The 56,066-nt window shown below is 63.4% G+C and carries 52 protein-coding genes and 1 tRNA gene (1 of these 53 running past the window's edge); 35 read left to right on the top strand and 18 right to left on the bottom strand.

What is annotated here, in order from left to right; translation table 11 throughout:
• From NKJ13_RS26205 to NKJ13_RS26165, 9 genes are all read left to right on the top strand, one after another.
• Positions 1-1,241: the 3' portion of a sugar ABC transporter ATP-binding protein gene (locus NKJ13_RS26205; protein ID WP_352778812.1), read on the top strand. Its footprint begins 253 nt before the window's first position; the window shows 1,241 of its 1,494 coding nt (coding positions 254-1,494); the start codon falls outside the window, past its left edge; its stop codon occupies positions 1,239-1,241.
• A gap of 1 nt (position 1,242) precedes the next feature.
• Complete coding sequence (locus tag NKJ13_RS26200) at positions 1,243-2,217, top strand: ABC transporter permease (protein ID WP_352690281.1); 975 nt, start codon at positions 1,243-1,245, stop codon at positions 2,215-2,217.
• 2 nt (positions 2,218-2,219) lie between these two features.
• Positions 2,220-3,167 carry an ABC transporter permease gene (locus tag NKJ13_RS26195; protein ID WP_023678189.1) on the top strand — a complete coding sequence of 316 codons (948 nt, stop codon included), beginning with the start codon at positions 2,220-2,222 and terminating at the stop codon, positions 3,165-3,167.
• A 120-nt stretch (positions 3,168-3,287) separates the two neighbouring features.
• Positions 3,288-5,351, top strand: a complete 2,064-nt coding sequence (locus NKJ13_RS26190; RefSeq protein WP_352778808.1) for a 3-hydroxyacyl-CoA dehydrogenase NAD-binding domain-containing protein — start codon at positions 3,288-3,290, stop codon at positions 5,349-5,351.
• Positions 5,352-5,536: 185 nt separating this feature from the next.
• Positions 5,537-6,742, top strand: coding sequence for a 3-oxoadipyl-CoA thiolase (pcaF, locus tag NKJ13_RS26185; protein ID WP_352778807.1), 1,206 nt, complete (start codon positions 5,537-5,539; stop codon positions 6,740-6,742).
• Positions 6,743-6,911: 169 nt separating this feature from the next.
• Complete coding sequence (locus NKJ13_RS26180; protein ID WP_352509104.1) at positions 6,912-7,943, top strand: BMP family protein; 1,032 nt, start codon at positions 6,912-6,914, stop codon at positions 7,941-7,943.
• Between the two features lie 209 nt (positions 7,944-8,152).
• The gene (locus tag NKJ13_RS26175; RefSeq protein WP_502896211.1) at positions 8,153-9,637 is read left to right on the top strand and encodes an ABC transporter ATP-binding protein; all 1,485 of its coding nucleotides are present in this window, start codon (positions 8,153-8,155) and stop codon (positions 9,635-9,637) included.
• Positions 9,637-10,692: an ABC transporter permease gene (locus NKJ13_RS26170; RefSeq protein WP_352509103.1), complete on the top strand. Its 1,056-nt coding sequence runs from the start codon at positions 9,637-9,639 to the stop codon at positions 10,690-10,692. The genes NKJ13_RS26175 and NKJ13_RS26170 overlap by 1 nt, the downstream gene beginning before the upstream one ends.
• Positions 10,689-11,633 (top strand): ABC transporter permease, encoded by a 945-nt coding sequence (locus tag NKJ13_RS26165; RefSeq protein ID WP_352509102.1) that lies wholly within the window; start codon positions 10,689-10,691, stop codon positions 11,631-11,633. The genes NKJ13_RS26170 and NKJ13_RS26165 overlap by 4 nt, the downstream gene beginning before the upstream one ends.
• Before the next feature lie 16 nt (positions 11,634-11,649).
• On the opposite strand, the gene NKJ13_RS26160 is transcribed toward NKJ13_RS26165, so the two are convergent.
• Positions 11,650-12,417 carry an SDR family NAD(P)-dependent oxidoreductase gene (locus NKJ13_RS26160; protein WP_352509101.1) on the bottom strand — a complete coding sequence of 256 codons (768 nt, stop codon included), beginning with the start codon at positions 12,415-12,417 and terminating at the stop codon, positions 11,650-11,652.
• Between the two features lie 264 nt (positions 12,418-12,681).
• On the opposite strand from NKJ13_RS26160, the gene NKJ13_RS26155 reads away from it, so the two are divergent.
• A complete protein-coding gene (locus tag NKJ13_RS26155; RefSeq protein ID WP_023678176.1) occupies positions 12,682-12,837 on the top strand; it encodes a hypothetical protein in 156 nt (51 codons plus the stop codon).
• A 130-nt stretch (positions 12,838-12,967) separates the two neighbouring features.
• Positions 12,968-13,915, top strand: coding sequence for an LLM class flavin-dependent oxidoreductase (locus NKJ13_RS26150; RefSeq protein WP_352509100.1), 948 nt, complete (start codon positions 12,968-12,970; stop codon positions 13,913-13,915).
• Positions 13,916-13,949: 34 nt separating this feature from the next.
• Here NKJ13_RS26150 and NKJ13_RS26145 read toward each other — a convergent pair whose 3' ends face one another.
• Genes NKJ13_RS26145 through NKJ13_RS26135 form a run of 3 tightly spaced genes read right to left on the bottom strand, consistent with a single transcriptional unit; the run spans position 13,950 to position 16,853 of the window.
• Complete coding sequence (locus tag NKJ13_RS26145; RefSeq protein ID WP_352690278.1) at positions 13,950-14,900, bottom strand: dihydrodipicolinate synthase family protein; 951 nt, start codon at positions 14,898-14,900, stop codon at positions 13,950-13,952.
• On the bottom strand, positions 14,890-15,885 hold the full coding sequence (locus NKJ13_RS26140; protein ID WP_352509092.1) for a Gfo/Idh/MocA family protein: 996 nt from the start codon (positions 15,883-15,885) through the stop codon (positions 14,890-14,892). Before NKJ13_RS26140 ends, NKJ13_RS26145 begins: the two co-directional genes overlap by 11 nt.
• Complete coding sequence (locus NKJ13_RS26135; RefSeq protein ID WP_352741060.1) at positions 15,882-16,853, bottom strand: Gfo/Idh/MocA family protein; 972 nt, start codon at positions 16,851-16,853, stop codon at positions 15,882-15,884. Before NKJ13_RS26135 ends, NKJ13_RS26140 begins: the two co-directional genes overlap by 4 nt.
• A 100-nt stretch (positions 16,854-16,953) precedes the next feature.
• Here NKJ13_RS26135 and NKJ13_RS26130 point away from each other — a divergent pair, with 100 nt between their 5' ends.
• The 7 genes from NKJ13_RS26130 to NKJ13_RS26100 all read left to right on the top strand — a co-directional run bounded on the left by NKJ13_RS26130 (position 16,954) and on the right by NKJ13_RS26100 (position 24,106).
• Entirely contained in the window at positions 16,954-17,667 is a 714-nt protein-coding gene (locus tag NKJ13_RS26130) for a FadR/GntR family transcriptional regulator (protein ID WP_352701282.1), read from the top strand.
• Between the two features lie 20 nt (positions 17,668-17,687).
• A complete protein-coding gene (locus NKJ13_RS26125; protein WP_352741056.1) occupies positions 17,688-19,268 on the top strand; it encodes an ABC transporter substrate-binding protein in 1,581 nt (526 codons plus the stop codon).
• A gap of 65 nt (positions 19,269-19,333) precedes the next feature.
• Positions 19,334-20,293, top strand: a complete 960-nt coding sequence (locus NKJ13_RS26120; protein ID WP_352701284.1) for an ABC transporter permease — start codon at positions 19,334-19,336, stop codon at positions 20,291-20,293.
• Positions 20,293-21,195, top strand: coding sequence for an ABC transporter permease (locus NKJ13_RS26115; protein WP_352701285.1), 903 nt, complete (start codon positions 20,293-20,295; stop codon positions 21,193-21,195). The genes NKJ13_RS26120 and NKJ13_RS26115 overlap by 1 nt, the downstream gene beginning before the upstream one ends.
• 18 nt (positions 21,196-21,213) lie before the next feature.
• Entirely contained in the window at positions 21,214-22,131 is a 918-nt protein-coding gene (locus NKJ13_RS26110; protein WP_352741055.1) for a dihydrodipicolinate synthase family protein, read from the top strand.
• Positions 22,128-23,138, top strand: a complete 1,011-nt coding sequence (locus NKJ13_RS26105) for an ABC transporter ATP-binding protein (RefSeq protein ID WP_352741061.1) — start codon at positions 22,128-22,130, stop codon at positions 23,136-23,138. Before NKJ13_RS26110 ends, NKJ13_RS26105 begins: the two co-directional genes overlap by 4 nt.
• Positions 23,138-24,106 (top strand): ABC transporter ATP-binding protein, encoded by a 969-nt coding sequence (locus NKJ13_RS26100; RefSeq protein WP_352649422.1) that lies wholly within the window; start codon positions 23,138-23,140, stop codon positions 24,104-24,106. The genes NKJ13_RS26105 and NKJ13_RS26100 overlap by 1 nt, the downstream gene beginning before the upstream one ends.
• 254 nt (positions 24,107-24,360) lie before the next feature.
• On the opposite strand, the gene NKJ13_RS26095 is transcribed toward NKJ13_RS26100, so the two are convergent.
• Both NKJ13_RS26095 and NKJ13_RS26090 read right to left on the bottom strand, forming a co-directional pair.
• Entirely contained in the window at positions 24,361-24,681 is a 321-nt protein-coding gene (locus tag NKJ13_RS26095) for a DUF167 family protein (RefSeq protein ID WP_352741051.1), read from the bottom strand.
• A gap of 13 nt (positions 24,682-24,694) precedes the next feature.
• On the bottom strand, positions 24,695-24,985 hold the full coding sequence (locus NKJ13_RS26090; RefSeq protein WP_023678162.1) for a YggT family protein: 291 nt from the start codon (positions 24,983-24,985) through the stop codon (positions 24,695-24,697).
• Positions 24,986-25,150: 165 nt separating this feature from the next.
• Between NKJ13_RS26090 and NKJ13_RS26085 the strand changes: the two genes are divergently transcribed.
• The 4 genes from NKJ13_RS26085 to NKJ13_RS26070 all read left to right on the top strand — a co-directional run bounded on the left by NKJ13_RS26085 (position 25,151) and on the right by NKJ13_RS26070 (position 30,822).
• Positions 25,151-25,226, top strand: a tRNA-Ala gene (locus NKJ13_RS26085).
• Between the two features lie 242 nt (positions 25,227-25,468).
• On the top strand, positions 25,469-25,927 hold the full coding sequence (locus NKJ13_RS26080; protein ID WP_352741049.1) for a hypothetical protein: 459 nt from the start codon (positions 25,469-25,471) through the stop codon (positions 25,925-25,927).
• Positions 25,928-26,047: 120 nt separating this feature from the next.
• Positions 26,048-29,260, top strand: coding sequence for an AfsR/SARP family transcriptional regulator (locus NKJ13_RS26075; protein ID WP_352778805.1), 3,213 nt, complete (start codon positions 26,048-26,050; stop codon positions 29,258-29,260).
• A 224-nt stretch (positions 29,261-29,484) separates the two neighbouring features.
• Positions 29,485-30,822 carry an LGFP repeat-containing protein gene (locus NKJ13_RS26070; protein ID WP_352740831.1) on the top strand — a complete coding sequence of 446 codons (1,338 nt, stop codon included), beginning with the start codon at positions 29,485-29,487 and terminating at the stop codon, positions 30,820-30,822.
• 296 nt (positions 30,823-31,118) lie between these two features.
• Here the strand turns inward: NKJ13_RS26070 and NKJ13_RS26065 are convergent, their stop codons facing one another.
• The 4 genes from NKJ13_RS26065 to NKJ13_RS26050 all read right to left on the bottom strand — a co-directional run bounded on the left by NKJ13_RS26065 (position 31,119) and on the right by NKJ13_RS26050 (position 35,076).
• Positions 31,119-33,173 (bottom strand): M3 family metallopeptidase, encoded by a 2,055-nt coding sequence (locus NKJ13_RS26065; protein WP_352740829.1) that lies wholly within the window; start codon positions 33,171-33,173, stop codon positions 31,119-31,121.
• A 90-nt stretch (positions 33,174-33,263) separates the two neighbouring features.
• Positions 33,264-33,671, bottom strand: coding sequence for a nuclear transport factor 2 family protein (locus NKJ13_RS26060; protein WP_352740841.1), 408 nt, complete (start codon positions 33,669-33,671; stop codon positions 33,264-33,266).
• Positions 33,672-33,684: 13 nt separating this feature from the next.
• A complete protein-coding gene (locus NKJ13_RS26055; RefSeq protein WP_352480025.1) occupies positions 33,685-34,329 on the bottom strand; it encodes a carbonic anhydrase in 645 nt (214 codons plus the stop codon).
• A 210-nt stretch (positions 34,330-34,539) separates the two neighbouring features.
• Positions 34,540-35,076 (bottom strand): TetR/AcrR family transcriptional regulator, encoded by a 537-nt coding sequence (locus NKJ13_RS26050; RefSeq protein WP_352509081.1) that lies wholly within the window; start codon positions 35,074-35,076, stop codon positions 34,540-34,542.
• Positions 35,077-35,225: 149 nt separating this feature from the next.
• Here NKJ13_RS26050 and NKJ13_RS26045 point away from each other — a divergent pair, with 149 nt between their 5' ends.
• Both NKJ13_RS26045 and NKJ13_RS26040 read left to right on the top strand, forming a co-directional pair.
• Positions 35,226-36,503 (top strand): efflux RND transporter periplasmic adaptor subunit, encoded by a 1,278-nt coding sequence (locus NKJ13_RS26045; RefSeq protein WP_502899778.1) that lies wholly within the window; start codon positions 35,226-35,228, stop codon positions 36,501-36,503.
• Positions 36,500-39,583 (top strand): efflux RND transporter permease subunit, encoded by a 3,084-nt coding sequence (locus NKJ13_RS26040; protein WP_352740827.1) that lies wholly within the window; start codon positions 36,500-36,502, stop codon positions 39,581-39,583. Before NKJ13_RS26045 ends, NKJ13_RS26040 begins: the two co-directional genes overlap by 4 nt.
• A 90-nt stretch (positions 39,584-39,673) precedes the next feature.
• On the opposite strand, the gene NKJ13_RS26035 is transcribed toward NKJ13_RS26040, so the two are convergent.
• The gene (locus NKJ13_RS26035; protein ID WP_254817760.1) at positions 39,674-40,138 is read right to left on the bottom strand and encodes a L,D-transpeptidase; all 465 of its coding nucleotides are present in this window, start codon (positions 40,136-40,138) and stop codon (positions 39,674-39,676) included.
• Between the two features lie 600 nt (positions 40,139-40,738).
• Between NKJ13_RS26035 and NKJ13_RS26030 the strand changes: the two genes are divergently transcribed.
• The gene (locus tag NKJ13_RS26030; RefSeq protein WP_254817759.1) at positions 40,739-40,906 is read left to right on the top strand and encodes a hypothetical protein; all 168 of its coding nucleotides are present in this window, start codon (positions 40,739-40,741) and stop codon (positions 40,904-40,906) included.
• A 75-nt stretch (positions 40,907-40,981) separates the two neighbouring features.
• Here the strand turns inward: NKJ13_RS26030 and NKJ13_RS26025 are convergent, their stop codons facing one another.
• Complete coding sequence (locus NKJ13_RS26025; protein ID WP_292663715.1) at positions 40,982-41,668, bottom strand: response regulator transcription factor; 687 nt, start codon at positions 41,666-41,668, stop codon at positions 40,982-40,984.
• A gap of 46 nt (positions 41,669-41,714) precedes the next feature.
• Between NKJ13_RS26025 and NKJ13_RS26020 the strand changes: the two genes are divergently transcribed.
• Positions 41,715-42,494, top strand: coding sequence for a response regulator (locus NKJ13_RS26020; RefSeq protein ID WP_254817757.1), 780 nt, complete (start codon positions 41,715-41,717; stop codon positions 42,492-42,494).
• A 38-nt stretch (positions 42,495-42,532) separates the two neighbouring features.
• The gene (locus NKJ13_RS26015; protein ID WP_254817756.1) at positions 42,533-44,620 is read left to right on the top strand and encodes a PAS domain S-box protein; all 2,088 of its coding nucleotides are present in this window, start codon (positions 42,533-42,535) and stop codon (positions 44,618-44,620) included.
• Positions 44,621-44,708: 88 nt separating this feature from the next.
• On the opposite strand, the gene NKJ13_RS26010 is transcribed toward NKJ13_RS26015, so the two are convergent.
• Positions 44,709-45,113, bottom strand: a complete 405-nt coding sequence (locus tag NKJ13_RS26010) for a hypothetical protein (protein ID WP_352740825.1) — start codon at positions 45,111-45,113, stop codon at positions 44,709-44,711.
• Positions 45,114-45,524: 411 nt separating this feature from the next.
• Between NKJ13_RS26010 and NKJ13_RS26005 the strand changes: the two genes are divergently transcribed.
• The gene (locus tag NKJ13_RS26005) at positions 45,525-46,727 is read left to right on the top strand and encodes an aromatic ring-hydroxylating oxygenase subunit alpha (RefSeq protein WP_352740823.1); all 1,203 of its coding nucleotides are present in this window, start codon (positions 45,525-45,527) and stop codon (positions 46,725-46,727) included.
• Between the two features lie 11 nt (positions 46,728-46,738).
• Here NKJ13_RS26005 and NKJ13_RS26000 read toward each other — a convergent pair whose 3' ends face one another.
• The 3 genes from NKJ13_RS26000 to NKJ13_RS25990 form a co-directional block, all read right to left on the bottom strand.
• Positions 46,739-47,506, bottom strand: coding sequence for a DUF429 domain-containing protein (locus tag NKJ13_RS26000; RefSeq protein WP_352740837.1), 768 nt, complete (start codon positions 47,504-47,506; stop codon positions 46,739-46,741).
• A gap of 92 nt (positions 47,507-47,598) precedes the next feature.
• Positions 47,599-48,483, bottom strand: a complete 885-nt coding sequence (pdxY, locus tag NKJ13_RS25995; RefSeq protein ID WP_352740821.1) for a pyridoxal kinase PdxY — start codon at positions 48,481-48,483, stop codon at positions 47,599-47,601.
• 8 nt (positions 48,484-48,491) lie between these two features.
• Positions 48,492-48,743, bottom strand: a complete 252-nt coding sequence (locus NKJ13_RS25990) for a hypothetical protein (RefSeq protein WP_254818056.1) — start codon at positions 48,741-48,743, stop codon at positions 48,492-48,494.
• Positions 48,744-48,906: 163 nt separating this feature from the next.
• On the opposite strand from NKJ13_RS25990, the gene NKJ13_RS25985 reads away from it, so the two are divergent.
• The 6 genes from NKJ13_RS25985 (at position 48,907) to ppa (ending at position 53,261) form a co-directional block, all read left to right on the top strand.
• Entirely contained in the window at positions 48,907-49,551 is a 645-nt protein-coding gene (locus NKJ13_RS25985; RefSeq protein WP_352740819.1) for a LemA family protein, read from the top strand.
• Between the two features lie 85 nt (positions 49,552-49,636).
• The gene (locus NKJ13_RS25980) at positions 49,637-50,446 is read left to right on the top strand and encodes a TPM domain-containing protein (RefSeq protein ID WP_352740817.1); all 810 of its coding nucleotides are present in this window, start codon (positions 49,637-49,639) and stop codon (positions 50,444-50,446) included.
• Positions 50,447-50,450: 4 nt separating this feature from the next.
• Complete coding sequence (locus NKJ13_RS25975; protein WP_502899777.1) at positions 50,451-51,341, top strand: TPM domain-containing protein; 891 nt, start codon at positions 50,451-50,453, stop codon at positions 51,339-51,341.
• A gap of 10 nt (positions 51,342-51,351) precedes the next feature.
• Complete coding sequence (locus NKJ13_RS25970; protein WP_352740815.1) at positions 51,352-51,990, top strand: TPM domain-containing protein; 639 nt, start codon at positions 51,352-51,354, stop codon at positions 51,988-51,990.
• A 117-nt stretch (positions 51,991-52,107) separates the two neighbouring features.
• Positions 52,108-52,614, top strand: a complete 507-nt coding sequence (locus NKJ13_RS25965; protein WP_254817749.1) for a GNAT family N-acetyltransferase — start codon at positions 52,108-52,110, stop codon at positions 52,612-52,614.
• Between the two features lie 116 nt (positions 52,615-52,730).
• Positions 52,731-53,261: an inorganic diphosphatase gene (gene ppa, locus NKJ13_RS25960; RefSeq protein WP_023721304.1), complete on the top strand. Its 531-nt coding sequence runs from the start codon at positions 52,731-52,733 to the stop codon at positions 53,259-53,261.
• Between the two features lie 17 nt (positions 53,262-53,278).
• On the opposite strand, the gene NKJ13_RS25955 is transcribed toward ppa, so the two are convergent.
• Positions 53,279-53,869: a hypothetical protein gene (locus tag NKJ13_RS25955; RefSeq protein WP_352509070.1), complete on the bottom strand. Its 591-nt coding sequence runs from the start codon at positions 53,867-53,869 to the stop codon at positions 53,279-53,281.
• A gap of 97 nt (positions 53,870-53,966) precedes the next feature.
• On the bottom strand, positions 53,967-54,572 hold the full coding sequence (locus NKJ13_RS25950) for a TetR/AcrR family transcriptional regulator (RefSeq protein WP_352509069.1): 606 nt from the start codon (positions 54,570-54,572) through the stop codon (positions 53,967-53,969).
• Between the two features lie 82 nt (positions 54,573-54,654).
• Here NKJ13_RS25950 and NKJ13_RS25945 point away from each other — a divergent pair, with 82 nt between their 5' ends.
• Positions 54,655-55,938, top strand: a complete 1,284-nt coding sequence (locus NKJ13_RS25945) for an MFS transporter (protein ID WP_352509068.1) — start codon at positions 54,655-54,657, stop codon at positions 55,936-55,938.
• Positions 55,939-56,066: the final 128 nt, after the last annotated feature.

Here is a 56,066-nt window from a genome sequence, read left to right as displayed (position 1 = left end):
TGCCGCGCGCACAGCAGCTCGGCATCCGTTGTGTTTTCCAGGAACTATCGCTCTGCCCGAACCTCAGCGTCGCCGAGAACACGCGGATCAACCACGCGTCGCTTAATGGCTTCGGCTGGCGGCGCAAGGCGGCCGATCTGATCGCCGCCAAGCTCGACGAGATTTTTCCCGGCCACAGCATCTCGGCATCCGACATCGTCGGTGATCTTTCCATCACCACCCGGCAAATGGTGGAGGTGGCGCGCGCCTTCACGGTCACGCAGGAGCCGCTCGAACTGGTCATCCTCGACGAGCCGACATCCTCGCTCGATGCGCATACCGCCGGCCAGCTGCTGGCGTTCGTGCGCCGCTTCGTAGCCGCCGGCAAGAGCTGCATCCTGATCTCGCATGTGCTCGGCGAAGTGCTCGGAAATGCCGACCGCATCGTCGTGATGCGCGACGGCAAGGTCGTCGCCGCCGGGGAGGCCGATCAATTCGACCGCGACAGGCTGGTGACGGCGATGGGCGGAGCTGCGGCACGCGAGAAGGCCGCCGCAGAGATTGCGAGCGGCAAGCCGGAGCCCGGTCCGCTGCGGGTCCGGGCGCGGCCGGCGCGACAGCAGGACGGCAGCGAGCTTGTTGCCCGTGCCGGTGAGATCATCGGCCTTGCCGGACTTGCCGGGCATGGGCAGACCGATCTTTTGCTGGCGATCTTTGCGGCGGCTTCCCGCGCCAGGACCGGCATCGAGGTCACCGCCCCGGTGGCGCTGGTTGCCGGCGACCGCCAGTCGGACGGGATTTTTCCGCAGTGGTCGATTGCCGAGAACATCGGCATCCGTTCGCTGGCGCGATTGCGCAACGGCCTCTTGATCTCGCCGCACCGCGAAGCCGAGCTCGCCGAGTTGTGGCAGCGGAAAATCGGCATTCGTACGCCGGACATGAACAACAACATCTTCTCGCTGTCCGGCGGCAACCAGCAGAAGGCGCTGTTCGCGCGGGCGCTCGGCTCCGACGCCAAGATCGTGCTGATGGACGATCCGATGCGCGGCGTCGACATCGGAACCAAGCTCGAAGTTTACGACCTGGTGCGCGAGGAGGCTCGCCATGGCCGCACTTTCCTCTGGTACACCACCGAAACCGAAGAGCTCGACAATTGCGACCATATCTATGTGTTCAAGAACGGCCGGATCGTCGCCAACCTTCGTCGCGACGAACTGACGGAGGAAAAAATCATCCAGTCATCGTTCGGCGAGGCGGCCTGAGATGACAGCGGCATCCGTTGAGAATGGGCTAAGATCTTCGGCTCGCGCCACGAGACGGGCGCGTATGCTGCGCAGCCTGCTGCCGGCACTGTCGCTGGCGCTGGTGCTCATCGCTATCGCCTGGCTCAACCCGCGCGCCATCAGCTATTTCGGCTTCAGCCTGATGCTCAATCTGGCGATCCCGATCGCACTGGCGACGATCGCGCAGATGTTCGTCATCGCCGGCAATGAGCTCGATCTGTCGATCGGCACCTTTGTCGGCTTCGTCGGCTGTGTGACGGCGACGTGGCTGAAGGACGCGCCGCTGCTCGGCGTCGTTATCCTGCTCGGGTCGATCGGCGTCTACGCGCTGCTCGGCGCGCTGATCCACCTGCGCAACCTGCCCTCTATCGTGGTGACGCTCGGCATGAGTTTCGTCTGGCAGGGCCTGGCCATCCTCATCCTGCCCAAACCCGGCGGCAAGGCGCCGGACTGGCTGCTGGCGCTGATGGCCTTCAAACCACCCTTCATTCCGTTCCCGATCATCGCGGCATTGCTGATTGCGGCCGTCGTCCACTTTGGCCTGATGCGCACCTCGTATGGCGTCATCCTGCGTGGATCGGGCGGCAATTCAGCCGCACTCAAGCGCGCCGGCTGGTCGCTGCTGCGCACCAAGATCGCGCTGTTTGCGCTGACCGGCCTGTTCGGCGTTTTGTCCGGCATGGCGCTGATCGGCATCACCACCTCGGCCGATGCCAATATCGGCAATGGCTACACGCTGCTTTCGATCGCCGGCGTCATCCTCGGCGGCGGCGAGTTCGTCGGCGGCCGGGTGTCGCCGATCGGCGCCGTCATCGGCGCGCTGACGCTGGCTTTGGCCGCATCGCCGCTCTTGACCTTCATGCACATTCCGCCCGACTGGCAGGTCGCCGCCAATGGCGCCATCCTGATCATCGTGCTGGCAGCGCGGGTGCTGATCAGCCGCAGGGAGAGGTGAGCATGGCTTCGCTGCGGACACTGCTCGCCAGACCCTGGATCTGGTCATTCTTCGGGGCGCTGCTGGTGTGGCTGGCGACCATCGCCTTCACCGGCGGCTATGGCGGCGGCGGCATGATCACGGCGGCGCTGTCGCTCGCGGTCTTCACCGTCATTGTCGGCGTCGGCCAAATGTTCGTCATCACGCTCGGGCCGGGCAATGTCGACCTGTCGCTGCCGGCCAACATCGGCCTTGCCAGCGCCGTCGCCATGAAGGTCATGGACGGCAACGATGCGATGATCGCGGTCGGGCTGCTGGCCGCGCTTGCCTGCGGCATGGCGATCGGCGCCGTCAACTACCTTCTGATATGGGCGCTGCGCATTCCACCGATCATCGCGACGCTGTCGGCCAGCTTCGTCATCCAGTCGGTCGATATCAGCTACGGGCGAGGCCTGCAGATCAAACCGCCACCGGGCTTTGCCGACTTCACCAACTGGCAGGTGTTCGGCATCCCGGTGCTGGCGATCCTCACCGTGCTGTTCACCATCGGCGCCGGCATCGTTTTGCAGCGCATGATCTACGGACGCTCGGTGCTGGCGATCGGCCAGAACATCCGCGCCGCCTGGCTGGCCGGCGTCAATGTCGGCCGCACCCGCTTCCTCACCTACACGCTGTCGGGCGCGCTCGGCGGCCTCGACGGTGCATTGCTCGCCGGCTATTTCCGCGGCGCCAATGTCGATATCGGCAATGAGTATCTGCTGGCCTCGATCGCGGTCGTCGTCATCGGCGGCACGTCGGTGGCTGGCGGCAAGGCCAATGTGCCGGGGGTCTGGGGCGCGGCGCTGTTTCTCGTGCTGCTGTTGACCATGCTCAACACATTCGGCGTCAGCGTCGGCGTCCGCCTGGTGCTGACAGGGCTGATCATCGTCGGCGTCATCACCGCCGCCGGTGGGCAGAAGGCGCTGCGCTAAGGCAAGGCACCCGGCGGCGAGGGGATAACGATCCGGCCCGCAAAACACGTGGTTCCCATCCGCATGCCAGCGCTGTAAATCCCGTCGCGCTATTGGCCAACATCGTTGTATGAGGTTTGCGTGTCCGATTTCGTCAGCACCACAAGGCATGGCAACGTCGCGTTGGTGATCATCGACAATCCGCCGGTCAACGCGCTGAGCTTCCATGTGCGCGAGCCGTTGATGCGGGCGCTCGTTTCCCTGCGGGACGAGCCGTCGGTCGGAGCAATCGTGATCGCCTGCGCCGGGCGGACCTTCGTCGCCGGCGCCGATATCACCGAATTCGGCAGACCGGCGCAGCAGCCGGAATTGCGCGCTATTGTCGCCGTGCTGGAAACTATTACCAAGCCGACGGTCGCAGCTATTCACGGCACTGCGCTCGGCGGCGGCCTGGAACTGGCGCTCGGCTGCCATTTCCGTGTTGCCGACCGAACGGCAAGGCTCGGCCTGCCGGAAGTCAAGCTCGGCCTGCTGCCGGGCGGCGGCGGCACGGTTCGCCTGCCGCGCCTGGTTGGTCCGCTAAAGGCACTCAGCATGATCGTTTCGGGAACGCCGATCGGTGCTGCCGAGGCGCGCGCCGACGGCCTGGTGGATGCCGTCTTCGATGGCGACCTGATCGCGAAAGCGGTGAGTTTCGCCAGCGAAACGGCCGCGAAAGGCGATCCGTTCACGCCCGTGCGCGACCGCAATGATCGCCTCGCCCAGGCCGACTTGCCGGCTTTCGACACGCAGGCGGCAGCGTTTTCCAAAAAAGCACGCGGCCTCGAGGCGCCGATCGCCTGTGCGCAGTCGGTCCGCAACGCCCTGACGCTGCCCTTCGACGAAGCGCTGGCGGCGGAGCGCGACCTGTTCCTCAAGCTTGTCGCCGGTGACCAGTCACGCGCGCAGCGGCATCTGTTCTTCGCTGAACGTGAGGCGGCAAAGATTGCCGGCAAGGATGTCGTCAGGCGCAAGATCGCCCGGGTCGGCGTCATCGGCGCCGGCACTATGGGCGGCGGCATCGCCATGGCGTTCGCCAATGGCGGTCTTCCCGTGACCTTACTGGAGACGACGCAGGAAGCATTGCAACGCGGACTGACGACGATCGACAAAAATTATGCCGTTTCCGTTATCCGCGGATCGCTGAGCGAAGACGCCAAGCGCGAGCGGCTGGATTTGTTCAGGGGCAGCACCGACTATGCCGACCTCGCCGATTGCGACCTGATCGTCGAGGCCGTGTTCGAGGAGATGGCGGTCAAGAAGGACGTCTTCGGCAGGCTCGATGCGGTGGCCAAACCGGGCGCGATCCTCGCCACCAACACCTCCTATCTCGACGTCGACGAGATCGCCGGTTCGACGTCGCGGCCGCAAGATCTCCTCGGCATGCATTTCTTTTCGCCGGCTAACGTCATGAAGCTTTTGGAAATCGTCCGCGCCGACAAGACTTCGCCCGACGTGCTGGCGACCATCGTCGATCTGGCACGGCGGATCGGCAAGGTGCCGGTCGTCGTTGGCGTCTGCCACGGCTTCGTCGGCAACCGCATGCTGGCGGCGCGGGGTTCGGAACTGGAGACGCTTCTGCTGGATGGCGCAATGCCGCGCCAGGTCGACCAGGCGTTCACCGATTTCGGCTGGCCGATGGGGCCGTTCGAGATGAGCGATCTCGCCGGCCTCGACATAGGCTGGCGCAACCGCAAGGCGCGTGGCCAGACGGCCGTGATCGCCGATGCGTTATGCGAACAGGGACATTTCGGCCAGAAGACCGGCAGCGGCTTCTATCGTTATGAGAACGGTTCGCGCACGCCGCTGCCCGATTCCGAGGTCGAGACGCTGATCCGCAACAAGGCTGCCGAGCGCGGCATTGCACCGCGGCCAATCGGCGCCGAGGAGATCATCGAGCGGACGCTCTATCCGATGATCAACGAGGGCGCCAGAATCCTCGAGGAAAAGATTGCCGCCCGCGCGTCCGATATCGATGTCGTCTGGGTCAACGGCTACGGCTTCCCGGTCGGCAAGGGCGGTCCGATGTTCTGGGCAAGCCTCGAAGGCGTGGACAAGATCATCCGGCGGCTGGATCACTGGCACCAGCGGATCGGCAAGGACGTCTTTCGGGTGGCGCCCCGGCTCAGACAGATGGCCGAAACCGGTTCCTGGAACGGCGGCTAGTATCAACGCCGGCCAGGCGCTGGTGATCGACGGCGGTGAAAGCATCGGCTGATCCGCTCCCCGCGGGCGGCAGCTGAAATTGTCTTTGGCCTAACGGCCGGCGGCAAGATGTGCTTTCGTCTCAAGGAGAATGCGGCCAACATGGCTGGGCCGGGAGCAGAAATGTCAGTGCAAGAGAGAGGCTAATGGCCGAGGCCTATATCTGCGACTACATCCGCACGCCGATCGGACGCTTCGGCGGTTCGCTGTCGGCGGTCCGTGCCGACGATCTCGGCGCTATCCCTTTGAAGGCGCTGGTCGAGCGTAATTCGGGCATCGACTGGGCCGCCATCGACGACATCGTCTATGGTTGCGCCAACCAGGCCGGCGAGGACAACCGCAATGTGGCGCGCATGGCGCTGCTGCTGGCCGGCCTGCCGAAGGAGGTTCCCGGCTCGACCGTCAATCGCCTCTGCGGTTCGGGCATGGATGCGGTGATGATTGCTGCCCGCGCCATCAAAGCCGGCGAGGCGGAGCTGATAGTATCAGGCGGCGTCGAATCGATGAGCCGTGCTCCGTTTGTCATGCCGAAGGCGGAGACCGCCTTTTCGCGCAATGCCGAGATTTACGACACCACGATCGGCTGGCGCTTCATCAATCCGCTGATGAAGAAGCAATACGGCGTCGATTCGATGCCGGAGACCGGCGAGAACGTGGCGGAAGAGTTCGCTGTCTCCCGCGCAGACCAGGATGCGTTTGCCGTGCGCAGCCAGGACAAGGCAATCGCTGCGCAAGCCAATGGTCGGCTGGCGAAGGAAATCACGCCGGTGACGATCGCGCAGCGCAAGGGCGATCCGGTGATCGTATCAAAGGACGAGCATCCGCGAGCAGGCATGACGATCGACTCGTTGGCCAAGTTGCCGACGCCGTTCCGGCAAGGCGGCACGGTTACGGCCGGCAATGCGTCGGGCGTCAATGACGGCGCAGCGGCGCTGATCGTCGCCTCGGAAACCGCCGTGAAAAGATACGGGTTGACGCCGATCGCCCGTATTCTCGGCGGTGCCACCGCCGGCGTGGCGCCGCGCATCATGGGCATTGGCCCGGTGCCGGCCACGCAAAGGCTATGCGCCCGGCTCGGCCTGAAGCCGCGACAATTCGATGTCATCGAGCTCAACGAGGCCTTCGCCTCGCAAGGCATCGCCGTGCTGCGCCAACTCGGCATTGCCGAGGATGCGGAGCACGTCAACCCGAATGGCGGCGCCATCGCGCTCGGCCATCCGCTCGGCATGTCCGGGGCGCGCATCACGGGCACGGCTGCGCTGGAGCTGCGCGAACGCGGCGGCCGCTACGGCCTCGCGACCATGTGCATCGGGGTCGGCCAGGGGATCGCGGTGGCGCTCGAGAGATTGTGAGCAAGCAGCTCCGGTCGTTCTAGAGGTGCGATTACACGAACGTTTACAGCAGTTCCGCCCGGCCAAATTTGACCATGTGGACAAAAGCCGGGCACCGTTCCATAGTTCCTTCGCCGATATTCCAGAGAAGAGAGCCGGCTCGACACGGCGCCAATCAGAGGGGCATGCAATGGACAACGGGAAGAGCAGAATCCAATCGAAACGCGAAGGGCTTTCGCGACGCAACGTGCTGGAGCTGGGCGCGCTCGGCCTGGCGGCGGCGATGCTGCCGAGGAGCGCCTTTGCCAAGACCAAGAAGCTGAAAGTGGCGGCGATCTTCGCCACGCCGATCGAGGAGCCGTGGGACAACCAGATCCATGTCGCCCTGCAGAAGGCCGAGAAGGAACTCGGCATCGAATACAAATGGTCGGAGAAGGTGCAGACCGCCGATTTCAGCCGTGTCATGCGCGAATATGCGCAGGGCGGCTATGAGCTGGTGCTGGGCGATGCCTTCGCCGCCGAGCGCGAATCGCGCAGGACCGCCAAGCAATTCCCGAAGACCGCCTTCCTGTTCGGCTCCGGCGCCGGGCCGGCCGAGCCGAATTTCGGGGTTTTCGACAACTGGATTCACGAGCCGGCCTATCTGTCCGGCATGATTGCCGGAAAAATGTCGAAATCGGGCACGATCGGCGCCGTCGCGGCGATGGGCATTCCGGAAGTGAACCGGCTGGTCAACGCCTTTTTTGCCGGCGCCAAGGAGGTCAATCCCAACATCAAGAAGAAGGTCGCCTTCATCGGCTCGTTCTTCGATCCGCCGAAGGCAAAGGAAGCTGCTGTCGCCCAGATCGACGCCGGCGTCGACGTCATCTATGCCGAGCGCTTTGGCGTCATCGAAGCGGCGGTCGAGAAGAAGATCCTCGCTATCTCCAACATGTCGGACCAATCGAGCCTCGGCCCCGACACCGTGATCACCGGGCCGGTCTGGGACATGTATCCGACGGTCGAGCAGGCAATCAAGCTGGTCAAGGCCGGCGTCTTCACGGCGCAGGATTACGGCGATTTCTCGCGCATGGCCAAGGGCGGCTCCTACCTCGCGCCCTACCACAAGTTCGACAAGACGCTGCCGGCCGAGGTCAAGGACTTGGTCGAAAAGAAGAAGGCCGAAATCCTCGACGGCAATTTCCGTGTCGATGTCGATGAGAATACGCCGGTCTCGGATTAGGTGCTTGCCCTCCCCCTCGTGGGGAGGGTGGCCCGCAGAGCCGGGTGGGGTCCGCGGCGACGCGCTCCATCTTTTTCAGTCAGAGGTCGAGGCAGTTGAGGTGACCCCTCCCGCCTCGCTTCGCTCGGCACCCTCCCCTCAAGGGGGAGGGATATCGGCGTCAACGCCACCAGGATCCCGCCTTGTCAACGCCTGCCCCTCTCATCGAAATGCGCGGCATCTCCAAGAGCTTTGGCGCCGTCAAGGCGAACGAAGCCGTCGATCTCAGCGTCGCGCCGGGTGAAATCCTCGGGCTGCTCGGCGAAAACGGTGCCGGCAAGACGACGCTGATGAATGTGCTGTTCGGCGCCTATGCGCCCGATGCCGGCGAGATCCTGGTGCAGGGCCGGCCGGTGACGATCAACAGTTCGGCCGATGCGCTTGCCGCCGGCATCGGCATGGTGCACCAGCATTTCCATCTCGCATCGCGGCTTTCGGTGCTGGAAAACCTCTTGATCGGTATTCCCGGCAGATCGGGCCGGATCGATCGTCCCGGCGGGCTGGCGCGGCTCGCCGAGATCGGCCGCCAGCACGGGCTGACGCTCGACCCGGACCTTCCCGTCTCGGCGCTGGCGGTCGGCGAGCAGCAGCGGCTCGAAATCGTCAAGGCGCTGTTTCGCGGCGCAAGGCTGCTGATCCTCGACGAGCCGACAGCGGTGTTGGCGCCGACAGAGGTCGACGGACTGTTTTCGGCGCTGCGCTCGATGGCGGCACAAGGGCTCGGCATCATCTTCATCTCGCACAAGCTCAACGAGGTGCGGGCGCTGACGCATCGCTGCGTCGTGCTCAGGCACGGGCGCGTCGCCGGCCGGGTCGATGCGCCGGCCAGCACGACGTCCTCGGAGATGGCGCGGCTGATGTGCGGCCACGAGATCGTGCCTCCGGCCAGAGGACCGTCGATGCCCGGTGCGGCCGTGCTGACCCTCGACGGTATCTCGACATCGCATCATTCCGGCATGGCGCTGCACGATGTTTCGCTGTCGGTTCGTGGCGGCGAGATCCTTGGCATCGCCGGCGTCTCCGGCAATGGCCAGCGCGCGCTTGCCGAGGTCATCTCCGGCGTGCGTGCGCCCGATGCCGGGAAGATGACCATAGCCGGCAAAGCGGTTTCGCGGTTCTCGCCGAGCACAGTCCAGGCGCTCGGCCTCGGCCGCATCCCGGAAGACCGCATGACGACAGGGCTGGTCACCAATCTGCCGCTTGCCGATTCCATGGTGCTGCCACGCATCGGCACGGCGGCGTTCAGCCGCAACGGCCTGCTCAAGCCGGATGCGATCCGCGCCTTCGCCGAGGCGCAGATCAAGGCCTACGACATACGTTGCCCCGGCCCGATGACGCGCGCCGGGGCGCTTTCCGGCGGCAATCTGCAGAAGGCGCTTCTGGCGCGCGAACTCGCCTTCGATCCAAAGGTGCTGATCGTTTCGCAGCCGACTCGCGGCCTCGACATCGGCGCCGCGCGCTTCATCCACGAAAAATTCCTCGACATGCGCGCCAAGGGCTGCGGCATCATCGTCATTGGCGAGGACCTGGAAGAGTTGCTGATGCTCTCGGATCGTATCGCGGTGATGTATGAGGGCCGCATCGTCGGCACGCTCGACAGTGCCGACGCCAGCGTCGCTAGACTCGGGTTGATGATGACCGGAGCGGAGGCGTGATGTTCCGTCTCGAGGCCCGCACCTCAACGCCCGCCTGGTTCAATCTGGCGCTGCCGCTGCTCGCAATCGGCGCGACGCTGATCCTGTGCAGCGGCCTCATCGCACTGGCCGGCGCCGGCGTCGTCGAGGCTTATGGCGTAATGTTTTCGGCGTCGCTGGGCGACAGCTACGCCGTCACCGAAACGCTGGTGCGTGCCACCCCGATGATCTTCACGGGACTGGCCGTGGCAGTCGCCTTCCGCGCCAAATTCTGGAATATCGGCGCCGAAGGGCAATTGCTGGCTGGTGCGGTGGCGAGCTGTGCCGTCGGTGCAATCCCGATGCCGGGGCCGCTCGCCATGCTGCTGATGGCGCTGGCGGGTGCCGCCGCCGGCGCGGCCGTCGCCCTGATCCCCGCCACGCTGCGGGTAAAATTCAGGGTCGATGACGTGGTCAGCTCGCTGCTGCTCAACTCGGTCATTTTCTACGCACTGATGGCGCTGATCGAGGGGCCATGGAAGGACAGTTTCAGCGGCTACCCGATCTCGCCGCCGATCGAGGATACGGCCAATTTCCCGGTACTCATCGAAGGCACGCGGCTGCATCTCGGCGTCGTCGCGGCGCTGGTCGCGGCACCCCTGATCTGGTTCGTGGTCGCGCGTACGACGCTCGGCTTCCGCATCAGGGTCACCGGCGAGAACCCGGAAGCCGCGCGCTATGGCGGCATCAATGTCGAGCGGGTGCTGATTTCGACGGCGCTGCTGTCTGGCGCATTGGCCGGCCTTGCGGGCGTCGGCGAGGTCGGCGGCGTGCATTTCCAGGTGATGAGTGACATCTCGCCGGGCTATGGCTATTCCGGCATCGTCGTCGCCATGCTGGCGAGGCTCAATCCGCTCGGCGTGGTGCCGGCGGCGATCTTCCTTGCCGCGGTGATGACCGGCGCCGAGGCGATGTCGCGGGCGACCGGCGTTCCGGCCTTCCTCAGCGATGTCATCCAGGGAACTGCGCTGCTCGCCATGCTGGTGGCGCTGCTGTTCACCGCCTATCGCATCCGTCGCGTGGGAATAGCCAAATGAGCGTGGTGCTGGAACAGATCTTCCAGGTCGGCTTCCTGGCCGCCATCATCCGCATCGCCACGCCGCTGGCCTTCGCGACGCTGGGCGAGATGTTCTCCGAGCGCGCCGGGGTGCTCAATCTCGGCATCGAAGGCATCATGCTTTTGTCGGCAATGACCGGCTTCACCGCGGCGAGCCTGGGCGGCAGCCTGTGGCTCGGCGTGCTTGCGGCGGTGCTGACCGGGGCGCTGATGGGTGCCGTGCATGCGCTGTTCACGGTAGCGCTCGGCCTCAGCCAGCATGTCTGCGGCATCGGCGTGACGCTGTTCTCGTCGGGCCTTGCCTATTTCCTCTACCGGCTGATCTTCGGCCAGCAATCGGTGCCACCGAACATCAAGGGGTTCGAGACGCTGCCGATCCCGATCCTGTCCGACGTACCGGTGCTTGGGCCGGCGGTGTTCAACCAGTTTTCGCTGGTCTACATGGCGATGCTGTCTATTCCCCTGGCCGCCTTCGTGCTCTACCGCACACCCTGGGGCCTGTCGGTCCGCATGGTCGGCGAAAACCCGCGCGCCGCCGATTCGGCCGGCGTCAGCGTCATCGCTACGCGCTTCCAGGCGGTGATCCTCGGCGGTGCCTTGATGGGACTGGCCGGTGCCTTCCTGTCGATGGCGCAATTCAACGCCTTCACCTTCGGCGTGGTTTCGGGGCGTGGCTGGGTGGCAATCGCGCTCGTCGTTTTCGGCCGCTGGGATCCGTGGCGATCGGCAGGCGCGGCACTGCTGTTTGCCTTCGTCGATGCCCTGCAGTTGCGCATGCAGGCGAGCGGGCTTGGCCATATCCCCTACGAGGCCTTCCTGATGCTGCCGTTCATCTTCACCATCGTCGCTATGGCGGTGATGTCGCGCAATGCGGTGGCCCCGTCGGCGCTGCTCAAGCCGTTCCGGCGCGAAGAGCGGTAGAGCGGCGCTCCGCTTTTCACATCGCCGTGAAGCCGTTGTCGACGAACAGATGCGCGCCGTTGACGAAGCTGGCCTCGTCGCTGGCCAGGAACAGGGCTGCCTTCGCGACCTCTTCCGGCTCGCCGATCCGCCCTTGTTGCGCCGCCATTGCCGCGTCGGAGACATCGACGCCGAGTTTGTCGAGATCGGCGACCTCGCGCAGGCCATGCGGTGTCCTGATGAACCCTGGACAGACCGCATTGCAGCGGATGTTGCGGTCGCGGAACTCGACGGCGATGGCACGCGCGAACATATGGCAGGCGCCCTTGGTGGTGTCGTAAAGCACCTCCATCGGCGTCGCCGCCACCGCCGAGATCGACGAGGTGCAGACGATGGAACCGCCGCCGGCGGCGATCATGCCGGGCAGCACGGCACGCGTCATCAGGAACATCGAACGCACATTGACGGCATGCAGCCAGTCCCATTCCTGCAGCGTGGTCTCCAGGAAGGGTTTGATGACGATGGTGCCGGCGTGGTTTAACAGAACCGTAACCGGGCCGAATTTTTCCGTCGCGCCCTTCACCGCCGCTTCGACCTGCGCCTCATCCGATACGTCGGCGACCCAGTGCTCGGCGACATGGCCGCGTTGCCTGATTACCGCTGCGGTAGCCGCCGCCGCTTCGCCGTTGCGGTCGACGATCGCCACCTTGGCGCCCTCGGCCGCGAAAAGCTCCGAGGCCGCACCGCCCATTCCCGTCGCGCCGCCCGAAATGATGGCGACCTTGCCGGCCAGTCTTGTGCCCATGGTATGCTCCCTGCTGCCTTGCCGTGACGTCGCGGCTTTCCGCTGAAGCGATGCTATCCCTCATCCATTGGATGGCCAAGGAGCCACAGACACATGGACCTGACGTTTCCTGCCGTCACCCCGGCATGCCGCAAAAGGCAGCGCTAAGCAGTAAAAGCACTAATGTGTCTATCATTTGGAGAAAATTGTTCTAAGGATCGCGCGAAAATAGCACTCGACAAAGTCTACTGATTTTATAGATTAAGCGCCGAGACGGAGGTCGATATGTCCTATAGCCAGAACGCTCAGACTGCCCGCAAAGGCCAAAGGCTGGGTTCCGACCAGGTGTGGCGGCCGGCCTACGCCGGCGCTTTCGCCTATCTCGTCTTTGCCCTTGCGTTTGTATTCACCGGGGCAGTGGTACTGGGGCTGATCCCCTGATTGTCAAGGCTCTGATCATCGAGGCTTCCTCGGGATAGCGGCCTGCCGTTTGCAGAAATTCCGGAGTTGATGAACCGAATGCCGGTGCGCTTTTGCGCGCCCTGATTCCAACGTGATGGAGGAGATGGCAATGCCGATCGAGTTCACGCATGTTCCCGGTAAGATCCACGCCACCAACGCCAGCTTTTTCTACGACTTTGTCGAGACCGCGACGAAGCTGTCACTGATCGAGGATGCCGGATTCCGGAAGATCGTCATCGACGACCAGGCCGGACTGCTGACCAATATGGACCTTGCCGCCCAGACGCTGGACCGGACCTCGTCCCTGGAGGTCGTGCTCACGCATTGGGCAGGCGTGATCGAACCAACCGTGGCGGCGCGGCAACTCGCTGCCCTCGACGCGAGAAGCGGTGGCCGGCTGTCGCTCAGGATGCTCAGCGAGCCGCTGAGCGACGACGATGCCGAGGCACGTCCGGCCGGCCACACAGTGGTCTGGCAACGCATCGATGAATATCTGGTGCTGCTGAAGCGGTTGTGGTCGAACGACAGGCCGTTCGACCATGAAGGCACCTTTTACAGCATCAAAGGCGGCTATGTGCCGCGCAAGGGGCCGCATGGTGCCGATGTGACCATCCGCATGGGCGGACAGTCGGGCACGGCGCTCAGGGTCGCGGGCAGGCATGCGGATGTGTTCGAGCTGGCGCCGGGCTCGCTTGCAGAAATCCGCCAGTCAATGGAGCGTGTACGCGGCGCTGCTGCCGAACACGGCCGGGCCGGCAAGCTGCGTTTCGCGCTTCCGGTCCGAATCCGTTCGGAAGACAAACCGGCCGCTTCCTGCCAGAAGGCGCTCGAACTTGCCGGGCCGCCGGCGCAGGTCGCGCTTTCGCTGCTTTCTTACGCCGCTTTGGGGATCAAGGAGTTCATGATCGTCGGCGTCGACAGGCCACGCGAGATTGCGACCGCCGGCCGCGAGGCGATCGCGCTCTTGCGCAATTCGCTGGCACGGCGCGAGGCCGATGTCCCTCAGCCGGGGGCGTTTGCGTCACGCGCGACACAGGGAGCACGCGCCGGCTGCTGAAGAGCCTCCGTCGTCCCGCGCCTTGGTGACGGGTCTACCACCATTCCGGGAAAGCCGCGTGAGCCGCCCTGACCAGCGTCGGTATTTCCTGATCGGGAACGGAGCTGTAGGGCCAGAGCAGTCGCGGCCCGAGCGGCGCCCAGCCGCCGGCCGCGGCCATCGCCTTATCGAGTGCTGCATCACCGACATTGTAACGGGTGCGAAACGGTAGGACATGTGCGGCGAGGAAGGCCTGTATGCGGGCCTCGACCTCGGCAGCGGCGGCCATGTCGGTGCGGATTATCTGCCACCACATCATCGCGCCCTTCGGGTTGAGGCAGGCAACGTTGGAATAGCTGCCATGGGCCCCTCCAGCATAGCCTGTTGCCAGCGTGTGGCCGGGGACGAAGACGGAAAATCCGTCCAGTTTGCGGCGCATGTCGGCATACCAGCCGGGGTCGCCGCCCGGCAGCTTGGCGCCGACCAGCGATGGCACGGCCGCACGCAGACTGGCGATGCCGTCGAGCGTCAGGTGGCGCTTGGCGTGCGGCGGATTGTAGAGCACCAGCGGCGTTTCAGGCGCGGCGTCGCACAGGCCGCCGGCAAAGCGCATGACCTCGTCGTCGCTGGGCGGCCACCAGTCGGGCAGCGTGAACTGCACCGCCGCCGGGCGAAGTCCGGCGACCCGCGTCAGCCGCTCCAGCGCGACGCGCGGATTGGACTGGCTGATGCCGATCTGGAAAGGAAGGCGCGCGCGGCCGGCTATGGTTGCGACCAACTCACAAAGCCGGTCGAATTCGGGCTCGGTCTGGCAATGGAACTCGCAGGCCGTGCCATTGGAAAAGACGCCGTCGACGCCTGAGGCGCAGAGCCGGGCGATCGTCTCTTCCGTCGCCTGCCAGTCGATCGCTCCGCGATCGTCGATGGCCAGCAGCACCGCGCCCCAGACGCCGCGCGGTGCGTGTGCGGGCAAGCGGGCCAGATGGTCGTCGAGGTCAGCGTCCACCGGCGATCTCGTGTTCGCGGCGGGTTTCGTTCGAGGCAAAGGCGGCCTCGATGATGGCGATCATCTTGCGCCCATAGGCACCGTCGACCGGCACCGGCGTGTCGTCGGCAATGGCATTGCGCATCGCGCGCCATTCGCGCACCAGCGCGTTATGCATCCAGTTCGGCTCAAAGGAACCGGGCAGCTCGGTCCAGACCGTCTCGCGGCCAAGCATGGTGCCGCGGTCCATGTCGATGCGCAGCGTTCCCCGCTCGCAGACCAGATCCATGGCATAGGTGGTGGCGCCGGTGCGATAGCCGACGCTCTGCACCTGGCCGATGCCGCCGCCGGCGAAGCGCAATCCGAGCAGAGCGCTATCGTCTGCTTCCTGGTCATGGAACTTGGCGCCGAGCATGCCGCTCACCGACACGACATCGTCATCCATCAGCCAGACCAGGCGATCGACCGCGTGGATGCCGGCCGTCAACAGCATGCCGCCGCCGGTCGCCTTGCGCAGATGCCAGTCGCGGCGATTGTGCTCCATCCACAGCTTGATGATCCAGCTCGATCCGGCGAGCGGCCGGCCGAGCTCGCCTTCCTCCAGAATTTGCCTGGCCGCCATGCAGGGCAGGGCGAAATGCATGAGGTGGGCGACCATCAGCTTGACGCCACCCTTGGCCACGGCGGCGTTGATCGCATCGCAGGCAGCCACCGTCGGCGCCATCGGTTTTTCGAGCAGGATATGCTTGCCGGCCTTTGCCGCGCCGATGGCCATTTCGGCATGGAGATGGTGCGGGCTGGCAATGAGGACCGCATCGACCTCCTTGTCGTCCAGCAGCCTTCGCCAGTCCGCGTAGCCGCGGCCGCCATGTTCAGCGGTGAATTGCTGCAGTGCGTCGACATTTCCTCGAGAGGCGGCGACGAGACGAATGCCGCCAACCTCACGGATTGCCCGCGCATGGCCTGCGCCGAAATCGCCGGCGCCGATAATTCCTATTCCAATCATGGTCCTGCCTTTTGATAAGCGGCGTCGATCAGCGACATCGCCGCAACATAATCCTCGATGGACACCGACGGAGGCGCCTTTCTGGCCAGCCGGTCAAGCGTGTCGCGCATGCACAGACGGTAGCGGGTTGCCGGCAATTCGACCGGCAGATCGACGATTGCCGCATCGTCGAGCGTGGCGCAGTTGGCACGATCACCGTGGTCGACCAGGGTCGCATTGGCAGCGACGATGCGCCATTCGAAGTCGCCACCGGGGCGCATCGAGGCAAAGGTGTAGCCGGCCTCGACGATGAACAGCGCGCCGGCCTCGTCTTCCAGCACCAGCAGCGCATGATCCTCGACCGGGCCCGGATGGATGCGGTTCGCGATCGAAACGGTCTTCAGGCCAAGCCTGCCGGTTGCGAGGCTGAGTGCAGCATCCACGCCGTGTATGCCGAGATTCCGCAACGCACCTCCACCACCAACCGCCGGGTCGACGACCCAGGCGACACCGTCGGCGATGTAGCGCCCAGGCGGGCCATTGACCAGCCGGAACTGGCAATGCGCCACCACACCGGCACGGCCCTGCCGGTGCAGCCGCTCAAAGGCGGCAACGGCCGGCCCGAAACGATTGGGCAGGGGCACAGCGACAAAGGCCTGGTGCTGTCGGGCGAGGTCGCGCAGCGCCATCAGTTCCCTCGTATGGCTGGCCGCCGGCTTCTCCAGGATCAGCGGTATCCCTGCCCCGATGATCGCACGTGCCCGCGCCGGCACCGTCGAAGGGTGCCCCATCAACAGGATCACGTCCGGCGGGCTGGAGAGTATCTCCGTGAAATCTTCAATAAACGGCAGGTCGTGGTGCGCGGCGAACGCATGCGCTTGGCCAGGATTCTCGTCCCAGTTACCGACGATCTCCGCACCGTAAAAGCGTGCGGCGTCGAGGTGCATTTCGGCATGCCAGTGGCTCGAACCGGCGAGGATTATCTTCATTCGGGAGCAACACGTCTGCTATGGGCTTGCAGGATATCCTACAAGTAGCTATACGACAAGCAGCGGGTAGGGTAGTCCAGGGGATGATGAAAGCAGTGGGATGGCGGAACTGAAGTCGATCGAACCGTTGAGCAGGCCGCCGCTCCTTCACGTCACCGTGCAGGAAAGCCTCAGGGCCTATATCGAAAGCAACCAGCTCAAGGCCGGCGATCCCTTGCCGCCGGAGACGTTCCTGGCGCAGCGGCTCGGCGTCGGCCGCAACTCCGTGCGGGAGGCCATCAAGGCGCTGGAATCGATCGGCATCCTGGAGACGCGACGCGGCATCGGCGTGTTCGTCAAGGAGTTCTCGTTCAAGCCGCTGCTGGACAACCTGGCCTACGGTTTGCAGGATTCGCTCCGCGACGTCGAAGAGCTGCGCGAAATCCGTCGCGTGCTGGAAACCGGCCTCATCGCCAAGACAATCGAGATGATCAGCGCCGATGACATCGAGGCGCTGCGCCAGTTGACCGAGCGCATGCGGCAACGTGCCGAGCGCCATGAGAGCTTCGCCGAAGAGGACCAGCAATTCCATCAGCTGCTGTTCCGCTGCCAGAACAATCGCATGCTGAGCGCGCTGATCGACATCTTCTGGATGGCGTTCAACAAGGCCTCGAATTTCGCCAATCTCGATAATCCGACGCCGCTGGCGACATGGCGCGACCATAACGAGATCGTCGAGGCCGTCGCCGCCAAGGATGTCGACCAGGCGCGTCGGCGGCTCGACGACCATTACCGGGGAATCCAGCAGGTTATCGCCAAGAACCGAACACCCTGAACATGCCAAGGGAGGAAACCATGCGCATCAGGACCACCGCATTCTCTATCGCAGGGCTGCTGCTCGCCAGCATTGCCCCAGTGACCAGCGTCCAGGCACAAAACGCCAAAACCATCGCCGGCGGCTTCGACGTCGGTCCCGGCGGCTTTCCCAAGAACTTCAACCCGCTGGTCGCGACCGGCGGCTACACCTGGCTCAGCACCTATTTTGAACCGCTGGTCATCTACAATGCCGGGCTGACCGAGATCGAAGGCGACCTCGCCAAGGACTACAAGATCAGCGACGACCAGCTGAGCTATACGTTCAACCTGGTCAACGAGACTTGGCACGACGGCAAGCCGTTCACCTCGAAGGACGTCAAGTTCACGCTCGAGCTTGCCAAGAACAAGGCCTCCGGCAGCCTGTTTGCAGCCCGTCTCGCCGATATCGCCTCGGTCGATGCGCCGGATGACCACACCGCAGTGGTGAAGCTATCGAAACCGAACGGATCGTTTCTATCGATCCTCTCGCAGCTGATGATCCTGCCGGAGCATGCCCGGGCCACCCTGTCGCCGGAATCGCTGGCGACCAGCACCTGGTGGTCGACCACTCCGGTCGGCACCGGCCCGTTCAAGTTCAAACGCTACGTGAGCGACCAATATGTCGAGCTGGCAGCCGACGACGACTATCGCAGCGGCAAGCCGAAGGTAGACGTGCTCATCAACCGCTATTTCGAGTCACCGGCGGCGGCCGTCGCCGCGCTCCGTGCCGGCGAAATCCAGTTCACCTATGTCGAGCCCGACGATGCGGCCTCCTTCAAAAGCGACAGCAATTTCAAAGTGATCGAAGGTGCCTCCTACGTGGTCAACTATATCGGCCTGAATCAGAAGGTCGACCTGTTCAGGGATATCCGTGTCCGCCAGGCGATCATGTACGCGATCGACCGCAACGCCATCATAAACAGCCTCTATGGCGGTGCCGCCAAGCCGGCCAATTGCGGCTATGTCGCGCCGCATCTCGTTCCCCAGGGTCTCGAACCATATGCCTACGATCCGGCCAAGGCCAAGGCGCTGCTGACCGAGGCGGGCTGGGACAAGATCAACGGCGACAAACCGATCACCCTGCTGACCTATTACGGCTCGCCGCAAGCGGCCAACGTGATGGCCGCCATTCAGTCGATGCTGGCCGAAGTCGGCATTAACGTGGTGCCGCGCGTCGTCGATACGCCGACCTATAACGGCATCGTCTACAAACAAGGCACGCCGGACTGGAATGGCTTTCCGATGGTCTATGCCGGCCTGCAGAACGGCCCCAATCCGGCCAGCCTCAACCCCGGCCTCAACAAGTCGCAGATCCCGCCGGCAGGCTTCAACACCATGCGCATCGAATTCGACGATCTGAGCACTGCGTTGGACACCGCCCTCGGCCAGACCGATCCGGCCAAGATCGATCAATCCTGGCAGGAGGTCTGCAAGGTGATGAACAAGGACCTGCCCTGGGCAACGCTGTGGGTGGCCAACCGCTATGGCGTGGCCTCCAACAAGCTGCGTGACTTCGTCTGGACGCCGGCGCCGGGCGGCGGCCCCTACGCAGCTCACCCGGAGCGCTGGGATATCCAGTAAGAACCCCGCAACGAAGCGAGCAGGCGGACCACTTTGGCGCCGCCTGCCACCGCCACGGATAGCCCATGTTGAGCTTCATTGCCCGCCGCAGCGCGACAGGATTGCTGATGCTGGTCGCGCTCAGCGTCCTCATCTTCATCCTGTTGCGGCTGGCGCCGGGCGATCCGATCGACGCCTATATCAACCCGTCGGTGCCGATGTCCGCCTCCGATCTCGAGGGGCTGCGCGAACGGCTTGGGCTCGACCGGCCGCTTCCCGTGCAATATCTGGCCTGGCTGCGCGCGGCGCTGGGCGGCGACTTCGGCTTTTCGATCCAGCGCAGCGGCGTCGCCGTGCTGCCGCTGGTCATGGAGCGCATCGGCCCGACCGCGCTGCTGATGGGCACGGGCCTGGCGATCGCCATCGTGCTCGGCATTTCCGCCGGCATTTTCAGTGCGGTGCGCCGTAACGAACCGTCCGACATCGCGCTGTCGGTGCTGTCGTTTATCGGTATCTCCAGCCCGGCTTTTCTGACGGCGCTGCTTGGCCTCTATTTTTTCTCGGTGCTGCTGCGCTGGGCGCCGTCCGGCGGCATGCAGACCGCGGGTGCGCCGTTCTCGATGACGGACGTGCTTGCGCACCTCATCCTGCCCGCTTGCCTGCTGTCCATCGGCCATGCCGCGCTGATCATGCGCTACATGCGCGCTTCGCTGCTGGAAGTGCTCAACCAGGATTACGTGCGGACGGCGCGTGCCAAGGGCGTGCGCGAGTTCTGGGTTATCATCAAGCATGCAACCCGCAACGCGCTCTTGCCGGTCATCACGCTGATCGGCTCGACCGTCGGCATCGCCATCGGCGGCGCCATCTTCCTGGAAAGCGTGTTCAATTGGCCGGGCATGGGACTGCTTCTGGTCAATGCCGTTGGCACTCGCGATTACCCGGTGATCATGGGCGCCACGCTGGTGATCGGCGTTTGCGTCATCCTGGTCAACCTGGTGACCGACGTCGTCTATGCCGTCGTCGACCCGCGCATTCAGGTGGCGTGATGGCAATCACTGCGCCGGACCCAACGGTCGACCCGACAGCCTTACCGCAGACCAAGGGGCCGCTCCGCCGCGCGTTCGACCGCTTTTTCGAAAACCGCGCGGCGCGTGCCGGGCTTTTGATCGTCATCCCGATCCTGCTGGCGGTTTCGACCTATCCTTTGTGGTGGCCGTTCGGCCCGAACGCCATCGACCTCAGGGCGATGAACAAGGCGCCGTCGGCCATTCATTGGCTGGGTAGCGACGGCGTCGGGCGTGACGTCATGGCCCGGTTGCTGCAAGGTGGGCGGATCTCATTGCTGGTGGCCGTCTGCTCGGTCGCCATATCGACCGTCATAGGCTTCCTGGTCGGCGCCGTCGCCAGCTTTGGCGGGCGCCTCGTCGACGGCACGGTGATGCGCTTGGTCGATCTGGCGATGACGCTGCCGCCGGTGATCTTCCTGCTGGTGCTGGCATCGATTGCCGGCACCGGCATCGCGCCGACCATACTGGTGATCTCGCTGCTCTCCTGGCCGGTGCTGTCGCGCATGGTGCGCGCCCGGCTGCTCGAACTGCGCGAGCGCGATTTCGTCGTTGCCGCCCGCGGCATGGGCGCGGGGCTGCCGCATCTGCTGTTCCGGCACGGCCTGCCCAATTGCATCGATATCCTGGTCGTCTATGCCACCTTGCAGATCGCCAACGCCATCCTGCTCGAGGCTGGCCTGTCCTTCCTCGGCCTCGGCATCGCGCCGCCCGAAGCCAGCTGGGGCAACATGCTCAATCTCGCCCGCTCCACCGTCGTGCTTGAAAATTATCCGTGGCAATGGATGTTCCCAGGCGCCGCGCTGGTGCTCACGGTGCTCGCCATCAACTTCATCGGCGACGGCCTGCGCGATGCATTCGATCCCCGCTCCGATCTCAACTGACCTCGAAGGTTCATCAAAATGCCCCTGTTTACCGGCGTCGTCCCACCTGTCGTCACCCCGCTCAATGCCGATTTCAGCGTCGATTTCCCGTCGTTCACGCGCACCATCGAGAATCTGCTCGACGGCGGCATCCACGGGTTGTTCGTGCTGGGCTCGACCAGCGAGGTGGTCTTCCACGACGAGGCAGGCCGCAGGGCCATCCTCGAGCACGCGGTCAAGGTCAATAACGGCCGGGTTCCGATCTTCGCCGGTGTTATCGACCCGACGACCGACCGCGTCATCAACCACGCCCGCATCGCCAGATCGGCCGGTGCCGACGCCATCGTCGTCACCGCGCCGTTTTATACCCGCACCAGCCAGCCCGAGATCGGCGATCACTTCCGCTACATCAAAGATGCGATCGACATTCCGGTCATCGCCTACGACATCCCGGTCTGCGTGCACGTCAAGCTGGAGCGCAAGACCACGGTCGGTCTCGCCAGGGAAGGAGCCATTGCGGGTATCAAGGATTCCAGCGGCGATGACGGCAATCTGCGTTACGTGCTCAAGGACATGGCCGACGATCCCAGTTTTTTCGGCATGACCGGTTCCGAGATCCTGGTCGACAGCGTGCTGGCGATGGGTGCGCATGGCGTCGTGCCGGGCCTCGCCAATGTCGACCCGCATGGTTATGTCAGGCTGTGGAAGCTGACGCAGGCGGGCCAGCTTGCCGAAGCCCGCCTGGAGCAGGAGCGGTTGTTGAAACTGTTCGAGATCGTCTGGATCTCGCTCGGCAGGACCAGCGCCGGCTCGGCCGGCGTCGGCGCCTTCAAGGCGGCGATGAAGAGCCTCGGCATCATCGCCTCGAACACCATGGCGCGGCCGCAGCGCAGCCTGAACGACGAGGAAACCGCAAAGATCGACATGATCCTTCGCGATGTGGGGCTGCTCCGCTGAGCGCCACGCCGATCCTGTCGATTTCCGGCCTGCGCGCGGTGTTCCGCATTGCGGGGCGCGACATCGCGGCGGTAAGGGATGTCAACCTGACGATCGGCTCCGGCGAGACCGTGGCGCTCGTTGGCGAATCCGGATCGGGCAAGTCCGTCACCAGCCTGTCGATCATGGGATTGCTGCCGAAAGGGGTCGGACATATCGCCGAGGGGTCGATCGCGCTGCGGCGCAAGAACGGCACGCTCACCGAACTGACCAGCCTCGATGCCGAGTCGCTGCGCAAGATACGCGGCAACGAGATCGGCATGGTGTTCCAGGAGCCGATGGCCAGCCTCAACCCGGTCTACACGATCGGCGAGCAGATCGCCGAACCGATCCGCATCCATCTCGGCAAATCGCACCGCGAGGCAGAAGCAGACGCGGTGCGGCTGCTGGAACAGGTCGGCATTCCCGATCCGAAGCGGCGGGCGCGGCAGTATCCGCACGAACTTTCGGGCGGGATGCGCCAGCGCGCTACCATCGCCATGGCCCTGTCCTGCGATCCGGGCTTGCTGATCGCCGACGAGCCGACCACCGCGCTTGACGTCACCATCCAGGCCCAGATCCTCGATCTTTTGGCCGAGCTGCAGGCGCAGCGCGGCATGGGCATCCTGTTCGTCACCCACAATCTCGGCGTCGTCGCCGAAATCGCCGACCGGGTAGCGGTGATGTATGCCGGGCGTATCGTCGAAACAGGTCCGGTGAGCGAAGTGTTCACCCGTCCGCGCCATCCCTACACCGCCGGGCTGATGCGCTCGGTGCCGCGGCTCGGCCAGGCCACGGCGCTGAAGCTGGCGGGCACGCCGCTGCCGACCATTGCCGGGAATGTTCCGTCGCTCGCGTTGCTGCCCAAAGGCTGTTCCTTCGCGCCACGCTGCCCGATGGCTATCGCTGCCTGCCGTGCCGCGGTCCCGCCCTTGTTTGCGGCGACGCCGACCCAGCAAAGCCGCTGCCTGCGTTGGGAGGAGCTCTGATGGCCGACGTTCCCTTCCTTTCGGTCAAAAACCTGACCAAGCATTTTGCGCCGACAGCGTTCTCGCGTGGCCCGGTGGTCAGGGCGCTGGAGGACATTTCCTTCGATGTCAGGCGTGGCGAGGTGGTTGGCCTGGTCGGCGAGTCCGGCTCCGGCAAGACCACGATCGGCCGCTCGGTGCTGCGTCTGATCGAGCCGACATCCGGCCAAATCACCTATGACGGCACCGATATCACCAGGCTGGGTGCCGCCCAGCTGCGCCGCCAGCGTCGCAAGATGCAGTATATTTTCCAGGATCCCTTCGCCAGCCTGTCGCCGCGCATGACGATAGGGCAGATCCTCACCGAAGGCCTTGACATTCAAGCCATTGGCAAGAGGTCCGAGCGGCGGGCGAAGGCCGCGAAGGCACTTGCCGCGGTTGAGTTGCCGTTCGACGCCTATGACCGCTACGCCCATGAATTCTCGGGCGGCCAGCGCCAGCGCATCGGCATCGCCCGGGCGCTGACGCTCGAGCCGGAATTCATCGTCGCCGACGAGCCGGTCTCGGCACTCGACGTCTCGATCCAGGCGCAAATCATCAATTTGTTGCGCGACCTGCAGCTCCGGCTCGGCCTGACCATGCTGTTCATTTCGCACGATCTGGCCGTCGTCGAGTACATCTGCGACACGGTCATCGTGCTCTATCTCGGGCGCATCATGGAGGTTGCGCCGGCGGCCGAGCTTTATGCCCGACCGCAGCATCCCTACACGCGTGCGCTGCTGTCAGCCATTCCATCGCTCGATCCGCTGGCGAGGCAAGGCCGGCAGGTGCTCAAAGGCGATATTCCCAGTCCGGCGAACCCGCCGTCGGGCTGTGTTTTCCGAACCCGTTGCCCGTTCGCGCTGGAGGCTTGCGCCGCGGCCGTGCCGCCACTGAGGGCGACAGCCGACGGCCATCTGAAGGCCTGCATTCGCGACGACATCGCTTAGGAATAATTGCCCAGACAACGGTCGAACAGGTCCCCAATCCCAGGCGTTCATCGACATCCACCGCCTGGTTTCACCAAGCTGTTATTGTCGTTCCCCGTCATTGAAACGTCAGCGATGCCGACCCATATGCACGCTGCGCCGGATGTTTCCTCCCATTCGTCCGGCGCGTTCCCCTCTGAAGGTTTTCGACCTTCACATCTGGCCGGGCTTTGCAGCCCGGCCTTTTTTCTACGGGGTTGGTTAGCGAGCCGAGATCATGGCGCGGGCGTGCCCAGCGTATCGATGCGTTTCACCAGCGCCGCGGGATCGCCAAGCACACGGACCGTCTTCAGCCGAGCGGTGCCGCCGGCGACGATCGAGACGGCCGAAGCGGCCACGCCAAGCGCCTTGGCGACCAGCCTTTCCAGCGCTCGATTGGCGGCGCCGTTTTCCGGCACGGCGCGGACGCGAGCCTTCAGATGGCTTCGCCCATCCGCGGTCGTTTCGGGCCCCTCGAGCCTGTCCATTGCCGCTTTCGGCGTCAGCCGGACGAACAGGTCGATGCCGTCGGCGCGCGTGCGGAACGGCGCACTCATGGACGCCCTGGGCTCAGACGACCAGCGAAAGCACGGTGGTGAGCAGGAACTGCCGGATGAAGAACAGGATCAGCAGCAGGATGATCGGCGAGATGTCGATGCCGCCGAGGTCGGGCATGAAGCGGCGGATCGGCCGAAGCGCCGGCTCGGTCAGCCGATAGAGCATGTTGCTGATGGTGTCGACGAACTGGTTGCGGGAGTTGACGACGTTGAAGGCGTAGAGCCAGGAAAATATCGCCGAGGCGATGATGATCCACCAGTAAAGGTCAAGCGCCATGACAATGGTCTGAATGAGGGCGATCATGCCGGTCTCCGATTGTTGCCGACATGTAGCCACTGTAGGGGAAAGCGGCAAGAGCCGCGTTCTGCCGCATGGGCGAGGGCGTACGAACGGCCGAGCGGCATTTCGGCAGCAAGCGCAGCCTTGACAGGAAACCGCAGCGGCCGATAAAAGCCCCATCCGCTGGACGGGGCTGTAGCTCAGCTGGGAGAGCGCGTCGTTCGCAATGACGAGGTCAGGAGTTCGATCCTCCTCAGCTCCACCAGCGGATTTTTTCGGACCCTTTGCCTGGATGAATTCCAAGGAAATCCTCCTTGGATTCACGGCGTCTTTCAGATGAAGCTCGCGAATGCATCGCGGGCCTCTGCCGGCTTGGCACTATCGTTGCCGCGTGGGTTCACATCGGCGACGTAAAGACCCTCTACACCAGTAGCGTATGCGGCCTATTGCCACTGCGCCTCGTCCTTGCCAGACTTGGTCCGTCTTCAAAACCGAGGGGAATTCACCATGACCAGCGCGACAAGGCGTGATTTTGTAGGTCTTACAGGAATGGCAGCGACTGCCCTGGCCGGTGTTGTTGCAACACGAGCCACCGCTGCGGAAAGCGACGTATCGCCATCGTTCGATGAGGTTCTTCAAGAGTACAATCAAAACAACACAGAAAGGACTAGATCAAAGCTGGCGATCTATGTGGTGCTTTCTCATCTGCACGCCAGTCTCGAGGAGGAATTTAGCGACCTTGGGCTAGAGCTGCCTTTAGGGAAAAAAGCGTTGCCATCGAACCTGCCGGCCAATTTCGCGGACGCGCAGGTTGCACCCCTTCCTTGGCTCTTCAAGCCCTCGGAAGTTACCGACCACGAACGAAACGGCTATGCGACGATTGCAATGCGAATGAACGCAGTGATGGCAAGACACACCGCCGACGTGAGTGTCGGGGTTTCGCATATCATGTCGCACAAGGGATAACCGCGACCTTGCCGGCGAGCACGGCACGTCAGACGAGCACAACGCCGGCCGGCGATTTGTTGTTGCGGGCGAACCGATTACCTGTTTTCGCGAGGCGACTGCGCTGCGAGAGTCCTCACAATGGATAAATCCTTCCGGGACGCGCCGCGCGAGATAGCAAAGCTCTCGGCACCCCGGCCAGTGGGAATTGTCAGCCGTCCGCGCGTAGTGGCGCTGCTTTCGCGGGCCCTCGACAGCGGTGCATGCTGGCTGGCTGCGCCTGGTGGATACGGCAAGACCACCGCGGTGATCGACTTTCTGGAACACGGCGGGCTGGAACAAGGCGGGTTGAAGCAAGGCGAATCGGCGTACAACTGGTATCGGGTCGACACCGAGGACCAGGACGTTGCGCGCCTTTTCCACTATCTGACGCTGTCGCTCGACGGCACGCATGCCGGCATGCCGGTGTTTGGTCCGGAATATGCCGACAATTCCGACGATTTCGCGCGGCTGTTCTTCCGCACCTATTTCTCGCGGCTTGATCCGGGCACGATCCTGGTCCTCGACGATCTGCATCGTGCCGATGCGCCAGGCTTTCGCCGGACGCTGGCGATCCTGTTGCGCGAACGCCCCAACACCGTCCGCTGCATCTGCACATCGCGGATGCTGCCCGAGGGCGATGTCGCCGATCTCGTGCTGTCGGGACAGTTGCCGGTGCTCAACCAAACGCTGCTGGAGTTTTCGCCTGCGGAGGCTCGCAACCTCGTCACCGCCCGCTCGCAATCGCCGTCCGAGGTCGGCGACATTTCGGAGGCGCGCGGCTGGGCGGTGGGCCTTCTCCTGCTGGCCAACGCCGGAATGTACTACCCGCTTTCGCAGACCGGCCTCGCCGGAGGCGCCGGCCTTCGGGAGATTGTCGGACGTTATTTCCTGCGCGACATCGCGCCGGAGGACCAGGATCTGCTTATCAGGCTCAACGTTCTGCCGGAGATCAGCACGGAGCTTGCCGATGCGTTTCTGGGCTCGCCGCAGGCTGCTCGCCTGCTGGTGCGGCTGCAGCATCGCCAGCTGCTGATCACCCGCGACGGTCCGGGCGGCGCCGCCTTCCAGCTGCATGACTTGTTGCGCGAATACCTTGCCGGCCTACTGGACCGGCGCGTGACGGAAGCGGACCGTTCCAGGCTGCGCGAGCAGGCAGCAAAGGTCCTGCACGAGGCAGACAAAACCGACGCGGCAATCGTGCTGGCGTTACAGGCGGGCGCCTGGCCGCTGGCACGCCAGCTCATTCTGGAGTGCGCTAACGGCGTTCTCTCGCAAGGGCGCAGGGCCAGCTTCGTCGAATGGTGCAACAGGCTGCCCCCCGACCAGATGGACGGGTGGGTCCATTATTGGCTGGGCGTCGCCTTCGCATCGGACGATGCGAAGGCCGAACCGCACTTCTCCAAGGCATGGCAAGCATTCGAGAACACCGACATGCGCGGCCAATGCCTGACGGTGGCGCGGGCGGTCGTAGTCAAGACCGCCAGCTGGCGTACGCATGAGGGGCTGGCGGATTGGACGCGCCGAGCCTCACAGGTTCTTGCCAGGGGATTCCCGGAGTTGGATCCGGAGGAACTCATGATGGTCAGGCTCGGCATCCTGCGGGCCGTCGATTTCGCCGAACCTGGCGAATTCGACGCCCATGACGCGAAGCGCCTGGTGAATGATATCCAGCAGCGCCTGACACATCTGCCGATCGAGGATTCGGTCGAGTTGCGCCTGCTGGCAAGCGAAGCGCTCATCGACTACGCGACCTCGTCGGGGCAGCGCGACATTTTTGCCAATGCCGTGGACAGCGTTGCCGCCGATCTCGAACATCCGGATATCCCGCCGCTGGTGCTCGGCATGTGGCTGGTGTCCTTTGGCTCGGCCAGCGGCCGTTACTTCCCCTATTCGCGGCGCGGTTTTGTCTATGCCTCGGCCGAGGATGCGTTGCGACGCGCAACGGCGATAGGCGAGCAGCACGCCTTACGGGGCGTCGAGTTCAGCGCCCTCTATCAGCTTCAATTGCTGATGAAGCTTCACAACAGGTTCTCGGAATTCAATGCGCTCGTCTCCCGGCTGGGCGAGATCGCGGACAGCAGGTTCACAACCCAGGTCGCTGTAGTCGCCGACTGCCACGCGGCGATGCACACGCGCAACGGCGACTTCGTCAAGGCTTATCTCGACTGCGATGCCTTCATGGATGCGATCGAGCGGGCGAATGAGCCGATGATCGAACGCTGGCCGCATTACGTCACCAAATACCAGGTCCTGCTGGCCGATCGGCGTCCAGCGGAGGCCATTGCGCTACTCCAGGAAATCGTCGAAAGGCTGAGCGGCGGCCCTCGCCAGCGCGTCGAACTCAACATTCTGGCCGCTCAGGCCCTGGAGCAGAAGTGGAACGGCGGCGCGTCCTATGGCAGTCGTCTGGCTGAGTTCATGGAGGCGTTGCGCCAGGTCAATCCCTCGGCGATCTTGCTCAACCTGCCGGACTTGCTAGCCGAGCTGATCGCCGATGCGCTGGAGCGAAAGATCGATGTCGATCTCTGCCGCCGCGTCGTTCGGGCGCGATATCTGGTCCCGCCCGCTGGTCGCCCCGCCCAGTGGCCTTGGCCGCTCAGGATACACTTGATGGGAGGCTTCCGCCTCGAGATCGATGGCGCCGAGGTCGCGCCCGGTGCCAAACCTACCCGCGCTCTCGACATATTGCGCATTATCTGCCTGTCGAGGGATCAGGTCTGTTCGGTGGAAACCCTGCAGGATTGGCTCTGGCCCGACCTCGACGGCGACCAGGCCAAAGCGGCCTTGGAGCAGGCGCTGCATCGTCTGCGCAAATTGCTCGGGCAAGGCGAACTCGTAACGCTGAGAGAAGGCCGTTTGCGGCTCGCTGCCGACAAGGTCTGGATCGATCTGCAGGATTGGGAAGACCGGCTGAAACCCGTTCTGTCGGGCCAAAGAGACAGCGCAATCGAGGAGCAGGAGATGCTGCTGGAAGGCTTTGTCGGCCCGCTTTTCTCGAATGGCCCGACGCCCGCCTGGTCGAACGCCGCGGCCGACCGGGTGCGGGACGGGTTGGTGGAGCTTGCCGTGCGGATCGCCAAACACTGGCAGAGCCGAGGCAACGCAGATCGGGCACGCCAAGCGTGCCGGCGTGCGCTCGATTTCTACCCGGAATCGGCCAAACTCCATGGCACGCTCATCCAGGAGAGCCTCTCCAGAAACGACCACGCCGGCGCCATCGAGGATTACCGGCGCTATGAACGCGCGCTCGCTTCGACCGGCGATGACGAGCCCTCGCCTTTGCTGCGTTCGCTCGTGCGCCCGTTTCTCTAGACCGGTTCATCGTTTCACGGAAACGCCGAACCGCTCTATCTCTTTATTTTTTCGCAGTTCCGGACGGAAAACCGTTCCACACTTTTCCTGGAATTGCTCTGGCGCAGCTCGGAACTCTGTAAGCCGTCCGTAAGTCGCGGTCTGGGAACCTCGGCCCGTCGATCAAAACCGATCGCCGGAGGCCTGAAGCCCCCGATACCAACACTCACAGGAAGGAAAAGGTCATGCCGTATACTGCCAGAGCAACTTCGAGAGTGCGTGCCGGCACCATCCGCGCTGGAGCCACAAGACTTTCCGACCAGCTCAGGATCGGGCCTTGGTCGCTCCTCTCGCCCGAAGCTGTCATACAGCAAAAGTACAACTCCCTTGGAGGCGCCGGCTTCGCCGAGATCGACAGGAAGGAGACTGGAAAAGCCTGGTATCTCAAGAACGGCTCATGCATTTGTTACAACGATGCCATGCACGACGCCTTTGAGATCCACGGCGACATCTACAGGAAATGGATTGCGCTTGGCGGTCTCGCGTGGGGCATTCCCTGCACGGACGAAACCGGAACTCCCGACGGCGTCGGGCGATACAATCACTTCAACAACAATACCGCTTCGATCTACTGGACACCGAATACCGGTGCTCAAGCGATTTGGGGGGCAATTCGCAGCAAATGGGCAGCAATGGGCTGGGAGCGCTCGGTTCTCGGCTATCCGGTCACCGACGAAACCGGAACTCCCGACGGCGTCGGGCGCTACAACCATTTTGCCAATGCCGGCTCGATCTACTGGACACCGAACACCGGAGCCAACGTGGTGTACGGTGACATCCGCAAGAAGTGGGAAAGCCTGGGCTGGGAACAGTCATATCTGGGGTACCCAACCACCGACGAGACCGAATTTGCCGACGGTGGCCGTGCCAATCTGTTTGAAAACGGCGGCATATACTGGTGGCCCGACACCGGCGCGATCGACCTTCGAGATGTCGTCGTCCACTATACCGGCCTCCATTGCTTCGGCGAGACCGACTGGGATCAGGGGTCGAGTGCGGACGAGCCCTATGTCATCGTCGGCGTGACAACGCCGCAGATGGCCGACACCAAGCGCAGCCAGGTCTATGGCGACGTCGATGCGGGAGATACGAGACCCGACCTGATGGAGGTCTATCGAGGCAAGCCCTACGGCATCAATATCGGTACGGTGCTGATGGAAAACGATTTCGGCGATCCAAACAAGTACAAGGACGAAGTGCAGAAGGTCGTGATGGGCGTCCATACGGCGGGTACGCTGGCTTTGGGCCTCATTCCGGTGGCAGGACCTATCATTGCCGCAATAGCCGGCCCGGCCCTGGGATCCTTGATGCCATCGATCGGCGGCGCCATCAGCGATCTCTTCGATTGGGGCGATGACAGGATCGGGAGCGCGACAGTGACCATCTCCGCAAAGCAGATGGTGTTGCTCGCGGCACGTACGAACAATACCACCTTCAGCGGGATTGGGTTCAAAGTGGAAACGCCCCTGATTTCCGGCGAAGGGGCGTCCTACAAAGCCTATTTTGGCTTTGTGCCTGCCTAGTCTAGGCCAATCGCCCCGGCAAAAAAGCTTGCCGGGACAATCAACTTACCAGCCCGCCTTCCGTTGGCGGGGCTGACGTTCGCGACTGAGAGATTTATTTCCGTAGCGGTCGTCACAAGGCGGTCCGGATGCGCCAGCGGCCGATCAGCATAGCGGGCAGTCACCTCAACGACACTGCCGCAGCCAGCGAGGCCGAGCCGGGACCGACAGAACCGGATCAGGCGGCGCGCAACCCGACGCCATGACGGCCGACATCAATCAGGATAGAAGAGAACCGTGACAAGAGCGGGCACGCATCACACCAGTCCGCGCTTGGCCATCATTGCTTCCGGTGAAGGCATCTTGCCGCGGAAGGCGGTGTAGAGTTCTTCGGGATCCTTCGAGCCGCCAGCGGCGTAGATGTTCTTGCGCAGCCGCTCGGCCAGCGCTGGATTGAACGGATCGCCCGTCTCCTCGAAGGCGGCGAAGGCGTCGGCATCGAGCACTTCCGACCACATGTAGGAATAATAGCCGGCCGAATAGCCGTCGCCGGCAAAGATGTGGCCGAAATGCGGGGTGCGGTGACGCATGGCGATGGTATCGGGCATGTTAAGCCGTTCCAGCGTTTCGGCTTCGAAACGAAGCGGCTGGTCCGGTGCATCCGGCCGGGCGTGGTAAGCCATGTCGACCAACGCCGAGGCAGTGAACTCGACCGTGGCGAAGCCCGCGCCGAAGGTGCGCGCCGCCAGCATCTTGTCGACCAGCGCCTTTGGCATCGGCTTGCCGGTCTTGACATGCAGCGCATGTTTTTCCAGCACCGCCGGTACCGTCAGCCAGTGCTCGTAAAGCTGCGAAGGCAGTTCGACGAAATCGCGGCTGACCGAGGTGCCAGCGACCGACGGCCAAGTGACGTCGGTCAGCATGCCGTGCAGAGCATGACCGAATTCGTGGAACAGCGTCTTGGCTTCATCGACCGACAGCAAGGCTGCCTCGCCGGCCGGCGGCTTGGCGAAGTTCATGATGTTGTAGATGACCGGCTTCGAGCCAGGGCCAAGCCTGTAACCGGATTTCAGCGCGCTCATCCAGGCGCCGGAGCGCTTCGAAGGCCGCGCGAAATAGTCGGCGAGGAACAGGCCGCGCTCGCTGCCGTCGGCGTTCTTCACCACGAAAACACGTGCGTCCGGATGCCAGGTGGCAATGCCCTTCTTTTCTTCGAAAGAAATGCCGAACAATCGTGTTGCCACATCGAAACAGGCGTCGATGATGCGGTCTAGCTGCAGGTACGGCTTCAGCTCGGCCTCGTCGAAGGCGAATTTCTCTGCGCGCAGCTTCTCCTGATAGAAGCGCCAGTCCCAGGCGGCGAATTTCTCGTTGCTGCCGGCCTCGGCCGCCAGCCGCTGCAATTCGGCTTGGTCGCTTGCGGCCTTTTCCACCGCCTTTTCCCAGACCGGATCGAGCAGCGCGTGCACCGCCTCCGGCGTCTTGGCCATAGTATCGTCGAGCTTCAATGCGGCGTAGGAAGCATAGCCGAGCAGCTTCGCCTTCTCGGCGCGCAGCCGCAGCATCTCGCGCACCACTTCCGTGTTGTCGGCAGCGCCGCCATTCTGACCACGCATGATGAAGGCGCGGAACGCTGTCTCGCGCAGATCGCGGCGTTCTGAGAAGGTCGAGAACGGCTCGTAGATCGAACGCGACAGAGTGACGGCGTAGCGGCCCTTCTGGCCGCGCATCTCGGCGGCTTCCGCCATCGAGCTCTTCAGGAATTCCGGCAGGCCGGCAAGGTCGGCTTCGTCGAGGAACAACGCCCAGTCGCGCTCGTCGGCAAGCACGTTCTGGCCGAAATTGGTGCCGAGCGACGACAATTCCTCGTTGATCGAGGCCAGCCGCCTCTTGCCTTCGGCGTCGAGCATGGCGCCGGAGCGAACGAAGTTTTTCCAGGTCTTTTCCAAGACCCGCAGCGTTTCGGCATCGAGCTTCAAAGCATCGCGGCGCTGATGCAGGTGGTCGATGCGGGCGAACAGGCGTTCGTTCATCGAGATTGCCGAGAAGTGCCGCGACATCTTCGGCGAGATGTCGCGCTCCAGCGCCTGGATCGCCTCGTTGGTGTGGGCGCCGGCGCGGCACCAGAAGATCGACGAGACATGGTCGAGAGCCTCGCCGGCAAGCTCGAGCGCGGCAAGCGTGTTTTCGATGGTCGGCGTCCCGGTGTTGCCGGCAATCGCCTCGATCTCGGCTTCATGCGCCTTCAGGGCCGCGTCGAAGACCGGAGAAAAATCGCCATCGCCGATGCGCGTGAAATCGGGCAGGCCGAGCGGCCCTTGCCATGCGGTCAGCGGATGGGCGGCGAGGTCGACGGCGGATGGCATGGGCAAACTTTCGCTGAGTGGCGGGAGGAGATGGATCGTCACCGATGTAAGGCGTCGGCCGGTTGCGCGCAACAGCGGCCCCAGTTCATGGTTCCGTCAGTAACCGTCGCAATTTTCGGCGATCGCGGCTTGCGAACTGGCGCTGATCTGGTCGTTGGCGACCGCGAAAGTCTCCTGCATCAGCATGTCGTTGCTGGGAAAATCATAGCAGGCGATCACAGTGGTGACGCCGCCCTCCGTCTTCTCGATCCGGTGGCGGATTTCGGCCCCGGCGACGGCGCCCTGCCACTCGGCGATCGAGGCGATGAATTCCTGCTTGCTTTGCACGACGCCGAGGTCGTCGAGCTTGATGCGGACATTGTCGGCGAGCAGGTCCGACAATTCGGTGCGGTCGGCGACCAGCAGTGCCGAATACCAGCGGTCTATGATCGCGCTATCGTCGGCGCGGACGATATTTGCTGAGCACAGCAATACCGCCGCCGCGAACGCGAACCGAGCTCGCATCATGCCTCGTCTCCTACTCCGTCTCCGGCCGCTCGAAATCGCCTGTGTCCTTGTTCATCACCCAAAGCTCGCCGGTCGAAATATCGAACCAGGCACCGTGCAGCGACAGCCGCCCCTTGCCTTCGAGGATCGAAACACAAGGGAAGGTGCGCAGATTGGCTATGGAATAGCGGATCGAGATGCGCTCCAGCGCCGTCTGGCGCTCGGTCGCGGTCATGAAGGTGCTGGACGATACGGTCTCGGCCGCAGGCGCGATCAGGCTCATCCACTTGCCGATGAAATCGCCCGGCGACAGGGGTGCGGCCGTGGTGTCGAGTGCCGCGCGGATGCCGCCGCAGCGGCCGTGGCCCATCACCACGATGTTCTTGACCTTGAGGCTCTGCACGGCAAATTCGAGCGCTGCCGATGTCGAGTGGAACTGATCGTCGGGCGCATAGGGCGGCACCAGATTGCCGACATTGCGCAGCACGAACAGCTCGCCGGGCCCGGCGTCGAAGATCGCTTCGGGCGCGGCCCGCGAATCGCAGCAGGCGACGATCATCGTTTCGGGTGCCTGGCCCTCCCGCGCCAGCGAGCGATAACGGCCGCTTTCGGTGAGATAGCGGCCGCTCATGAAACTGCGGTAGCCGGTGAGAAGATGCTCGGGAAGATGGGGCATGGGCAGCGGTGGGAGCCTTTCCGGGTTGAAGGCAGCTCGGGTCAATCCCGAAAGGCTCTAGCGCATCGGCCCGAAAATCGGAACCGATTTTCGGAAAGCGTGGAGCGTAGGTCCAAAGCGTGGAGCTCACTCTGCCCCAAGTGGACGGCACCTCGCTCCAGCCACATCCCGACAGTCGAGGCAACTGAACCCGGCCGGCGTATTCCTAGACTATTCCGCGATCTCCAGCAGGGTCGATATCAGCAGCCGGCGCTCGTCGGCGGAAAGAATATCCGAACCGAACAGATTCATGCTGCGAAGTCCCTCGATGGCGAGATAGCAGACCAGCAGCGCCTTGAGGTTCGGCGTCTCCGCCTTCAGCCGTTCGAACACCTGCCGCCTGAACGATTTTATCGGCGTCAGGAAGTCGGGATCCTCGGCGATTGCCGAAAATATCCAGGATGCCGATGGCTTCGACTCCTCGGCATGCTCGGCCGAGAGCCTGATATAGGCGGCGAGCGGGCTCTCGCCGCTGCCGCTGTTCTTGCGGGCGGCCTCCAGCGCCTGTTGGAATGCGCTGAGATAATCCTCCACCAGCGCCTGCATCAATTTCGCCTTGGTCGGGAAATTGTAGAGAAGACCACCCTTCGACACGCCGGCACGGCTGGCAACAGCGTCCAGCGACAGGCTGCCAGGACCCGTCTCGCGCGCCACCGCGGCGGCGGCAGCGAGAATTTTTTCGCGCGAATTTGCTCTGCGGACCTTCATCAATCGTTCCCCATTCATTAGCTTAGGCGGAATTGACAAGACCGTCCAGACGGTACAGTAAGATCGCCTCATTTGAAATTGGGACCAGTCACAGGTATGTGTTCCGGTCGTCCGACCGTTATGCTGGGCCATGGCCGAGGGGACTGTTCGTGATCAAGCGCTTCATCATCGCCTTCATTCTGCTCGTGCTGGTGTGCGGCGGCATCGTCGGCTTCAACCTGTTTCGCGACAATGCGATCAAACAGTTCTTCGCCACCATGAAGCCGCCGGCCACGACCGTGTCGACAGTCATTGTCAAACCGATGTCCTGGACCCCCGGCATCGAGGCGATCGGCACTGTCAGTGCCGTACGCGGCGTCGACCTGACGGTCGAAACTGCTGGCATCGTCAAGGACATCCTGTTCCATGCCAATCAGAAGGTCGCCGCCAACGCCGTCCTGCTGCAGCTTGACGATGCCGTCGAGCGAGCCGACCTCGTCGCGTCGAAGGCGCAAGCCACCTCCGACCAGACGACGCTGATGCGCGCTCTCGAGCTGCAGAAGCGCGGGGTCGGCACCGATGCTACGCTCGACACGGCGCAGGCAGCAGCATCGGTCTCCGCCGCGCAGGTAAACAAGCTGCAAGCGGTGCTCGACCAAAAGCAGTTGACCGCCCCCTTCAAGGGTACTGTCGGTATTCCGAAAATCGACCTTGGCCAGTATCTCACACCCGGCACCGCCGTAGTGACCTTGCAGGACATGGATACGATGCGTGTCGATTTCACCGTGCCGGAGCAGCAGCTTCCGCAGCTGAAGATCGGACAGAGGGTGCGGTTGGGCGTCGGCGGCGGCGACATGCCGTTCACCGGCAGCATTCGCGGCATCGATCCGAAGATCGACCCGACCAGCCGGCTGGTGACGGTAAGGGCGGAGGTCGGCAATCCCGAAGGCAAGCTGACGCCGGGCCAGTTCGTCCAGGTGCGCGTCGAACTGCCCGAGGAGAACGACGTGCTGGCGCTGCCGCAGACGGCGCTGACCTCCAGCCTGTACGGCGACTTCGTCTTCGTGGTGCGCCCGGCCAAATCCGCCGAAGCCAACGGCGCGGCTCTCGAGGCAAAGCCGGAAGAAAAGCCGGCTGCAGATGCTGCCAAGCCGGCGGCCGAAGCATCCGTGGCAAAACCCGACGAAAAGCCGGCTGCTACCCCAGCCAAACCGGCAGCGGAAGCCAAGCCGGCAGCGGAAGAACAGAAACCGCAGCTCGTGCTCGCTCAGGTGTTCGTCAAGCCAGGCCGCCACAACGCCGGCCTGGTCGAGATCCTGGAAGGCATCCAGCCCGGCGACGAAGTCGTTACGGCCGGCCAGAACCGGCTCTCCAACGGCATGTCCGTTGCCGTCGACAACACGATCGATCCGAGCAAGCCGGCGAACCAGCAGGCAGCCCAGCAATGAGCTTTTCCGACCTCTTCATCCGCCGCCCGGTTCTCTCGACCGTGCTTGCCTGCATGATCCTGCTTCTGGGTTTTCAGGGCATCTTCAACCTTTCGATTCGGCAGTATCCAGAGGTTGAAGAAACGGCCATCACCATCACCACGGCCTATCCCGGTGCCAGCGCCGACCTGATCCAGGGGTTCATTTCCGCGCCGATCGCGCGTGCCGTCGCTTCGACCGAAAACATCGATTATGTCACGTCGTCGAGCCGGCCGTCCTCCAGCACCGTGACGGTGCAGATGAAGCTCGGCTCCGACCCCGACGTCGCGCTGAACGAAGTCTTGTCGAAGGTTCAGAGTGTTCGCGGCGATCTGCCGGACGAAACCAAAGACCCGGTGATCGTCAAGGGCACCGGCCAGCAGTTCGCGATGATGTACATATCGATGCAGAATCCGAACATGACACCGGAACAGCTCACCGAATATATCGAGCGTGTCGTGCGGCCGCGTATCTCGACGGTCGAAGGTGTCGCCGACGTGCAGATTTTCGGCGCCGCCGAATATTCGATGCGTGTCTGGATCGACCCGATCAAACTGGCGGCGCGCGGCGTGACGGCGGCGGAAGTGCTGACCGCCATCAACGAATCGAATTTCCTCTCGGCGCCCGGCGATACCGAAAACGAATATGTGGCTTCCTCGATCACGGTTCGCTCGACCCTGCAGACGCCGGAGGCTTTCGCTGCCCTTCCGCTCCGCTCGAAAGACGGCAATGTGGTGAGGCTGCGCGACGTGGCCCGCGTCGAGCTCGCCGCGGCGAGCACCGACACCAGGGTCACGTTCAACGGCAAGCCCGGCATCTTTCTCGCCATCTTTCCGACGCCGGCCGCCAATCCACTGACCACCGCGGCGGCGATCCACAAGATTGTGCCGACGATCCAGGAGACGCTGCCGCTCGGCATGACGATCGAGATCGTCTACGACTCGACCGAGCAGATCAGCGCGTCGATCGAGGAGGTGTTCAAGACCATCGGCGAGGCGGTCGCCATCGTCATCGTCGTCATCCTGCTCTTCCTCGGCTCGTTCCGCTCGGTGCTGATGCCGATCGTGACCATTCCGCTGTCGCTGATCGGCGTCTGTTTCCTGCTGTTTTCTTTGGGTTATTCGATCAACCTTTTATCGTTGCTGGCCATGGTGCTGGCGATCGGACTGGTTGTTGACGATGCCATCGTGGTGGTGGAAAACATCCACCGCCACATGGAGGAAGACGGCTTGTCGCCGATGCAGGCGGCCTTCAACGGCATGCGGGAGATCTCGTCCGCCGTCGTCGCCATGACGATAACGCTGGCCGCGGTGTTCGCGCCGCTGGCCTTCACCGGCGGCCTGACAGGCGCACTGTTTCGCGAATTCGCGGTGACGCTTGCCGGCTCGGTGGTGCTTTCGGGTGTCGTCGCCCTAACCGTCACGCCGATGATGTCGGCACGCATCCTGAGGGCCGGGTCGCACAGCCGCTTCCAGCGCATTGTCGACAACACGTTCGGGCGCGTCGAACACGTCTACGAGCGGCTGGTCAGCGGCTCGCTGAAATATCGCCCGGTGACGCTGATGATCGTCATCGCACTGGTCGCCACGACCGGCTTCATGTTCACAAAGACCGCGAGCGAACTGGCGCCGGAAGAAGACCAGGGCTTCTTGCTGTCTATTGTGAACGCGCCGCGTTACGCGACGTCGGACTACACCGAGACCTATGTGAACCAGATTCTCGGGCTGGTGAATGATATCCCCGAAACCAGGGCACGGTTCTCCGCCGTCGCGTTCCAAGGCCCGACCAACAGCGCTTTCGTCGGCTTTGCGTTCAAGGACTGGGCCGAGCGCGCGCGCAGCTCGAAGGAACTTCAGGAAGACATCACTGCCCGCCTTGCCAAGGTGGCAGGCGTCGAGGCTTTCGTCTTCGCACCACCGACGCTGCCCGGCTCCGGCGGCGGCCTGCCAATCACGATGGTGGTGCGCTCGACCGGGGAGGCCTCCCAGGTGTACGAGGCCGCCGAGAATATCAAGAACAAGGCGCAGGCCTCCGGTCGCTTCCTCGCCGTGCAGAATTCCATGTCCTACGATGCGCCGCAAGTGACAGTGACGATCGACCGCGACCGCGCCGCGGCACTCAACCTGCCGATCGCCGAAATCGGCCGGACGCTGACCCTCTTGGTCGGTGGCGCCGAGGTGGCGCAATTCGACCGCGAATCCAACAGCTACGACATCATCCCGCAGGTGCCGCAGCAATTCCGCGACAATCCCGAAAAACTTGGGGAGTATTTCGTGCGCAGCGTCTCGGGTGAGATGGTGCCGCTCTCTGCGGTGGTGAAGATCTCGACCAACGCGTCGCCGGCGGCGATCGAGCAATTCAACCAGTTGAATTCCGCAACGATTTCCGCCTTGCCGCTGCCTGGCGTCACCACCGGCGACGGTTTGAAAGCTATCGAGGATATCGCCAAGGAGAGCCTGCCGGACACTTTCTTCATCGACTATACCGGTCAATCGCGGCAGGAGAAGGAACAGGGCTACACGATCATCATCGCCTTCGCGGCGGCAGTGCTCGTCATCTACCTGGTGCTGGCGGCGCAGTTCGAAAGCTTCCGCGATCCGTTGATCATCATGATGGCGGTGCCACTCTCGATCTTCGGCGCGATCGTGCCGCTTAATATCGGGCTCGGCACGCTCAATATCTACACCCAGGTTGGCCTCATCACGCTGATCGGCCTCATCACCAAGCACGGCATCCTCCTGGTCGAGTTCGCCAACCAGCACCGTGAAATGCACGGCATGCGGCGGCGCGATGCGATCATCGCGTCGGCCAGGGTGCGGCTGCGGCCGATCCTGATGACGACGGCGGCGATGGCGCTCGGCGTGGTGCCGCTGATCATCTCCAGCGGCGCGGGTGCCGCGGCACGCTATTCGATGGGCTTGGTGATCTTCACCGGCATCCTGGTCGGAACCATGTTCACGCTGTTTGTGGTGCCGATGTTCTACACCTTTATCGCCAGCAAGGACCTGCCGCATCACGCTGAAAAGCCGGATCCGAAGCTGATGCCGGTGATGCCGGATTAGATTGTACTAACCCAGATTAGATTGTACTAACATTGTACAATAAAAAGGCCGGATTTCCGACCTTTTTGAGCGACACAAGAGCAGCATCGCTCACTTGACGATGACGATGCTGGTGTTGGCCGGGCCGAAGACCTCGACGAGCTGGTAGAAATCGGCGGCGTTGTCCGGATGCAGACGCACGCAGCCATGCGAGGCCGGCTGGCCGAGGCGCTTGATGGCGCTTGTCGCATGTACGGCGTAGCCGCCGTTGAAGAACACCGAATGCGGCATCGGGGCGTTGTCGTATTTCTTCGAATACCAAATTTCATGCATGCGGGTCGGCTTGAACGAACCGGTCGGTGTGACGTGCGTCCTGTCGCCCGTCGAAACCTTCCAGGCGAATGTCGGCCGGCCGTCGACCAGAATTTCCATGGTCTGCTGAGATAGCGACACACGCGCGACGATCTTGTTGGCGGCGGCGTGGGCTGCGCCGTTGCCGGCACTGACAAGCAAGGCAGTACCGGTGATGACGGCGGCGGCGATGTTGATGAGCTTGGCGGAAATGGCAGTGTACATGATGTCTCCCCTATTCTGCCGGTCGGGACCGGCCCAATTGATGACCGGCTTATCGGGGCGTCATGTTTCAAGCCGATTTCGCAAGATGCTCGTTTGTGTTTCGATTCTGTTTCCCCTGGTTAACAGAAAAGGTCCGTGCAAAGCAGCTTGCAGTTGCATGACGTCGTCATGACGGGTGGCGTGTTTGCCTAGGCGGATCGGCCAAACCGCGGCGCCAATACGCGATTGCCTTTCGTTTGATGGGAATTCACCTGACTCCGAAACCGAGCTGCAACAAAGCGCAGCGTCGGCGGCATGATCCGGATACAGCGAACAGGCAAAGTTGACCTAACGAAAACAGCGGGCAACGAACGATCGGAAGCCAACACTGTTTTCGCTACGGCCTGGATTGATCTGGACACTTTCCAGCCTGCGCGTCGACCGGCTCAAGCCCCTCTGGCGGGGGCGGCTTAGGGCCGTTGAGGATGCGCGGCGCCTCCGGCAACTTGCAGCCGAGAGGACCGAAGGCCCGCGCCGCAACGGGGGGCTCCGCTGGCGGCGCGGGCGCTTCGGGGGTTCCCCTGAAGTGCCCGTAAATTCCAATTTTGAGGAACGAACAGGATGAAAACGAAATTCGCCGCTTCCGTGCTTTCCGCCCTGCTTTACGTCCAGGGCCTGCTCGGCATTGCCGGCCTCGCCACCGTGCTGCTGAAGGAACGTGCCCATGCCGGCGAGGTCAGTACGACCGGTGACATGCCGTCCGGCCCGTCGCTTCTCGTGGTGCGCTGAAGAGCATCGGACCCTAAAGTGGAAACCGGTTTTGGGAAAACCCGATGCTCAAGACAAAGGGTGGCTGTCCTGCCTTCAATCGGCGAATTGCGTCGGCGGATCGAACCGGTAACCGGCACCCCGTATGGTGGTGATGGTTTCGGTATCGAGCTTGCGGCGCAGCCGCACGATGCGCGAATCGATCGACCGATCGAACGCTTCGGCATTTTCGGCGGGCGCGGCGGCGATGATGTCGTCCCGCGTCAGCACCTTGCGCGGGCTGGCCAGGAACAGCCTGAGCAGCGCCACCTGCCCGGGGGACAGCTGTTCTTCGGTTCCCGAGCGGTGCATGACAATGGCCGATCGGAGATCGACGGTCGCGTTCTCCAGCACGATCAGTTCCCCGGCGCTCCTGCCGCGCCGAGCCAGAAGGCCGCCGACGCGAGCCGCAAGCTCCCTGACATTGAGCGGGCTTTCGACGACGTCGGCGGCGCCGAGTTCGAGCGCCAGAACCTTGTCGACCAGATCGGCCGGGCGGCAGATCAGGATGAAATCCGGGCCACCTTCGCCGCCATGTCGCCTGAGCAGGTCTCGCCCCTCCGCCTGGCTGACGCTGTCGCCGACAACCACGACATCGATACCCTTTTCCGAAAGCAGCGATTCGGCTTCCCACGGCTGTCGCGCCGCACGGACGTCATGACCGCGCCGCTCGAGATGATCGGCGAGATCGGTGGCAATTACTTCAGCGACGGAAACAAGCGCGATAACGGATCGTGCAGCCATGTTTTTCTACCCCGCATACGGCAACCCAAGAAGAGTGCTGGACATCATGTTTATACCCAATCTACTTTCCACTGAAAGCGGGAGCGAAAGCATCGTGCGTGCACGAATTGTCATTGTCGAGGACGAGCCCGACCTGAGGGACGCGGTCGCCGAGTATCTGGGCGCCAGCGGCTATGATGTGGCCACGGCCGAAAGTGCGGCGGCGGCGCGCGACCTCTTGGAAGTGCAGTCCTTCCATCTGGCCATTCTCGACATCGCCATGCCGGGCGAGGACGGCCTGTCGCTCGGGCGCTGGATGCGGTCGAAAATGCCGATCGGCATCATCTATGCGACGGCCGCCGGCACTGCGCTCGACCGCATCGTCGGACTGGAGCTCGGCGCTGACGACTACATCGTAAAGCCTTACGAATTGCGCGAAGTGCTGGCCAGGGTGCGCAGCGTGCTGCGTCGCGTTCCGGAGCCGACCGAGCCACAAAAGGCCAAGGCTGAAACATCCGGCGGCCGCCGGTCCGTGAGCTTCGGACCCTTTCACGCCGATCTCGACGGCAGGCTCGTCACCGGCGCCAACGGCGCGGTCATTGACATGGCCAAGAGCGAGTTCGACGTGCTGGAGGTGTTCCTGACGCGCGCCAACCGGCTGTTGACGCGGGCGGCGATCTCCGAGGCGATCGGTTTCGTCGAGGATCCGGAATCGTCCCGCGCCGTCGACATCCGCATCATGCGGCTGAGAAAGAAGATCGAGGCGGATCCGGCCAATCCGAAATTCCTGCGCACGGTGCGCGGCGAAGGCTATATCTTCTCGCTGCCAGTGGGCGAAAATAACTAAGGCTTGAGGAAGCCGCGGCCAGGAAATGACGGCTGATCATGACGGCTGAAACAACACGCGTGGACGTGCAGGGCGCCAGGCAGGGCGCGGCGATGGTGGCCGTGCATGTGGTTCGCCGGCTGCGCGAAGCCGGTGACTGGCAGCGCGAGATGGAGGGTATCCTCCAAACGCTTTGCGAAGCCATGGATTGTCACCGCGGCATCCTGTTTCGCCTGCGCGAACTGCCTGGCCAGGGCTTCGCCCAGTCGGTCGCCGCTTATTGGATCGCCCCCCGGTTTGGCGGCGAGCTGGCGTCACCGACCGTCATCATGCAGTCGGTCGTCGATTCGGACCCATTGCTGGAACGGCTGGCGGAGGACGAGCGTCAAGGCAAGATTTTCGCCGGGCACACACGCGATCTCGAAGGCTTTCTGCGGACCGATTTCGAAAAGCAGAACATCAAGTCGTTCCTGTCGGTGTCGGTCTTTTCGCACGGCAATTTGTGGGGCACGCTGGCGGTCAACGACTGCATCCACGAACGCGAATGGACCGACCAGGAAGAGGCGGCGCTGCACATGGTGGCACTCGCCATCGGCGATGCCATCGAACGGTCGCCCTCCGACGCGCATGCCAGCGACGTCATTCGCCGCACCATGCTGCAGGCCTCGCTCGACGCTATCATCGTCATCGACGAGACCGGCTCGATCATCGAATTCAATCCGGCCGCCGAGAAGATGTTCGGCTATCGGCGCAGCGATATCCTCGGCAAGGACCTGCTCGATACGGTCGTGCCGGAATATTACCGCAAGGGCTATGCGTCAGGCGCCGAATACATGTCGGGCCGCGGCGCGCCGATGGTCGGCCAACGGCTTGAAACGGTCACCCAGAATGCCGCCGGCGAGGTTTTCCCGATCGAGCTGACGGCAACCGAGATGCGGGTCGCCGATCGCCAGCTGATCTTCGGCTCCATCCGCGACCTGCGCGACAAGTTGCGGGCTGAGGAGGAAATCAACCGCCAGCGCGAAAAACTGCACCAGAACGAGAAGATGGCGGCAATGGGGTCGCTGCTCGCCGGCGTTTCGCACGAGCTCAACAATCCGCTGGCCGTGGTTGTCGCCCAGTCGACGCTGCTGCACGAATTCGCCGCCGATCCGCAGACCAAGGTGCGCGCCGAAAAGGTGCGCGCCGCTGCCGAGCGCTGCGGCCGTATCGTCAAGAGCTTCCTGTCGATGGTCCGCCTGCACCCGGCTGCACAGGCAGAAACCGACCTCAACCAGGTGATCCGCGCCGCACTCGAAGTGACCGCCTATGGCGCACGGTCGAGCGGCATCATCATCGACACCGATTTCGCCAGCGGCCCACTGCTGGCCATGGCAGATGCCGACCACGTGACGCAGGTAGCCGCCAACTTCCTCATCAACAGCCAGCATGCCTTGGCCGGCGTTGCCGGCGACCGCCGGATCAAGGTCCGGACGTTTCGCAGCGACCGCGGCAATCCCGGATTCTCGGTCGAGGACAACGGACCAGGCGTGCCGGAAGCGATACGTTCACGCATATTCGAATCCTATTTCACCACCAAGCCGGTCGGTGTCGGTACCGGCATCGGTCTGTCAATCTCGAAATCGATCATCGAGCGGCACAATGGCAATATCTGGTTCGAGGAGGTTTCGCCGAGAGGTGTGCGTTTTGTCGTGCAGCTGCCGGCGATCGCGGCCGGCGCGGCCGCCGCCGGCGAAGCTCCGTCGCGGTCGAGCGGCTTGCGTCACGCGCTGATCATAGACGATGAGCCGGATGTCGCCGCGTCGCTGTCCGACATTCTGGAGTTGATGGGTATCAAGTCGCGGATCGTGCCGGCCTGGGTCTCGGCCGCCGCGACGCTGAGTGGCCATGTCCCGCCGGACATCGTGTTTTCCGATTTGCGCATGCCCGGCACCAGCGGCATAGCCGCCTATCGCGAGCTACTCGGCGAATTGCCGGGTCTGGCGCGGCGCTTCGTGCTTGTCACCGGCGATCTGATCGGCGCGAAAGGCGAGATCGAGGCGCTGCCGGCGCCGCAACGGCCGCCAATCCTCGAAAAACCGTTCAGCACGCTGGATGTGCGCGGCGTGCTCTCGGCCATTGCCGAGCAGGCCGCTCTGGGCGGCTAGACTCCGCCATCTCTCCCGGAAGAAAAAGGCTCCCGGCCGACATTGCGGCGGGAGCCTGACTGGAGTGCTGGAGGGCGCTCGCAAAAAATCAAAAAACGTTCGGCGTATCGGCCAGCCGGGCGGCGTTGGCGATCATGCGGACCGGCCGTGTCTTGCCCGACTGGGCGGCGATGACGCGCAGGCAGTCCAGGCTCTCGGCGCCCCAGGCCTGCCCCTTGCAGGCGAAATCGATCTCCGAAATCGGGAGGCGCGCCGTCTTGGTGGTGGTCGTCGCGCCATCGATGAGGTTGGCCGGCGGGTTCAGTGAGGCGAAGGCCGGACCGACGGTCGGCGTCAACGCCATGCCGGCAAATGCGGCGGACGCCAGCAGCATGAACATCGCCATTGGATGATCACTGGCGCGCTGGCGCAGCGCCAGCTTCGGGCGCCGGTCGTTACGTTGGGGACCCTGCTGGCGAAGGTCGGTATTGGTGACCTGGATTTTCGTACGCATCGTCGTTTCCTTCGGTCTTCTTCTTTTCTCCGTTGAAACGAACCTAATCGCACCTTGTAACCGGCCAACGATGATGGATTAACGATTGTGTAACCGGCATGAAACCAAGCCCGCAGCCATTCCTGGGCAACCGATCAGGCGTAGCTGCAGCGCAGGTGGCATTCTCGTTTCCGCTACCCACGGCACCAGATTCACGTCGCCTTTCCAGGCCCCAGGAGCGTCGGGCGCTCAACAAGCGTGAGGGGATTAACGTCCGGAATTCCCGGGATTTTCCCGGCTTCGATCATTCGGACTCGGCTCTCAAATCCCGCTCGATTTCCCGCTAAGAATTCTCCCCATTTTTGCAAGCCATTGCATTTCAACGGAAAATATGCTTTTATTGAACGATCATTCAATAAATAAAGAGCCTTTATGAACCCGCATCTGCGTGACGTGGCAATTCCCAACGATTGGGATCGGCGGGGGCTGCCGGGCTGGAGCTATCATTCCGACGCCTTGCTCGAACTCGAGAAAGAGCACGTCTTCCGCAATCATTGGCAGATCGCCGGCCATGTCTGCGACGTGCCGAACGCCGGCGACTATCTGACGATGGATGTTGTCGGCGAGCGGGCGCTGATCGTGCGCGGCAAGGATGGCGTTGTACGCGCCTTCAACAATATGTGCCGCCACCGCGGCAGTCGCGTCGTCGCCGACAGTCAGGGCACTTGCAAGAACGCGCTGGTCTGCCCTTTCCATGGCTGGGTCTACAATCTCGACGGCACGCTGCGCGGTGCTGCCCGCCCGCGTTCCTTCCCCGACCTCGACAAGAGCGAATTCGGCTTGATGCCGCTCGAGCTCGAAATCTGGATGGGCTTCATCTTCATCCGCTTCCGCAAGGGTGGGCCGCAGCCATCCGTGGCCGAGCTGTTGAAGCCGATCGAAGCCGAGATTGCTCATTATGGCGTCGTCGAGATGGTGCCGTCCCGGGGCATCTGGACCCAAAATACGCCGGTCAACTGGAAGTCGGTGCGCGACGTCGACAATGAAGGCTACCACGTCGCCATGGCACATCCGGCGCTGCAGGATCTTTACGGTGCGACCTATTTCGACGAGCCGTTCGTCAACGGCGTGTCGCGCTCGTTCGCCACTTACAATCCGCATGCCGGACGGCGCTGGAGCGTCGCGCAATATATCAAGCTCGCACCCGAGGCGAAGCACCTGCCGGAGCACCTGCGCAAGGCCTGGATCTACTACGGCATCTTCCCGAACAACGTGCTGTCGATCATGCCGGAATCGGTGCAGTTCTATCAGGAATTCCCGCTGTCGACGGGTGAGACGCTGCTGCGCGGCGGCATCTACCGCTATCGCGACGAGACCAGGCAACAGGCGGCTGCGCGCTACCTATCCCACCGCATCGATCGCGACACGCTGGCCGAGGACGTGCAGCTTTCGATATGGTCCAACGAATCCATGCTGTCCGAAGCCTTCGGAGGTTTTTACCTCTCCGATCTCGAATATGGCGTGCGCACCCACCACGACCATTTGCGTAAGCAAATTCCCGTGCTCGGATTGGAGACCGCGCCCGAGGAGAAGGATATGTGGGCACTCAACGAGGCGCTCAAATCACGCTCCTGACGCCTTGGTCCTCAGGCCCAAATGGCGACCGGAATACCGAAACGATCGGCGAGCGGCGGATCCGGAAACGGCATTGCCTCGCCTCTGACGATGCGTCCGGCAACCACCATCATCGCCGCGGCATCGAGGAAATCGTCGGCGGCCGCGCCGCGCGGCGGCGTCTGGTCGAGAAAATCCTCGCTATGACCATGCTGGGCAAGCAGCGCCTGGCGTTCGGCCATGCCGGCCGGATTGATGTTGCCCCTGATCTTCTTGGGCAGGCGCATAGCGCGGTCGCCGTTCAGTTTGCAGAAGGCAACTTCCGGATGCGATTCGAAGACGCGGCTGCGCAGTTCGGGCCGCGCGATCAGCAGCGAATCGATCTCGCGGATCTTGGCGAAGATGCCGAAGGCCTGGATCGAGACGCCGCGCGGCGGATCTGATGTCGTCCTGGCCACCTCGCTTGCCTTGCGATGTGCGGCGTACCAGGCATCGACCGTGGTGAAAGCTTCGATCTCGGCGTAGAGCGCGGCGCGGGAGGGAATGGCAAAGACACTGGACTGCCGGGCCCCGAGCAGCGGCCGCACCAGCGCCTCCGGGCCGCGACCGCCTCTTTGCGAGAAATCGGGCAGGCCGATCGGCATGTCGACCGCCACGATCGCATTGACGGGCAGTCGGTCGAGCAACGCCGCGAAGCTTGGGAAAACGGCTGTAGACGGTGCCGCACCGGGATCGCGGCGGACGGCTATCCAGCCAGCCTTGCAACCGTCGACGCCGACAAGCACAACGTCCTCGGGCACAACGCTCTCAGGCACGACATCGTCGGGCACCACATGGCCGGGCGCAACATGCTCGGGCGCAACATCCTGCGGCACGGCGTTTTCGGCCTGCGTCACGCCCGGCGGTCCCGTTCCGGATGCAGGAGATGGCGAAGCTGCACCATCGCCATTGGGTGCGACAGGCTCTGGGCATCGGTCTCGAGCTGCAACTCGTCGCCGCCGCGCTTAGCGGTGCGCGCCAGGATCTCGTAGACCGCCGCAGTGGTCGATTGCAGAGCCTTGGCGGCCGGCTGGCCGGACAGGATCCGCGCCAGGTAAACGGCAGCCGTCAGGTCGCCGAGCCCATTCGGCGGCTTGTCGATGAGCCGGTGTTCGGCGAGCAGCGCCTCCCTGCCTGTGAGCAGCAAATTGCCGGTGCCGCCGGCCATCGTCGCCGGCGCCGATGTGACCAGCATGGCCGGTGGGCCGGCCTGCAGGGCCGCAGCCATTGTCGATTTCAGGTCTGGCAGCGGCGCTCCGGCCATCCATTCCAGCTCGTAGCGGTTGGGCGTGGCGATATCGGCGATCGGCATCAGGCGGTCGCGCATGGCGATGGCGGTCGGCTCAGGTACGTAGAGGCCGCCCGAATCGCCCATCACCGGGTCGCAGATATAGAGGGCTTCCGGTGTCTTCGCCTTGACCGCGCCGACGAGCGAAGCAACGGCGTCGGCCTGGCCAGCCTCGCCGAGATAGCCGGACAGCACGGCGCCGACCTCGCCCAGCCACGGCGCGCGCTCGAGGTCGGTCATCAGCGCCTTGAACTGGTCCAGCGGCGGCACGATGCGGGTGGCCCGGCCATGGCCCGGATGCCAGGGCAAAATGACGGTCGGCACCGCCCAAACCGGAAAGCCGAGCGTCTCCAGCGCAAAGACGGCGGCACGGTTGCCGACCGAGCCACGTGCGACATGGCTGGAGACGACGATGACCGCGCGCGGCGCGTCGGTTTTCTCGGCACTCATTGATTTTCCTAACTGCCTCTGGTGACGAAAAGCACGAGCCAGATCAACAGGCCGATGGCAATAAGCAAGCCCGCTGCCCGACCGATGCGGGTGCCCCAATATTCGATCGGATCCGACCGGTCGGCATCGGCCGCGGTGACGCGGTCGCGCGCACCTCTGGCTGTTCGCGCGAGGAACGAGGTGCCGCCCGGGTCGGTCTCGCGCGCCACCCGTTCGATGATGCGGCGCGATTCCGCGTCGCTGTCGTGGCGTTTCGCCATGGTGACGTCCCGTTTTATGCCGAGCTTAACCCGTTCGCCTCGTCTGTCACAGGGCCCGACGGCGAATGGTAGAAAACCAGTAACACTTCTCGGCCGAAGTCATTTTCTTACGCAAGGATTGTGCTAATGCTTCGCCTGCCAATGCTATCGAGGGGACCTTATCATGCTTGCCCAGCGCCTTTCTTCACCGCCAATCTTCCGTAATATAGCTGCGTTCCTGGTCATGGCCGTCATGCTGCCGCTGCTTGCGGGCTGCGGCTACAACACCATCCCGACAGCTGAGGAAAACGCGAAGGCAGCGTGGAGCGAGGTGTTGAATCAATACCAGCGCCGCGCCGATCTCATCCCCAATCTTGTCAATACGGTCAAGGGATACGCCGCGCACGAGAAGGATACGCTCGACGCCGTGGTCGAAGCGCGCGCCAAGGCGACGCAGGTGACCGTGACGCCGGAAACGCTGAACAATCCGGAAGCCTTCAAGAAATTCCAGGACAGTCAGGCCGGCTTGACCAGCGCGCTGTCGCGCCTGCTGGCGGTGGTGGAGAACTACCCCGATCTCAAGGCCAACCAGAACTTTCTGGCGCTGCAAGCACAACTCGAAGGCACCGAGAACCGCATCACGGTCGCCCGCCGCGACTATATCCAGGCAGTGAGAGAGTACAATCTGACGCTGAGGACCTTCCCGTCGGTGATCTGGGCGACCTTGTGGTTTCGCGGCAACCAGCCGTTTGCGAATTTCACCATCGAGGAGGATAAGATGCAGCCGCCGAAGGTCGATTTCGGCACCAACACCACGCAAGGCGGGTGAACGGCGCCTGTTGAGCCTGGGCCTGTTGGCCTTGTATTCCTTCGCGCCCCCCTCTGTCCTGCCGGACATCTCCCCACAGAGAGGGGTGGGAAGAAACGCCGCCCTGATTTTTCTTGGCTTCGTTCTAACCTTTCTCCTGCTCCCTCTCATCGTTCTCGCCGCCGAATTGCCGGCGCTGACCGGACGGGTCGTCGACAATGCCGGCATCATCGATGCCGCGACCGAGGCGGCGCTGACGCAGAAGCTTGCCGATTTCGAGACCAAAGGTTCGGACCAGATCGTCGTCGCGACCATCCCCAGCCTCGACGGCGAGGAAATCGAGCCTTACGCCAACCGGCTGTTCCGCGCCTGGAAACTGGGGCAGGCGAAGGAGAACAACGGCGTCCTGCTTCTGGTGGCGCCGAACGACCGCAAGATGCGCATCGAGGTCGGCTATGGGCTGGAAGGCACGCTGACCGACCTGCACACCAAGCTGATCATCGAAAACGACATGGTGCCGGCCTTCCGGGCCGGCGATTTCTCTGGCGGCATCAGCAAGGCCGTCGATGACATGATCATGGTGCTGGAAGGCAATCCCGAAGAGCTGGAAGCGCGCGGCAAGCGCAACCAGCAGGCGCCGTTCAACAGCGACGATCTGTTCTTCACGATCTTCATAGCCATCTGGGCAATCATCTTTTTCGGCGGCCTCGCAGCCTCCATCCTGCCGCCGATCTTCGGCAAGAAGATCGGTCCGGGCCGCTATCGCTGGTTGGGCATGACCTTCGAGCCAAACCGGCGGTCGTCCGGCGGCTGGTCGGGAGGTTCCGGCGGGGGATGGTCGTCGGGTTCAAGCGGTGGCGGGTTTTCCGGCGGCGGCGGTTCGTCCGGTGGCGGCGGCTCCTCGGGAAGTTGGTGACGAGATGACAAGACACGCCATCAGCCCGGTGGAATTCAGCCGTTTCATCAAAACGATCGGCACCGCGCTTATGGCCATGGCGGTGCTGCTGGTCGGCTTCGCGGCTATTGCCGCCGAATTGCCGGCGCTGACCGGACGGGTCGTCGACAATGCCGGCATCATCGATGCCGCAACCGAGGCGGCGCTGACGCAGAAGCTTGCCGATTTCGAGACCAAGGGTTCGGACCAGATCGTCGTCGCGACCATCCCCAGCCTCGACGGTGAGGAGATCGAGCCTTACGCCAACCGGCTGTTCCGCGCCTGGAAACTGGGCCAGGCGAAGGAGAACAACGGCGTCCTGCTTCTGGTGGCGCCGAACGACCGCAAGATGCGCATCGAGGTCGGCTATGGGCTGGAAGGCACGCTGACCGACCTGCACACCAAGCTGATCATCGAAAACGACATGGTGCCGGCCTTCCGTGCCGGCGATTTCTCTGGTGGCATCAGCAAGGCCGTCGATGACATGATCATGGTGCTGGAAGGCAATCCCGAAGAGCTGGAAGCCCGCGGCAAGCGCAATCCGGCGAATGACAATCCTGTCGATCCCATCTTCGTGCTGTTCATCGTCCTGTGGGCGACGATGTTCTTCGGCGGCTTGGCAATGGCATTCCTGCCGCCGATCTTCGGCACGAAGCTGTCGCCGGGCGTGTACAAGTGGCTGGGGATGACGTTCCGCTACGGCCGTGGGCCAGCTTCGTCATCCTCCGGTGGCGCTGGCTGGACGTCGGGGACCTCGTCCGGCAGTGGCTGGTCGTCTGGAAGTTCCGGCAGCGGTTGGTCGTCCGGAAGTTCGGGCGGTGGGTTTTCAGGTGGCGGCGGTTCGTCCGGCGGCGGCGGTTCTTCAGGAAGCTGGTGAGACATCAATCATGGCAACACGACCGATCAGCCCCGAAGATCATGAGCGGATCGCCGATGCGATCCGCGCTGCCGAAGCAAAGACCGACGGCGAGATCTACTGCGTCGTGGCGCATGCCAGCGACGGCTATTTCTTCCCGGCCGCTTTCATGGCGATGCTCGGCATGCTCGTCGTCAGCCTCGCCGTCGGTTACGGGCTGGAAGCCTGGTGGCTGTCGATCCGCTTGCCGCATTTCGTCATCGCCGAGCTTCTGGCGCTTGCCAGTGAGCTCATCCTGTTGTGGGCATTGCCCGCATTGCGCATCCATTTGGTGCCGAGGCGTCTGCGCTACCAAGCCGCCCACGCCAATGCGATGAAGCAGTTCCTCGCCCGCAACGTCCACCGCACCACGGCGCGCACGGGCGTGCTGGTGTTCGTCTCGATCGCCGAGCGCTATGCCGAGGTGGTCGCCGACAGCGGCATCGATTCTCGTGTCGGCCAGCATGTCTGGGACGGTGTCGTCCGCGACCTTACGGCGCATGCCGGCGACGATCGGCTTGCCGACGGGTTCGTCAAGGCGATCGAAGCGGTCGGTGCGGTACTGGCCGAGCATTTTCCGGTCTCGACCGGCGACAGCAACGAACTGGACGACCATCTGGTCGAGATTTGATCTCGCTAAAAGCGGTTTTCCAGCGTCTCAAGGACGCACTGTTCGGCTGTGTGAAAGCATCGCGGCGGCCGACCGGACTCTTGCAATCGGGCGCGGCGGGTTTATGGTTAACCAATCATGAATACGCTGAGCATCGACATCAGGAAAGCCGAACCACGCGATGCAGCCGCCATTGCCGACGTGCATCTCGAGGCCTGGCGCGGCGCCTATTCGGGCATCATCCCGCACCGTACACTGACATCGATGATCAACCGCCGCGGTGCCGATTGGTGGGCAAATGCCATTCGCCGCGCCGCCACCGTCCTGGTCGTCGAAATCGGCGGCAAAATTGCCGGCTACGCGACGATCGGCAAGAACCGAGCACGTGAGCTCAGGCAGCAGGGCGAGATCTACGAGCTTTACCTGCGGCCCGAATATCAAGGCATCGGGCTCGGCAGCCGGCTGTTCGCAGCCGCACGGGCACGGCTGGCCGACCATGGCCTGAAAGGCATGGTGGTTTGGGCGCTGGAAGACAATCAGAACGCACTTGCCTTCTATGCCGGCGCCGGCGGCCGCGATGTGGCCGAGGGCGTCGAGATCTTCGAGCAGAAGGCGCTGAAGAAGGTCGCTTTCGTCTGGGAATGACGGCCAGCGCATGATCCGGCCGGTTTCGGTTCGGACGATCCCCCCAGTACCATTCGCCGCATTGCACCATTCGCCATCGGCCGCTATCGATCTTCAATCGAGAGAGGGATAAAGCGATGCGGATCGAAGCGATTGCCAGCGGAAAGAACCCGCCCGAGGACGTCAACGTCATTATCGAGGTGCCGATCGGCGGCGAGCCGATCAAATACGAGATGGACAAAGAGGCCGGCACGCTGTTCGTCGACCGCTTCCTTCACACTTCGATGCGCTATCCCGGCAATTACGGTTTCGTACCACACACGCTATCGGGCGACGGCGACCCGATCGACGTGCTGGTCTGCAACACGCGCGCGCTGGTGCCAGGCTGCGTCATCAATGTGCGGCCGATCGGCGTGCTGGTGATGGAGGACAATGCCGGCCAGGACGAGAAGGTCATCGCGGTGCCTTCGCCCAAGCTGACCTTACGCTACGAGGACGTCCACGAATACACGCAATTGCCTGACATTACCCGCCAGCAAGTGCAGCATTTCTTCGAGCACTACAAGGATCTCGAACCCGGCAAATGGGTTAAGATCGAAGGCTGGTACGATGCGGCCTATGCCAAGAAGATGATCGTCGAGGCAATCGAGCGGGCCAAGCGCAAATAATTATCGGGCGCAAATAATCAGTTGTCGACGCGGCCGAAAGCGGGCGCGTCGCCGATCACTACGCGCTTGTCCTTGCCGCAGGCGAAGGTGCGTGCCTTCTCGTCGGCAAGCTTGCGCGCCTGATCGTTGGCGGCGGGATTGCCGGTGGCGAGCACAAGGCCGATCGTGCAGCCTTCGTGGGCGTCAGGCTGGGCAACCTTGGCGACGATCAACACTTCCGTCGACTTGTTCTCGCCCTCGGTATCGCTGATCGAGCGACGATGAATGACGGCGAACGGAATGGTAGTTTTGCCGTTGGTTTCGATCCGCCACTCGACTTTAGGTCCAGCCGAGTTGAGGCCGGAAAAGCTTTCCCAGACCGTGGTCATATCGCCGGGTGGAAAGCCGTAGAACAGCGATTCCCGCGCGTCGTCGTAGGAAACCATCACCGGGTAGCCGCCATAACCCGAACAGGCGAGGTCGGCCCAGTCGCCGTCGCCTTCCTCCGCCTGGGCATAAGTCACGCAGTCCTTCTCCCAGACGAGATCGGTATAGACGCTGGATATGTCGCCAGCCCGGGCGGCGTTGCAGAAGCCGGCGAAGGCAAGCGGGATCAAAAGAGCGCGCATGGCGGACAACTCCGTTCGGGCTGCCGCAGCGTACCGTCAAATCTAGCAGCAGCCTAGACGAACTCAGGCTGCTCACAGTGATCTGGTAAACGGAACGCTATTTCTTCAAGCTTGCCTCGATCAGAAGGTCGGCGTTGCGGGCGACCGACTGCGCCGGCCCGCCGACACCGAACAGCTGGCCGCTGATATAGGCGCCCTCGATCAGGAGCAGCAGCCCGTCGCCTAGCGTGTCGGCGTCGCCGGCGCCCATCTCTGCCGCCATGGCACGCAGGCGCCGGCGCAATTCCCGCTTGTTGGCTTCGCTCACGACGCGGGCTGGATGGCCATGTTCGGGATATTCGACCGCGGCATTGGTCATGCCGCAGCCGCGATAATCGGGCCTTTGCGTACGCTTGCCGACACGCGTCAGGAAGGCGAGGATCTGCGCGCGCGGATCGCCGGGATGGGCATTCACCGCCTCGTCGAAGCGCTCCCAAAATTCGAGGTCATAGTGCCGGAGATAGGATGCGGCCAACTCATCCTTGGACGGAAAGCTGCGGTAGAGGCTCGGCTTGGTGACGCCGGCACGCCGCACGATCTCGTCGACGCCGATCGCCCTGATGCCTTGCCGGTAAAACAGGTCGCGCGCCACCTGGAGAATCCGTTCGGCGGCGCGAGGCGGCGGTGCGTCATTCGCCTTGATCGTTGGTTCAATGCTTTTCATGTCTGGTGTACCGATTAGCTGGTTGACAATGTTACCGGTCGGTACGTATGTTTCGCGCTCCTGCAACGTACCGGTCAGTAACATGATAGCTCAATCCCGCCCGTTTGGCCAGCGCTACGCTTTCGTCGTGGTCGCCGTCATCTTCCTTTGCCTGCTGATCGCAGCGGGCCTGCGTTCGGCGCCGGCAGTCATGATGCTGCCGCTGGAGAACAGTTTCGGCTGGCGGCGCGACGTCGTCTCACTGGCCGCTGCCACTGGCATCTTCCTCTATGGCCTGACCGGGCCGTTTGCCGCGGCGCTGATGGAGCGGATCGGGCTGCGCCGCACCTTGCTTGCCGCGCTGCTTTTGATGTCGGGATCGACCGCGCTCAGCCTGTTGATGACCAAGCCGTGGCATCTGCTCCTCACCTGGGGCGTGTTTTCCGGCGTCAGCTCGGGCGCCGTCGCCACCGTGCTCGGCGCAACCATCGTCAACCGCTGGTTCAAGACCAATCGCGGCCTGGTGATGGGACTGATGTCGGCGTCCAGCGCCACCGGGCTGCTGGTCTTCCTGCCGTTGCTCGCCTCGCTCGCCCAGTCAGGCGGCTGGAAGCCGGTCGCCATCGCCATTGCCGTGGCCACCGCCTGCCTGGTGCCGCTGGTCTATATGCTGGTGCCGGAGCGCCCGGCCTCGATCGGCATGGTCCGCTATGGCGCCGATGCCAACGACGTGCCGCCGGCGCCGCCGGCCGCGCAAGGCAATTTCCTTTCGCATACGCTGAGCACGCTGCGCCGCGCCGCCGGTACACGTGTGTTCTGGTACCTGTTCGCCACTTTCTTCGTCTGCGGCTTCACCACCAACGGGCTGGTCGGCACGCACCTGATCGCCTTTTGCGGCGACATGGGCATAGGCGAAGTGCAAGCCGCCGGCCTGCTGTCGATGATGGGCATTTTCGACCTGATCGGCACGACGCTATCGGGCTGGCTCACCGACCGTTTCGATCCGCGCAAGCTGCTCGGCGTCTATTACGGCATCCGCGGCCTGTCGTTGATCTATCTGCCCTATTCCGGCTTTTCGGCAACCAGCCTGATCATCTTCGCCGTGTTTTACGGACTGGACTGGATCGCCACGGTGCCGCCGACGCTGAGGCTTTCCAACGAGGCGTTCGGCGACCGCAGCGGACCGATCGTCTTCGGTTGGATCGTCGCCGGCCATCAGGTTGGCGCCGCGACAGCGGCCTTCTTCGGCGGCACCATGCGCGAGCTGCAAGGCAATTACGAGCTTGCCTTCCTGATCGCCGGTATGACGGCAATAGCCGCCGCCTGCATCTCGCTGCTGATCAACACCAGCCGCCCGGCCTTCGAGCCGGAACCGCAGGCGGCTTGAGTTGCAACGGCTGAGCGCTAATCTTCCCCCTGTTTGGACCGGGGACATCGCGAACAGGTGTGCGAGGACATCGCGAACAGTTTGGCGCGCTTTGCGCTGGGGGGTTCGGGATGCCATTCGAGGACACG

The organism is Mesorhizobium sp. M0174 (assembly GCF_040322275.1).
Lineage (GTDB): Bacteria > Pseudomonadota > Alphaproteobacteria > Rhizobiales > Rhizobiaceae > Mesorhizobium.
This window is presented reverse-complemented; position numbering and strand designations above follow the sequence as displayed.

Excerpts from the sequence above, each read along its gene's own strand:
- pdxY (WP_352740821.1), bottom strand. The coding sequence starts at position 48,483 with ATGAGTGCCGAGAAAACCGACGCGCCGCGCGCGGTCATCGTCGTCTCC.
- NKJ13_RS26060 (WP_352740841.1), bottom strand. The coding sequence starts at position 33,671 with ATGCGAGCTCGGTTCGCGTTCGCGGCGGCGGTATTGCTGTGCTCAGCA.
- NKJ13_RS26020 (WP_254817757.1), top strand. The coding sequence starts at position 41,715 with ATGTTTATACCCAATCTACTTTCCACTGAAAGCGGGAGCGAAAGCATC.
- NKJ13_RS25950 (WP_352509069.1), bottom strand. The coding sequence starts at position 54,572 with ATGAAAAGCATTGAACCAACGATCAAGGCGAATGACGCACCGCCGCCT.
- NKJ13_RS26195 (WP_023678189.1), top strand. The coding sequence starts at position 2,220 with ATGGCTTCGCTGCGGACACTGCTCGCCAGACCCTGGATCTGGTCATTC.
- NKJ13_RS26175 (WP_502896211.1), top strand. The coding sequence starts at position 8,153 with ATGCGCGGCATCTCCAAGAGCTTTGGCGCCGTCAAGGCGAACGAAGCC.
- NKJ13_RS26030 (WP_254817759.1), top strand. The coding sequence starts at position 40,739 with ATGAAAACGAAATTCGCCGCTTCCGTGCTTTCCGCCCTGCTTTACGTC.
- NKJ13_RS26155 (WP_023678176.1), top strand. The coding sequence starts at position 12,682 with ATGTCCTATAGCCAGAACGCTCAGACTGCCCGCAAAGGCCAAAGGCTG.
- NKJ13_RS26120 (WP_352701284.1), top strand. The coding sequence starts at position 19,334 with ATGTTGAGCTTCATTGCCCGCCGCAGCGCGACAGGATTGCTGATGCTG.
- NKJ13_RS25985 (WP_352740819.1), top strand. The coding sequence starts at position 48,907 with ATGCTTGCCCAGCGCCTTTCTTCACCGCCAATCTTCCGTAATATAGCT.
- NKJ13_RS26090 (WP_023678162.1), bottom strand. The coding sequence starts at position 24,985 with ATGATCGCCCTCATTCAGACCATTGTCATGGCGCTTGACCTTTACTGG.
- NKJ13_RS25990 (WP_254818056.1), bottom strand. The coding sequence starts at position 48,743 with ATGGCGAAACGCCACGACAGCGACGCGGAATCGCGCCGCATCATCGAA.
- NKJ13_RS26180 (WP_352509104.1), top strand. The coding sequence starts at position 6,912 with ATGGACAACGGGAAGAGCAGAATCCAATCGAAACGCGAAGGGCTTTCG.
- NKJ13_RS26025 (WP_292663715.1), bottom strand. The coding sequence starts at position 41,668 with ATGGCTGCACGATCCGTTATCGCGCTTGTTTCCGTCGCTGAAGTAATT.
- NKJ13_RS26125 (WP_352741056.1), top strand. The coding sequence starts at position 17,688 with ATGCGCATCAGGACCACCGCATTCTCTATCGCAGGGCTGCTGCTCGCC.
- NKJ13_RS25945 (WP_352509068.1), top strand. The coding sequence starts at position 54,655 with ATGATAGCTCAATCCCGCCCGTTTGGCCAGCGCTACGCTTTCGTCGTG.
- NKJ13_RS26165 (WP_352509102.1), top strand. The coding sequence starts at position 10,689 with ATGAGCGTGGTGCTGGAACAGATCTTCCAGGTCGGCTTCCTGGCCGCC.
- NKJ13_RS26005 (WP_352740823.1), top strand. The coding sequence starts at position 45,525 with ATGAACCCGCATCTGCGTGACGTGGCAATTCCCAACGATTGGGATCGG.
- NKJ13_RS26010 (WP_352740825.1), bottom strand. The coding sequence starts at position 45,113 with ATGCGTACGAAAATCCAGGTCACCAATACCGACCTTCGCCAGCAGGGT.
- NKJ13_RS26130 (WP_352701282.1), top strand. The coding sequence starts at position 16,954 with ATGGCGGAACTGAAGTCGATCGAACCGTTGAGCAGGCCGCCGCTCCTT.
- pcaF (WP_352778807.1), top strand. The coding sequence starts at position 5,537 with ATGGCCGAGGCCTATATCTGCGACTACATCCGCACGCCGATCGGACGC.
- NKJ13_RS26100 (WP_352649422.1), top strand. The coding sequence starts at position 23,138 with ATGGCCGACGTTCCCTTCCTTTCGGTCAAAAACCTGACCAAGCATTTT.
- NKJ13_RS26095 (WP_352741051.1), bottom strand. The coding sequence starts at position 24,681 with ATGAGTGCGCCGTTCCGCACGCGCGCCGACGGCATCGACCTGTTCGTC.
- NKJ13_RS26070 (WP_352740831.1), top strand. The coding sequence starts at position 29,485 with ATGCCGTATACTGCCAGAGCAACTTCGAGAGTGCGTGCCGGCACCATC.
- NKJ13_RS26150 (WP_352509100.1), top strand. The coding sequence starts at position 12,968 with ATGCCGATCGAGTTCACGCATGTTCCCGGTAAGATCCACGCCACCAAC.
- NKJ13_RS26055 (WP_352480025.1), bottom strand. The coding sequence starts at position 34,329 with ATGCCCCATCTTCCCGAGCATCTTCTCACCGGCTACCGCAGTTTCATG.
- NKJ13_RS26075 (WP_352778805.1), top strand. The coding sequence starts at position 26,048 with ATGGATAAATCCTTCCGGGACGCGCCGCGCGAGATAGCAAAGCTCTCG.
- NKJ13_RS26040 (WP_352740827.1), top strand. The coding sequence starts at position 36,500 with ATGAGCTTTTCCGACCTCTTCATCCGCCGCCCGGTTCTCTCGACCGTG.
- NKJ13_RS25965 (WP_254817749.1), top strand. The coding sequence starts at position 52,108 with ATGAATACGCTGAGCATCGACATCAGGAAAGCCGAACCACGCGATGCA.
- NKJ13_RS26080 (WP_352741049.1), top strand. The coding sequence starts at position 25,469 with ATGACCAGCGCGACAAGGCGTGATTTTGTAGGTCTTACAGGAATGGCA.
- NKJ13_RS26115 (WP_352701285.1), top strand. The coding sequence starts at position 20,293 with ATGGCAATCACTGCGCCGGACCCAACGGTCGACCCGACAGCCTTACCG.
- NKJ13_RS26015 (WP_254817756.1), top strand. The coding sequence starts at position 42,533 with ATGACGGCTGAAACAACACGCGTGGACGTGCAGGGCGCCAGGCAGGGC.
- NKJ13_RS26110 (WP_352741055.1), top strand. The coding sequence starts at position 21,214 with ATGCCCCTGTTTACCGGCGTCGTCCCACCTGTCGTCACCCCGCTCAAT.
- NKJ13_RS25975 (WP_502899777.1), top strand. The coding sequence starts at position 50,451 with ATGACAAGACACGCCATCAGCCCGGTGGAATTCAGCCGTTTCATCAAA.
- NKJ13_RS26050 (WP_352509081.1), bottom strand. The coding sequence starts at position 35,076 with ATGAAGGTCCGCAGAGCAAATTCGCGCGAAAAAATTCTCGCTGCCGCC.
- NKJ13_RS26140 (WP_352509092.1), bottom strand. The coding sequence starts at position 15,885 with ATGATTGGAATAGGAATTATCGGCGCCGGCGATTTCGGCGCAGGCCAT.
- NKJ13_RS26135 (WP_352741060.1), bottom strand. The coding sequence starts at position 16,853 with ATGAAGATAATCCTCGCCGGTTCGAGCCACTGGCATGCCGAAATGCAC.
- NKJ13_RS26170 (WP_352509103.1), top strand. The coding sequence starts at position 9,637 with ATGTTCCGTCTCGAGGCCCGCACCTCAACGCCCGCCTGGTTCAATCTG.
- NKJ13_RS26200 (WP_352690281.1), top strand. The coding sequence starts at position 1,243 with ATGACAGCGGCATCCGTTGAGAATGGGCTAAGATCTTCGGCTCGCGCC.
- NKJ13_RS25970 (WP_352740815.1), top strand. The coding sequence starts at position 51,352 with ATGGCAACACGACCGATCAGCCCCGAAGATCATGAGCGGATCGCCGAT.
- NKJ13_RS26160 (WP_352509101.1), bottom strand. The coding sequence starts at position 12,417 with ATGGGCACAAGACTGGCCGGCAAGGTCGCCATCATTTCGGGCGGCGCG.
- NKJ13_RS26035 (WP_254817760.1), bottom strand. The coding sequence starts at position 40,138 with ATGTACACTGCCATTTCCGCCAAGCTCATCAACATCGCCGCCGCCGTC.
- NKJ13_RS25955 (WP_352509070.1), bottom strand. The coding sequence starts at position 53,869 with ATGCGCGCTCTTTTGATCCCGCTTGCCTTCGCCGGCTTCTGCAACGCC.
- ppa (WP_023721304.1), top strand. The coding sequence starts at position 52,731 with ATGCGGATCGAAGCGATTGCCAGCGGAAAGAACCCGCCCGAGGACGTC.